Below are 56,008 nucleotides of genomic sequence, written 5' to 3'. Positions count from 1 at the left end.
GAGGGCTTGCATTTGCCCCCGCCGACAGCCCCGGCCGGCGCGCCGGCCCGTGTGGGCCGCGAGCATCGGCTGCATGACGCGATCATCAACAGCATGAACGACGGCGTGATCGCCGCTGACGCGTCCGGCCGGCTTTTGCTGTTCAACGCCGCCGCTAAAAGGATACTCTCGCACCACCAACCCGTTGAAACGCTGACTGCCCTGCGCGGTCAGCACGAACTGTTGACGCTGGACGGTAAAACGCTTTACGCGGCTGAGGAGCTCCCGCTGAGCCGCGCGCTGCGTGGCGAGAGCGTGGACCACTGGGAGGTGTTGTTGCGCACGCCCAAAGGCAGTGACCAGATCTTGCGGCTCAGCCTGCGGCCGTGGCGTGATGAGGCGAAGCAGTTGATCGGCGGGCTGGTGGTGTTTGCCGACATCACCGAGCGCAAACGTGCCCAGGACTTTTCCCATGCCCAGGAGCGGGTGCTGGAGCTGATTGCCAGCGGCCAGCCGCTGCCGCAGTTGCTCGAAGCCATCGTGACGCTGATTGAAGGTCACGCGCCGGACAGTCTGTGTTCCATTTTGTTGTGCGAGGGAGCCCACCTGCGCCATGGCGCCGCGCCAAGCCTGCCCGATGCCTACAACCGGCAGATCGACGGACTCGCCGTGGGCGACGGGGTGGGCGCGTGCGGGACCGCCGCGTTCCTGAAAAAACCGGTGGTCGTCGCGGATGTCACCTCTGACCCGCTGATGCGCAATCACCTAGACCTGCTGCGTGAGTTCAGGCTGCAGGCATGCTGGTCAACCCCGGTGCTATCGACCGGCGGTGAGGTGCTGGCCACCTTTGCGATTTACCACCGCACGCCTTACCAGCCGCAGCCGCAGGACGAGGCCCTGGTGGAAACCGCCGTGCGTCTGGCCCGCATTGCCATCGAGCGCACGCGTGCCGAGGAAGCCTTGCGCAGCAGCGAGGCGCGTTTTCGGGAGCTGGCTGAAAACGTCGAGGATGTGTTTTACAACGTGGACGTGGTCAACGGACGCATGTTGTACATCAGTCCGGCCTATCAAACCCAGTGGGACCGAAGCCTCGCGAGCCTGTACGAAGCAGCGGACTCTTACCTGGATGCCATTCATCCCGACGACCGGCCTGCTGCGGAAGCGGCCAAGCTGCAGCACCAGAACGGCAGGGCATCTGACCTGGAATACCGGATCATCCGTTCGAACGGGGAGATGCGCTGGATTCGCGACCGCGCTTACCCGGTCCGCAATGCGGTCGGCATGGTCGAACGGGTGGTTGGCGCTGCGCGCGACATCACGGCGCGCAAGCGGGCCGATCTGGAACTGGCGCGCACCAACCGCGCCCTGCAAATGCTCAGTCGGTGTAATGCGGCCCTGACCCGTATGGACGATGAGGTTGAGCTGCTTGAGCAGGTGTGCCGCCTGGCGGTCGATGTAGGCGGCTACCGCATGGCCTGGGTCGGTTATGCGCAGGACGACGAGGCGCGCAGCATCGTGCCGAGGGCCCGTGCCGGCCACGACGCGGGTTACCTGTCCAGCATTGTGCTGACCTGGGACGGCGAGCAGCCGACCGGCCGCGGGCCTGCCGGTCAAACCATACGCAGCGGCGAGGTCAGGGTCAGCGAGGACATCACCCAGGGCGACAACCAGTTCTACTGGAGCGAGGAGGCCGTGCAGCAGGGTTACCGCAGCGCCGTATTTCTGCCTCTGCGCGACGCCAGCCGTACCTTTGGCTTGCTCGGCCTTTACTCCGCATTGGTGGAAAAACTTGCGCCCGAAGAAGTCCAGCTGCTGCAGGAGCTGGCGGACAACCTGGCCTTTGGCATTGGCAACCTGCGTTCGCGCCTGGAGCGCAAGCAGGCCCAAGATGAAATCCTGCGGCTCAACGCGGAGCTGGAAGAACGCGTGCGCCAGCGCACGGCGCAGCTCGAGGCGGCCAATCAGGAGCTCGAAGCTTTCTCCTACTCGGTGTCGCACGACTTGCGCACGCCGCTGTCGGCCATCGACGGCTTCAGCGGCTTGCTGGCCAAGGACATCAGTGCCGGCGGCATGAGCCCCGCGCGCGGCCAGCACTACCTGACACGTATCCGGGCCGGCGTCGCGCAAATGGGCGAGCTGATCAACGCCCTGCTGTCGCTGGCCCAGGTGTCAAAAACCAGTTTGCGCTGGGGCAGCGTCAACCTGAGCGCCCTGGCCCACGAGGTGTTGAGCGGCTACCAGGAGCGTGAGCCTGGCCGATCTGTGCATTGGCAGGTCGCCCCTGACGTGCATGTGCAGGGCGACGGGCGCCTGCTCCGGCAGGTGCTCGACAACCTGCTGGGCAACGCCTGGAAGTTCAGCGCCCGGCAGCCGCAACCCCGAATCAGCTTCGGGCGCGAGCCGGGCAGCGAAGGCCAGGACGTGTATGTGGTGCGCGACAACGGCGCCGGTTTCGACATGGCCTATTCAGAAAAGCTGTTTGGCGCGTTCCAGCGGCTGCACACGGTGGCGGAGTTTGAAGGTACCGGCATCGGTCTGGCCACCGTGCACCGAATCGTGATGCGCCACGGGGGCAAGGTCTGGGCCGAGTCGGTTCCGGGTCAGGGCGCCACGTTCTACTTCACGCTGGGTTCACTGCGCGATTAGGCTGCGCCCCTGTGCTGCATGGGGGAATTCCCGCGGGTAAAAACCCTGCCCGCTAACATGAATCCAGCAACCCGTGTTGCACAAGCCAATTCAACTCGCCGCACACTGCATGTTGTTCTCACCCACTTGCACACACCGGACTTTCCCCATGCCCACCCTGTTTGACGCCAACCACGCCGGCGAGCTTGAGCTCGCCAATCGCATTGTCATGGCGCCGCTCACGCGTAACCGCTCACCCAACGCCATTCCACCCGACATGGCGCAGACCTACTATGCGCAGCGTGCCAGTGCCGGCCTGCTGATTACCGAGGCCACCGCCATCAGCCACCAGGGCCAGGGTTATTCTGATGTGCCCGGTCTGTACGGTACCGAACAACTCGACAGCTGGAAAAAAGTCACCAACGCCGTGCACGACAAGGGCGGCAAGATCGTGGTGCAACTCTGGCATGTGGGCCGCGTTTCACACACCGAGCTGCAGCCAGACGGCGGTAAACCGGTGGCGCCCTCGGCCATCACCGCCAAGACCAAAACCGTGCTGATCAAGGACGGTGTGCCGGCCTTCGTCGACACCTCGGAGCCGCGCGCGCTCAACGCCGAGGAGCTGCCCGGTATCGTGCACAGCTACCAGGCGGCAGCCCGCAACGCGGTCGAGACCGCTGGTTTTGACGGTGTCGAAATCCATGGCGCCAACGGGTATTTGCTGGACCAGTTCCTCAAGGACGGTAGCAACCAGCGCAGCGACGACTATGGCGGCAGCATCGAGAACCGCGCCCGTCTGCTGCTGGAAGTGACGCGCGCCGTGACCGGTGCCGTGGGCGGCGGCCGCACCGGCATTCGCCTGTCGCCGGTCACGCCGGCCAACGATGTGCATGACTCGGACCCGCAGGCGCTTTTTGACTACCTCGTCAAACAACTGGCCACTCTGAACCTGGCCTATATCCACATCATCGAAGGCGCCACCGGTGGCCCGCGAGAGATCGCCGACCGACCGTTTGACTACGCCGCACTCAAGCAGGCCTACCGTACCGCCGGCGGCAAGGGCGCATGGATGGTCAACAACAGTTATGACAAGGCACTGGCCGAGAAAGCCGTTGCAGAAGGTGACGACCTGGTCGCCTTTGGCCGGCCCTACATCGCCAACCCCGATCTGGTTGAAAGGCTCAAGTCCGGCGCGCCGCTCAACACACCGGACAAGACGACGTTTTACGGCGGCGGTACCAAGGGCTACACCGACTACCCGGCGCTGGCCTGAACCATCTTGATCGCCCGACCATTCGGGCTGAGCCTGCCTTCGCCCCTTCGCCCCTTCGACAGGCTCAGGGTGACCGATGTGGGGTGCTACACCCACTACACTACGCGGTATGTCGAGTATTTCTGCCGCACCCCAGGTCCCCCATCTGGTCCTTGCCGCCGGCCTGCTGATGTGCGGTCTGGCCAACGCAGGCCGTCCGCTGACGGTGGATGACGCCAACACCGATGACGCTGGCACCGGCCATGTCGAGGCTTGGTATGCACGCCAGCCGGGCCGCGCCAACACCTGGACGGTGGCCCCGGCTTTTTCCCCGATGGACGGCCTGGAGCTGGGCGCATCGACCACGCGCGACCGCACCGCGGCCAGTACCAGCCAGTCGCTGCAGGCCAAGTGGCGCATTACTCCCTCACAGGAAGCCGGCTGCAACAACGCCGTCGTGCTGGGCGCCAGCCAGACCCGCAGGCAAAGCGGTACCACGCCTTATATCAACGGCCTGCTCACTTGCAACAGCGCCTTGGGCGCGACACACGTCAACCTGGGTGCCCAGCGCGCGCCGGGCGGGCCGGGCGTTGGCACCTGGGGCCTGGCCCATGAGCGCGAGTGGGGCCCGATGACCTTCCACGTTGAAGCCTTTGGCCAGCGCCTGGCGAAACCTACCTTTCAGATCGGCGCCCGCAAAGAGCTGAGCCCGAATCTGCAACTGGATGCGACACTGGGCCGAAACAACCGCCAGAAGCTCTTCAGCGTCGGGCTCAAGCAGTCGTTCTGAACCCCGTGAGGGGCTGCTTGCCAGGGGCATTTGCTATAAAAGTCATAGCTACTTGCGCATGTACCACAAGGGCTGACAGTCTAAAAGGCCGCAAACCTCGGCTCAAGCGGGTCCCACGCCAATCGGTGCCGGTGCGGTTAGCACAATACGCGTGAACAAACGCTCGTAACACGGGTCGCGCAGGCCCCCGGCCAGCGGATCCCGGTCACGCGCAAAGGCCGCGTCCAGTTCGACCCAGTCGGACGGGCCCAGCGCCTTTTCCGCGGCGGGCAGGACCTGCGTTTCTTCGGTTCGCATGTGCGTCATGTAAAAGGCAACATACACCCGGGCGGTGTCGGTGAAAGAGATGCGCCGCGACTCGCCAATCAGCTCCCAGCCCAGCAGCAGATGTTGCAGCTCCCGCACCTTGCTTTCGCCGCTCATGTGGTCGGCCTCCAGTTGGCGTATCACCGGCATCAACTCGGGCGCGGCACGCACCAGCCGGGGAAACAGCAGGTCCGACTCCTTGGGGTGGTGCCGGCGCTCGGGAAACTCGTCGATGTAAAACAGCATGGCGCGCAGCACGTCAAAGAAACGTTCCGGCTCATCGCCCGGACCGCGCTCCATCATCATCAAAAGCGAGCGCAACACCGCCGCCAATGCGGCATGTTCGTCGCGGATGATTTGCAGCGTGGCGTGAGGCATGGGCCCAGCTTGGCACAGGCATGGGGCCCCTCTTTTGATCCAGGTCAATCCCGGCGCAGCTTCCAGCGCTTGAGCAGCAGCGCATTGGAGATCACACTCACGCTGGACAGCGCCATCGCCGCGCCGGCCACCACCGGGCTCAAATAGCCCAGCGCGGCCAGCGGGATGCCGGCCACGTTGTAGGCAAAGGCCCAGAACAGGTTCTGCCGGATCTTCATCACGGTGCGGTGCGAGATGTCCAGCGCACCGGCCACCAGCGAAAGATCGCCGCGCATCAAGGTGATGCCTGCTGCGTGCATGGCCACGTCGGTGCCGGTGCCCATGGCCATGCCGACGTCGGCCGCCGCCAGGGCCGGGGCGTCATTCACGCCGTCGCCCACCATAACCACGGTATGACCACCGGCCTTCAGCTCGGTCACCTTCGCCGACTTGTCACCCGGCAGCACCTCGGCCAAAACCTCATCGGCGACCAGCCCCAGCCGCGCGCCCATGGCCAGCGCCGCGCCCCGGTTGTCGCCTGAAATCATCACCACACGGATACCGCGCCCGCGTAGCGCCGCCAACGCCTCCTGCGCACCGGGCTTGGGTTCGTCGGCAAACGCCATCAGGGCACGAGCAACATACCGTTCGCCCTGAGCCCGGCCTGTGCTGAGCTGGTCGAAGGGTCGAAGGGATTGTTCGCCTGGCACAGACACGGCTTCGACAGGCTCAGCCCGAACGGACAGTCGCTCGACCAGCAGCGCCAGCGTCGCGCCTGCAGCCTGCAGACGCTGCGCCTCGGTCGCCAGCGCGCCCAGACCCACGCCGAGTTCTTCGATCCAGCGCAGGCTGCCGATCAGGTAGCTGCGCGCAGCCACTTCGCCCTCGCTGCCGCGACCCGGCACAGCGCGCAGGGCGTCGGGCTGCGCCACCGTCAGGCCGCGCGCCTGCGCTGCGGCCACCACAGCATGCGCCAAGGGATGTTCGCTACCGCTTTGCAGGCTGGCTGCCACCGCCAGTTGTTGCGCTTCATCGGCACCTGGGGCTGCCAAAAAGGCAATCAATCGTGGTCGCCCGACGGTCAGCGTGCCGGTCTTGTCAAACGCCACGGTGTCGACCTTGTGCGCCAGTTCCAGCGCCTGCGCGTCCTTGATCAGAATGCCGTTTTTCGCCGCCACCCCGGTGCCGGCCATGATGGCCGCCGGCGTGGCCAGCCCCAGCGCACAGGGGCAGGCAATCACCAGCACTGCCACCGCATGGATCAATGCGGTCTCGATGCCGGCCCCCATCCACAACCAGCCCAGCACCGTCGCCAGCGCAATCACCAGCACCACCGGCACAAACACGGCCGAGACCTGGTCCACCAGCCGCTGGATGGGCGCCTTGCCGGCTTGCGCGTCTTCCACCAGCCGGATGATCTGCGCCAGCACACTTTCGCTGCCGACCGCGCTGACCCGCAGCAACACCCGGCCGTCGCCATTGATGCTGCCACCTGTGAGTTTGTCGCCGGGCTGCTTGGCCACGGGCAGGGGCTCGCCAGTCAGCATCGATTCGTCCACCTGCGTCTGCCCCTCCAGCAAGATCCCGTCCATGGCGATGCGCTCGCCGGGGCGCACCACCAGCCGGTCGCCCAGCAGCACCTCGGCTACCGGCAGGTCGGCTTCTTCGCCACCGGGCTGTAGCACATGCGCCACCTCCGGGCGCAAGGCGTGCAGCGCCCGTATCGCCGCCGTGGTCTGGCGCTTGGCACGTGCCTCCAGCCATTTGCCCAGCAGCACCAGCGTCACCACCACGGCAGAGGCCTCGAAATAGAGGTGCGGCATCGTACCGGCCTCGGCGTTGAGCCAGAGCCACATCGACAGGCCCCAGCCGGCGCTGGTGCCAATGGCCACCAGCAAATCCATGTTGCCCGTCAAGGCCTTGAGCGCATGCCAGCCCGCCGTGTAAAAGCGCGCACCGAGGACGAACTGGACCGGCGTCGCCAGCAAAAACTGCTGCCAGGCCGGGAGCATCCAGTGTTTGCCAAACAGGTCGCCGATCATCGGAAACAGCAGCGGCGCCGACAGCAGCAGGCCGATCGCCACCGGTGCAAAGCCGGCCCAGGGCGACAGGTCTTCGGGCGGCGCTGCTTCGGCAGCACGCGGCTCATATCCGGCGTTGCGCACGGCGCGGCGCAGCTGCGCGTCCATCTGCGTCGAAGGGGCGTAAAGCACCCGCGCCGATTCGGTCGCCAGGTTCACAGTCGCGTCCTGTACGCCGGGCACTTTTTTCAGGGCTTTTTCAACGCGCGACACACACGACGCACAGGTCATGCCGCCAATGCCAAGGTCCAGGGAGGAGGGGGAGAGGGGGGTGTTCATAAGGCGGATGCTCCACCTTGCCATCATGGCAAGGTCAAGGGTTGATGCAGATCAACCCCACAGGTGTCAAGGCTTTGGCGGCACCCGCTTGACCTTACCATTGTGGCAAGGTTCAAGCTAAGGGACTTCCACTTTAAACCTCAAGGACACACCATGGACCAGACCTTCAATGTACAAGGCATGACCTGCGGCCACTGCGAACGTGCCGTGACCCAGGCGGTCAAAACCGTCGATCCGCAGGCCGAGGTGCGCATAGACCGCGCATCAGGCAGGGTCGACGTGGCATCCGACAAGCCGCGCGACGCCATCACCGCTGCGATTACGCAAGAGGGCTACAGCGTCGCACCATGAGCTCGCCCATGAACATAGGCGCGGCGGCGCGTCAGTCCGATATCTCGGCCAAGATGGTGCGGCACTACGAGTCGCTGGGACTGTTGCCGACGGTGCAGCGCACTGACAGCGGCTACCGCCAGTACAGCGATGCGGAGGTCCACACGCTGCGCTTCATCAAACGCGCGCGCGACCTCGGCTTTTCAATGCTGGAGATTGCCGAGCTGGTCGGCCTGTGGCAAAACCGCCGCCGCGCCAGCGCCAGCGTGCGGCGCATCGCGCAGAAACACGCCGACGCGCTGGCTCAGCGCATCGCGGCCATGCAGGCCATGCAACATACGCTGGCCCATCTGGTCGATGGCTGCCACGGTGACCACCGCCCGGAATGTCCGATTCTTGATGACTTGGCGGGGCTGGCGCCGACTGAATAAATCGGCGCCCTGCATCACGCGGGTATCAGGCTGCATCGCCGGTCTGCGCGCGACGCGACAGGCTACTTCTTGTCTGCCGCTTCCGGCAACTCGATCTTGACCTCCAGCACGTCCAGGTTGTCCTGGCGCTCAAGGTTGACCTTGATGTCGTTCGGGTTGATGTTGATGTATTTGGAGATCACCGCGATCAGGTCGCGTTGCAGCGCCGGCAGGTAGTCGGGCTGGTGACCCTGGCGGCCGGAGCGTTCGTGCGCCAGGATGATCTGCAGCCGCTCTTTGGCGACGCTGGCGGTTTTTTTCTTTTCGCCGAGCAGGAAGGAGAGAAAGGAGGCCATGGCGGTTTACTTTCCTCCGAACACACGTTTGAAGAAGCCGACCTTGGGTGCGTCGATGAAACGCAGCGGTTTGTCCTCGCCGAGGAAACGGGCGATCACATCCTTGTAGGCTTCGGAGACATCGCTGCCTTGCATGTGCACCGCCGGCACGCCCTGATTGGAGGCCTGCAGCACCGACTCCGACTCGGGGATCACGCCGATCAGCTTGATGCGCAGGATGTCCTTGATGTCTTCCAGCGACAACATCTGCCCCTGGTCAACGCGGCTGGGGTTGTAACGCGTGATCAGCAGATGTTCCTTGATCGGCTCGCCGCCTTCCATGCCGCGTTTGGTCTTGCTTGAGAGCATGCCGAGGATGCGGTCGGAGTCGCGCACCGACGACACCTCGGGGTTGGTCACGACCAGCGCTTCATCGGCAAAATGCATGGCCATCAGCGCGCCAGTTTCGATGCCAGCCGGCGAGTCGCAGACGATGTACTCGAAGTCCATCGCGGCCAGGTCGTTCAGCACTTTCTCGACGCCTTCCTTGCTCAGCGCTTCCTTGTCGCGCGTCTGCGAGGCAGCCAGCACAAACAGGTTGTCGCACTGCTTGTCCTTGATCAGCGCCTGGTTCAGGTTGGCCTCGCCCTGGATCACATTGATCAGGTCGTACACCACACGGCGCTCGCAGCCCATGATCAGGTCGAGGTTGCGCAGGCCCACGTCGAAGTCGATGACAGCGGTTTTGTGGCCGCGCAGGGCCAGACCGGTTGCAAAGCTGGCGCTGGTGGTGGTTTTGCCCACGCCGCCCTTGCCGGAGGTGACGACGATGATTTTTGCCATGGGTGAAGTCCTTAAAAAAATGGGGAGAGGAGGTTGTCCTGTTACCCGTTCGTCCTGAGCCTGTCGAAGGATGGCTGTGAACCCTTCGACAAGCTCAGGGCGAACGGAAAACCGGGAAAACGTGCGGATGTCATGCCTTGGTCGAAACCTTGATCGGGTCCATGACCAGCTTGTCGCCGTCGGTGCCCGCGACCAGGCGGACCTGCGTCGGTTTTCCCCACACGCCTTCGGGCAGCGGGGTGTCGCTGGTGCGGTAAATGCCGGCAATCGACAGCAACTCGGGCTCCAGGCAGAGCGAGAAGATGCGGGCATCGGCATTGCCGCGTGCACCGGCCATGGCCTTGCCGCGCAGTGGCGCGTACACATGAATGTGGCCGTCGGCAATCACTTCGGCGCCGGCGTTGACCATGGCCAGCACCACCAGATCGCGTCCGCGCGCGTAGACCTGCTGGCCCGAACGCAAGGGTTTGTCGATGACCAGGGCGCCCACGGCGGGCGAAGCCATCGGCGTTTCAACAGCAACAGGCTGCGGCCGCGCGGCTTCAGGCGCCTGCGCTCTGGCGGCTGTGAGGTGTACATCGGGTGCGAGGAGCAGGCCGGCTGCGGCGGCGGCGTTCATCTGCCCCAGGTTGCCACCGCGCACGGCGACAGGCGCCACGCGGTAACTGCGCAGCAGCGTGACCAGCGCCGCGAAGTCGATGGCACGCTCGTCCGATGTCAACGCGGATAACTCGACCACGAGCGGGTCGTTGTCGAAGAAGTCGGGAATGTCGCCGAAACGCAGCGCCAGGTCGCGCGACAGCGCATCGAGGTCGGGGGATTTGAGCAGCAGCGCAACCAGAGGCAGATTGGCGCTTTTGATTTCGAAGGTGGCGGGGGAGCTGGCCGGGAGGGCAACGGTCATGGGCAAGGGGGCGCCGCGTCGTCGCGGAAAAAGGAAAGATCGGTTGCTTGAAAGCGTAGCCCGAAAAGGCACGGATCTTAACAGCGCGATATGTCGCAGTTGTTAGGGAATGAAACGCCAGCCAGTGGGGCTGGACGCCATCGACTGTGTCATGGTGCTGAGGGTGTGACGACAGGGTAAGAGGATGTCTATACGCCAAATCGACCCTCAGCCCATATCGGACGGGCGCAGGCAGCTATAAATTCAGGAGCGAATGGTTATGCTTGGACAGGAAGCTGGACGTTGCGTGCGGTGCCCAGCAGCGTGGCGCACAGGGTTTCCTCGCCGTCGGCATTGACCGCGTAAACATCGGCGGCGCACACGGTGAGCAACTTGCCGGCGTTGAGCACCCGGCCGCGCGCACGCAGCAGGGCGCCCTGCGCCGGTGCCACCAGCTTGAGGGTGGCGTCCACCGTGGCGTTGATCCAGCCCGGCGCGAGCAGGGAGCCGGCTGCGGCGACGGCGGCAAAGTCGGCCACTGCAAACACGGCCGTGGCTTGTAGCTGACCTGGCTTGAAGCAGAAGGCGTCGAGTACCGGTATCTCGACCTCCACCTCGCCGGGCGTGATGCGAGTGAAGGTCAGGCCCAGGGTGCGGGCCATGGGCATGGACAACACCATGCGTTCGAGCTGGCGCAGGTGTGGGTCGCTGGCGTTGCCAATGTCGGTGGTCATGCGCTGTTTTTCCTTGCAGGGGTAGGCTGGTGCGCGTGTTGATGTTTGCGTGGGAGCAGCTTAGCAAGCTTCGCGCTGAATGGGGCGTGCACCTGGCGCCGGCGCTGTCACCTGGGTGCCACGCCCGACCCTCACAGACAGGTCCTACATGCAGGCGGCCTGACGACCCGCAAGACCTGAGCTGTCGGCGTCCCTATAGTGATTTCATGGGCCGGGTGTGACTGGCCCTTGCATGGCCCGCTCGCCCTTTGTGGCTGCACTGGTTTGAAAAAAGGAGATTTTCATGATGTTCAAAACCTTTTCGCTTGTTGCGCTCCTGTCGGGCGCGGCGCTGGCGGCTTTTGGGCTGGCGCAGGCGCAGCCGAGCACCATGCCGGACAATGCGACGCAAGTACCGCCCGAAATGGGCGTCAAGCCCATGCTGCCCGGAGCCAGCGCACCGCTGCCCGCCGATCTCAAGCCGCGCGTGCGGCCAGAATTGAAACCCCGCATGAAGTCCGATGAGCTCAAGCCGGAAATGCGCTCCGAGCAGCGACCGGAAATGAGCCCCGGCCTCCAGCCCAACAGCCAAAAACCGCTGCGCACGGATGCGCCTACAAAACGTGCCAACTGATCGATACCCAGCCCGGCGGCAGTGGCAGCGCGTGAGCGCCCTGCTCCTGCCTTTGCTGTGTCTTGGCAGCGGTCATGCCGCGGCCCAGAGTGGCGCGCCCGTGCCAGAGCCGCGTATCAACCGGAACCCGGCTTTTCGGGACGGGCTGCCTCCCGCGCCCCAACCGTCAGCCAGCCCGCGCGTGACCTTGCCGCCAGCAACGGGCCCGTGTGATCCGCGGAACTCCACCTCAAGGCCGGTGCAGCCGCCGGCCAGCATCGACGACCGCAGTGTGATGCCAAGCGAATCGCGCGCACCTGGAGCGCTCTCGCCGCAGGCTTCAGGCGCAGCCGCTGCGGGCTGCAACTGATCTGGGGCCTGCGTACCTTTTATTGAATAAAACCCATGCCCCGTGATTCCCGGACTTCGGGTTTGATCCGGTGCTCGGCTTCAAGCTGGCTCAGGAACTCCTCCACCGTGAACTCCGCCGCAAGAATATCGGTCTGCCGCTTGACCGCCGCAAAGTCGCCGGGGCACAGTTGCTCCAGCCGTGCCAGCCGCTCCCGAACGGCGCCAGTCAGGCTGGCGGCGTCGCCCGCCAGGGCTTCGGTGACAAACATTGTTTCGCGCTGCGCCGTCGTCAGGGGCATGAATTTGATCTTGAAGGTGAAGCGCCGCAGCGCGGCCTGGTCCAGACTTTCCAGCAGGTTGGTGGTGCAGACAAAAATGCCGTTGAACCGCTCCATGCCCTGCAGCATCTCGTTGACCTCGGTCACCTCGTAGGTTCGCTGGGCGCCGCGCCGGTCCTGCAGGAAGCTGTCGGCCTCGTCAAGCAGCAGCACCGCTTTCTCGGCTTCGGCTTCGGCAAACATGGCCGCCATGTTCTGCTCGGTCTCGCCCACATATTTGCTCATCAGGTCGCTGGCCTGTTTGATGATCAGCGGGCGTTCGAGCGCTTTGGCGATGTGTTCGGCCAGCGCGGTTTTGCCGGTGCCCGGCGCGCCATAAAAACACAGGCTGCCGTGGCCGCGGCTTTTCAGTGCCTCGACAATACGCGGCACGTCAAAACGCGACTCGATGTTGAGCATGGACAAATCGTAAGTGGTGACGCTGCGTCGCCCGGAGGCGTCGGCCTTGTTGCCGAGTGCGAGGTCGGCATTTTTAAGCTGCCGCTCGATCAGCGACTCCATCAGCGCCGTATGCCCGCCGCCGAGGATGGTCTGTATACCCGCGCCATCGGTGTCCTGGCCGGGCTCGCTGGCCAGCTTGGCAAAACGCACGGCGGTCCGGATTTGCGCCGGCGTCAGCCCCTTGCGAGCGGTGAGCCGCGCCACAAAACCGTCGCTGACCGGCACACCTTCGAGGGTCTTGCGCACCAGACCTTCGCGCGCGCCCGGCGGCGGTGACTTGAGCTCCAGGTGGTAGGCGAAACGGCGCCGGAAAGCCGGGTCGATCTGCTCGATGCGGTTGGTCACCCACAAGGTCGGCACCGTGTTTGACTCAAGGATCTGGTTGACCCAGGCCTTGCCGCTGACCGAGCCGGTGGCCGGCGCCATCAATTGGTCCGAGCGCGCCATCAGTTGAGCGGCCTCGCTGGAGATCGCCGGAAACACGTCCTCGACCTCGTCAAACAGCAGCGCTGCGTGGGCGCTGCCCTTGAGGAAGACCTGGGCAATCTGCAGCGATCGGTAGCGGTCACGCCCGCTCAGCGAGTTGCCGTCGCGGTCGGCGTACTCCACCTCGAACAGGTCCAGCCCCGCGGCCTGCGCCACCACCTTGGCCAGCTCGGTCTTGCCGGTGCCGGGCGGGCCGTACAGCAACACATTGACGCCGAGTTCCTTGCCGGCCACCGCATTCCGCAGCAGCGACACCATCACCTGTGCATCTTCCTGGGCGAACGAAAAATCGGCCAGCCCCAGGCTGCTGCGGTCCACCGGCCGGGTGAACACGGCCATCAGCTCGGTCTGGTCGCGGTATTCACGCATCAGCACTGGCGGCAGCTTCTCGCTGACCTTCATCAGATCGGCCAGGTCGGTGATGTTGTGCTCGGAGATCAGGTTCTCGACCATGCCGATGCGCTCCAGCCGCGAGCCGGCGCGCAATGCCTCTGCCACCTCGCCGGCCTTGACGCCCGCTACCTCGGCGATCGCGGCATAAGCTTCAGGCGCATTGTTGACCTTGAACTCGACCAGCAGCGAGCGCAGGTCGCGTTGGTAACGCGCCAGCGTGCCATACAGCAGCAGCGCGCGTTCGGCCCGGTTGAGCTGCAGCAGCTTGGCCAGTGCATCGATGTTTTTTTCGACCAGCGTGGACTGCTTTTTCAGCGCGTGGGTCAGCCAGTCGCCGGTGGCGCTGAGTACCGACAGCAGATCCTTGGGCTGGTCTTTGGCGTGTTCGTCGAGGTAGAAAAACAGCGTGCCCTCTTCGTAGGGGCCGCGCCAAGCGCCGTGGCGGCTCAGGAAAGCGGTGTCGCTCAGGGCTTCGTGATCGCGCCAGAACTCGTTGTCGCGGCAGCGGCGGCCCAGGAATTCGCGCAGGCGCTGCAGCGCCGGCAGGGGCCAGACCAGGTGCCGGCCCGACAACGACAGCAGGCTGTTGAGGTCACGCCGCACATTGAACTTGGCGCCCTGGCGTGCGGCCAGCGTCAGTACAAAATGCGAACACATCAAGTCCAGCACCGGCGCATCCTTCAGGCCTGGGGAAAGCAGCAGCTGACCGTGTTTGTCGGCACCCAAACGCTTGCTCATCGATGGACCTCCGGCGTTGGAAAGAAAAATTTTGCGCCTCTGGCGCGGGCGATACCTCACCATAACGCAGCTTGCCGAGTCGGGGAAGACAGCGGCGAAATTCCCCCGTGTGGATTGCGCCACAAAACCCGCCACAATCGGTGCTCCCGCAAAAATGCCGTGACAGCCCCACCCGCCAGGAGCACCATGCTTGGATTTGCCGATATTGAAGCCGCCGCCCTGCGGCTGCAGGGCCAGTTGCTCGATACGCCCTGTGTCGCGTCGAAGACCTTGTCGCAGATCACGGGTGCAGACGTCTACCTCAAGTTCGAGAACCTGCAGTACACCGCCTCTTTCAAAGAGCGCGGCGCCTGCAACAAGCTGGTGCAACTGACGGTCGACGAGCAGCGCCGCGGCGTGATTGCCATGAGTGCTGGCAACCATGCCCAGGGCGTGGCCTACCACGCGCAGCGCTTGGGTCTGCGGGCGGTGATCGTGATGCCGCGCTTCACGCCTGGCGTGAAGATTGACCGCACCCGAGGCTTTGGCGCGGAAGTGGTGCTGCACGGCGACACGCTCGAAGAATCGCGCAGCCACGCGCTGGCGCTGGCGCAGCGTGAAGGCCTGGTGTTTGTCCACCCTTATGACGATGAAGCCATCATTGCAGGTCAAGGCACGGTGGGGCTGGAAATGCTGCGCGCCGTCCCGGAGCTCGACATGCTGGTGGTGGCAGTCGGCGGCGGCGGCCTGATTGCCGGCATGGCTACGGCGGCCAGGGCGATCAAACCCGGTATCGGCATCATCGGCGTGCAGACCTCGCGTTTTCCGGCCATGGTCAACGCCATCAAGGGCACGCAACACCCGCAGGGCAGCAGCACGATTGCCGAAGGCATTGCTGTCGGTACGCCGGGCGTCCTGCCGCAGGCCATCATCGCGCGGCTGGTGGACGATCTGGTGCTGGTGGATGAAGGTGACATCGAACAGGCCATGGTGATGCTGCTGGAGATTGAAAAAACCCTGGTCGAAGGCGCGGGCGCTGCCGGCCTTGCCGCACTGCTCAAGTACCCGGACCGTTTCCGGGGTAAAAAAGTTGGCCTGGTGCTGTGCGGCGGGAACATTGATCCGCTGTTGCTGGCAGCGATCATCGAGCGCGGCATGGTGCGTGCGGGCCGGCTGGCGCGCATCCGCGTCAGCGCGCGCGACGTTCCGGGTTCATTGGCCAAAATCACTGCCACGGTGGCCGGGGCGGGGGCGAACATCGACGAGGTGCATCACCAGCGCGCGTTCACCATGCTGTCGGCGCAGAACGTCGACATCGAACTGGTGATCCAGACGCGCGGGCGAGACCACATTGCACAGGTGCTCGCCGTGTTGAAAACGGCCGGCTTTGAAGCCGAGGAGCAACTATGAATACCCAAACCTTGCAGGCCGCGCTGCCTGAGTATTTTGCGCCCTGGGTCCAGTTGCTGGGGCTGCAGGTCGAGGCTTTTGACGGGCGGGGGGTGACTTTGCGCCTGCCGCAAAACCCGGCGTTGTCGCGTGCCGGTGACATGCTCTGCGGCCAGGCCATGATGGCCGCCGCCGACACGGCGATGGTGCTGGCGCTAATCAACCATTTCGGTAAATTCAGGCCTTGCACCACGGTACAGATGAACAGCAGCTTCCTCAAGCCGCTGTCGAATCAGGATGCGCTGATCGAAGCGCGTGTGATCCGTGCCGGCAAGTCGCTGGCCTTCGGCGAGATCGATATCCGCGGGGCTGATGATGGCAAGAGCGTGAGCCGCGCGAGCACCACCTACGCGTTGCTCTAGGGCCTGTTCACACTATTTATACAAGTACGAACGGGGTAAAAACAGCGCCAATCAAGGCGCGCGACGACACCCAGACCGGGTGTCTGGGTTAGGAGTGCAACGCTGAGTGGCGTTGTTTTCACCCCGTTCCCTCCGGGTTGCGGCCAAAAAGGCCATGCGCAGCGTTGCAAAGCCTTGCCGGGCGCCAGCCCGGCTGCATTTTGCGCCTCGCGCATGACCTTTTTGACTCGCAACGCATCTTGTATAAATAGTGTGAACAGGCCCTAGGCGCTACCTGAGGTGTTTGCTCATTTTTGCGGCGAACAGCTGCGGGATGCTGACGCTGCGGCGACCCGGCAGCAGCTCAAAACCTTCGCCGGCGCTGATGCTGCCCGGCGTCAAGACCGACAGGTAAAAACCGCAGAAACCGCTCTGCGCCATCAGTCTTGAGGCCCGCGCAAAGCCCATGGCGGCATTGAATTTGTAGCAGGGCTCGCGCGGCATGCGCACCTGCAACTCGCAGTGGGGAAACCTCAGCACGTCGCCGGCCCATACATCCCTTTCCACCAGGCCTTGCAGGGTCAGGTTTTCACCGAGGCTGCCATGCGGCAGGCTGTCATCAATCAGGCCCAGGCCCTGTTCCCGCCGCGCGGCTTGCCAGAACGGATAGTGTTCCGCCGGATAGGCATACACGGCTTTTTCAAGTCCGCCATGGATGGACAGGTCGGCCTGTTCGTCACCCCGCAGGCCCAGCGGAGACACCGGCACCGCCTCATTCACGGGCCGCTTGACCATGCCCGTCAAGACACTTCGCCCGCCGATGGGGATGCGACGGGCCACACCGACCTGAGCCGACACCAGGCGGCGCGTCAGGCGCGACTGCGCTTCCAGCGAAATGCCGCCCCTTAGTTCCATCCGATCACTTCAAAACCTCTTTCCCCCAGGCAGCGTTGAACGAAATTGCGGTAGGTGCTGCTGGGCCGGTCGTTGCGAAAAGCCCCCTGTACCGCGCCGGCCGACCCGCCCACGGCGGCACCGGCTGCGCCTGCGCGCACCACACCCTCGCCGGCACGACCGGTGATCAGCGCACCGACCGCCGAGGCCACAGCGCCGGTGGCCGCACCCACACCGGCACCGCGGGCGACGGCACTGTTTTTTTCGTCGGGTGTCAGCCCGGCTGAAACCGCCCTGGCCATGCAGGCATCGGCTTCGGCGCGGCCCTGGGCATCGCCAACACGGTTCAGCGTCGCATTCGGGTAGAGAACGGGTCGGGCCGATGGGCTGTGGCTTCCGGTGCTGGCGCAGCCGGCCAAGCCGCTCAGCAGCAAGGCAGCAACGCAGGCAAAGCCTGGTTTTGCGAAGGAACGCATAGCTAACTCCCGAACCAAGGATGACTGTTGGCTGCCAGGGCAGGACAAATCAGCATGTTAGCGGGCAGCCCGGTCGAGCCCGCGTGTGAAAAGGTAAAATAGTGACGTTGTCCCGTTTTCAGGAACCCTTCACCATGTCCAGCCCAGAACAAACCACCAACGCAGCCCACAGCAGCCCGACGCCCACCCAGGAACAGGATGCCGTCGAAGCCATCGTGCCGCTGATGCCTCTGGTTTTACCGGCCGCCGGAGCTGTGTTGATGTTTCTGCTGGCTTTCATTGCCATCTACATGGCCTGATTGCCAACGCGACGCGACGGCCTTGGCCCTGCGCCCCAAACTGTACGGCATCAGGCGGCGGCGCCCTCAACTCGCACACCCGCTGATGGCTGGCCGTCCGGCACGCGGCTGACCATCCGTAGCCCCCGGTGACCCCCGGGGAAATTCTTGAAGTACCTGCTGAACAGGTTGCTGGCGCCTGCCAGCAAATAGCCGCAAGCACTGTCCAGCAAGCCGCTACCGCTTTTATCTCTAGGCGCTGCCTCGCCGCCGCTGCTGGCGTGCAGCGGCGATGGGCATCGCGAGCCCATTGCCATCGCCAGTGTCAGGGCTGCCGGAACCCGAGCGTTCGGAATGCATAACCCCATGCAGGTTTTGCATATCTTTTGGCTGTACCTTGGCGGTAACTTTCTCCGATCTTCTTAAAATGAATTTACCGTGGCACTCTGCAGGCCCTTGTAGACAAGGCATCACCGGCATTTTCGAAGCAGTCTTCAGCGCCATTCCGACAGGCGACCCGATGCAGCCGTTTACGGCTGCTCGACCATCAGGCGGTTGTCGAAATCACGCTTTTTAACTTTGGAGCTTCTGATGAACCACCCCGCGATGCAAGGGCTGAACCTGAACACGCCCAGCTACGTCAAACACGCCCGACTGATTGCCTGGGTTGCCGACATGGCGGCCCTGTGCAAACCCGACACCATCTACTGGTGTGACGGCAGCGACGCCGAATACCAGCGCCTGTGCCAGCAACTGGTGGACGCCGGCACCTTCAAAAAACTCAACGAAGCCAATCGCCCGAACAGTTTCCTGGCCAACTCTGACCCCAGCGATGTGGCCCGGGTGGAAGACCGCACATTCATTTGCTCTCAGAACAAGGAAGATGCCGGCCCCACCAACAACTGGATGGCCCCGACCGAGATGCGCGCGACCTTGCAGCCGTTGTTTGATGGCTGCATGAAGGGCAGAACCATGTATGTGGTGCCGTTTTCCATGGGGCCGCTGGGCTCACCCATCGCACACATCGGCATTGAGCTGTCCGACAGCCCTTATGTCGGCGTCAACATGAAGATCATGACGCGCATGGGCCGTGCCGTGTTTGATGTGCTCGGTGACAACGGCGAGTTTGTCCCCTGCGTGCACACCGTGGGCGCGCCGCTGGCCGAAGGCCAGAAGGACGTCACGTGGCCGTGCAACAAGACCAAATACATCGTTCACTACCCAGAAACGCGCGAAATCTGGTCTTATGGTTCCGGCTACGGCGGCAACGCGCTGCTGGGCAAGAAGTGTTTCGCGCTGCGTATTGCGTCGAACATGGGCCGGGACGAAGGCTGGCTGGCTGAACACATGTTGATCCTCGGCGTCACCTCGCCCGAGGGCAAGAAGTACCATGTGGCGGCGGCCTTCCCCTCGGCCTGTGGCAAGACCAACTTCTCGATGCTGGTGCCACCGGCCGGCTTCGAAGGCTGGAAGGTCACGACCATCGGCGACGACATCGCCTGGATCAAGCCGGGCAAGGACGGGCGGCTGTACGCCATCAATCCAGAAGCCGGCTATTTCGGCGTGGCGCCTGGCACCAACATGCTGACCAACCCCAACTGCTTGCGCAGCCTGGAGCATGACGTGATTTTCACCAACGTCGGCCTGACCGATGACGGCGACGTCTGGTGGGAAGGCATGGAGCAGGACACACCGGGCAAGGCCTTGCCCGCGCACCTGATCGACTGGCAGGGCAAGGACTGGACACCGCAGATCGCGAAGGAAACCGGCGCCAAGGCGGCACACCCGAACTCGCGTTTCACCGTCGCCGCCACCAACAACCCGGCACTCGATCCGGCATGGGACGACCCGGCCGGTGTGGCGATTGACGCCTTCATCTTTGGCGGGCGCCGTTCCAACACCGTACCGCTGGTGACCGAAGGCCGTAACTGGGTCGAAGGGGTTTACGCGGCCGCGACCATGGGTTCGGAAACCACTGCCGCCATCACCGGTCAGGTCGGTGTGGTGCGCCGTGACCCGTTTGCCATGATTGCGTTTGCCGGCTACAACATGGCGGACTACTTCCAGCACTGGCTCAATGTCGGCAAGAAGCTCGAAGCCTCTGGCGCCACACCGCCGAAAATTTTCACCGCCAACTGGTTCCGCAAGGGCGCCGACGGCAAGTTCGCCTGGCCAGGCTATGGCGAGAACATGCGCGTGCTCAAGTGGATGATCGACCGTATCGAAGGCAAGGGCCAGGGCGTGGACCACTTTACCGGCGTCAGCCCGCGTTACGAAGACATCAACTGGGCGGGTCTGGATTTCAGCGCCCAGCAGTTCGACACTGTCACCAGCATGGACAAAGGGGCCTGGCTCAAGGAACTGGAATTGCACGCCGAACTTTTCAAGCAACTCGAACATCACCTGCCGAAAGAGCTGGAGGAGACCAAAGCCGCGATTGAGCGCCGACTGGCTGCCTGACCGGTAACCAGAAAGAGTTTCGGCGGGGTGCACGATCTGCGCCCCACCAAGCACATCACCGGCAAGCCGCCGGCATGTAAAAAGCCACCTGACCAGGTGGCTTTTTTTCGCTCATCGGCTCCCGCCCTGAGCCGCCGCCGACCCGCTCACCGTCGACCTGCAGTGCCGTCACTGGCTTGAATCAACCCAGGTACTGACAACACCTCAACCCGGTATCGACTGACCCGGATGATTTCTTTCCGCTCCAGTTCGGAAAGGTGGCTGGCATCTCTGATGCCCCGGCCACGGACACCAGATGCATGACAAAAAGCCACCGAACCGGTGGCTTTTGCATGGTTTTCTCAGCGCGACCTTGGCTGGGCTTAGAGGTAATAGCGCTGAAAGGCGCGCAGTTCGTGACCGCCGAGGCGAGCGGCGCGGGGGGTCAGGCCAGCGGCTGGCACATCGGCTTCGGGTGCTTTGACGACAGCAGGCGCTTCGTCGGTCGCAACTTCCTGGCGAGCCATCGCAATACGCAGGTCGGCCATCACGCGGGGATCGGTTTTGGCGGCTTCCCACAGACGGATGTCAGCTCTGGCCTGGGCCAGGGTTTGCGACCAGGCATCCAGCGCAGCGACTGTGCGGGCTGCCAGATTGCGCGCCGTGCCAGCAAGCAGAGCGAGGCCGGAAAAGGCCACCGCCCACAGCGCCATCCAGATCACCAGCAGATGGCCTTCGGCGACGCTGTCCGTCACCTGATAGGCAACGACCATGATGGAAGCGACGATGGCTGACAGCAGCAGGGTCGCCAGGCCGCGCGTACCCGAGAAGCCTTGACGCAGCTGGCCGGCAGCGTGTATTGCCGACTCAACCCGGGCGGCGCCGGTGTGCTCAGTGGAGTACTTGGTGTTGACGAAGCTGGTCATGGTGGTTCCCCTTGATGAGTGCCCACCGGAATTGGTTGGGGCACACGCAGATATTAGGGTTATCACGGATGTTGTTCAACTTTATCTTTATGATATTCGTCATTCACAATGGTAATAATAGAATGTCCATCGAATGCCATGAACCAGCCCAATTTCCGCACCCTGGACTTGAACCTGTTGCGCGTTTTCGACGAGGTGATGGCCGAGCGCAGCCTGACGCGCGCCGCGCGCAACCTGTCGCTGACCCAGCCTGCCGTCAGCAATGCCCTGCGCCGTTTGCGAGAGACCTTGGGCGACGAGCTGGTGCAGCGCAGCGGCCACGGCATGGCGCCCACACCGCGCGCGCTGGCGATCTGGCCGGCGGTGCGTGACTCGCTGCAACAGTTGCAGGAGTCACTGGCACCCAACGAGTTCGAGCCGGCCACAGCGAACACCACCTTCGTAGTGGCCATGGCCGACGCCACCGCCGCTGAACTGATCCCGGGGCTGGTCGATACGCTTGAGCTGGAAGCGCCGGGGGTGTCGGTGCGGGTGGTGCCGCTGACAACGCGTGACCCGCGGCGCATGCTTGACGAGGAAAGCTGTGACCTGGCCGTGGGTTATTTCCCGTCGGTGCTGGCCGACCTGACGGCACGCGCGCAAAGCGGCGAACCGATACCCTTCATGCACAAGCGCCTGTACGACGGCGAATATGTGTGTGTGATGCGCAGGGAGCATCCGCTGGCCAGCGGGCCCTTGACGCTGAACCGTTTCTGCGCTGCGCGCCACATGCTCGTGAGTTTCTCCGGTCGACCCTTCGGTTTCATTGACGAATCGCTGGCCTCGCTGGGCCGCGAGCGGCAGGTAGTGCTCACTGTCAATCAGTTTTTTACGGCGGGGCGGGTGGTGGCCAACTCGAATCTGCTGACGGTGTTACCGCGCCACTTTGTCGGCGTGACAGGCATTGCCGACCAGCTGGTGCTGCGACCGTTGCCTTTTGACGTGTCACCGGTGCATGTGGACGCGGTCTGGCACCGGCGCTCGCAGCAGCGCAGCGCGCATAGCTGGCTGCGCAAGGCCCTGGAGCGGGCAGCGGATAAAGTCTTCACGTCTTGAGCCGGTGCCGCCAAAACGCTTGCGGCCACCCAACAAAGATGGACCAAGATTGGCTGCAGTCCCGCGCGGCCGTGACCAGAGCCGCAAGGCAAAAAGGCTTCAAAACCGAAGTCTTGAAGCCTTTTGAGCCAGCTTCAGCCAAAGGCTGAAGTGCCGCAGTGCAAGGGTTTAGTAGCCGCCGCGTCCACCACCACCGCCGCCGCCGGAACGGCCACCGCCGCTACCGCCGCCGCCGTAAGGACTGCGGAAACCGCCGTCGCTGCCGCCACCGCCGGAACGACCACCACCACCGCCACCGCCGTATCCACCGCCGCCGCCACCACCGTAGCCGCCACCACCGCCACCGCCGAAGCCGCCGCTGCGTGGGGGACGTGCTTCCATCGGGCGTGCCTCGTTAACGACCACGCTGCGGCCGCCCAGAGGCTGACCATTCATGCCGGCAATCGCGGCTTGCGCTTCGGCATCGCTGCCCATTTCGACAAAACCAAAGCCTTTGGAGCGACCGGTGTCGCGTTCCATCATGACTTTGGCGCTGGTGACAGCGCCAAATTGGCCAAAAGATTGTTGCAGGTCTTCGTCGCGAACCGAGTACGGCAGATTGCCGACGTAAAGTTTGTTGCCCATGAAGGGACTCCTCTAAAACACAATAACAAAAGCGATGGGGTCCCGAAAGCACAACAAATCTTGAAACATACCGCTGTAGCGCGCGAAACTGACCGATCACCCAACCTGTGTGGATGAAATCCACACGCGAATATTATGCGTCAGACACAAATAAAACAAGCCAGCATCGTTTCTGCCTGGATTCGACAAACCCGCGCCAACAGTGCCTTGGCAGCCGGTTTCGTCCTCGAAGGCTCATCTGGCGCGCTTCTATGCGCGGGGCATCTGGTTTGATCCCGCAATTTTTGGTTCAAGAAACATCGATTTTTCGCCAAATCCCAAATAAGTTTGCGCCTACTTGCAAGGAGAGGCTTGATGGGGAACCTATTTCGAGACACCCTATCACCAGGCGCGCAGACTTACCTTTGCATACAAAACTAGCCGCGGTCGCGGGCCATGCTTGACCGAGCGCTGGCGCGACGCGGGAGGCAAGCGTTTCCCTATTTTCGCCGCTGAGCAACAGTGGCCGGAGGTCGGTCGCCTTCTCCAGTGCCTTCGCGCCAATGGTGCATGGCCTGACGCATGGTCAGCATCTGGTTTTCAAACTTCGGGCATGCCTTGCAAGCCATCAGGTGCAAGCGCAGCGCGACGGTATCGGGCAGATTCAGGGCGCGGTCTTCCCGAGCGACCAGCAGGGCCGCCGCCTGCTTGCAGGTCCGCCTCAAGAGCGTGAATTTCATTGCGGGACCTCAGCTAACGTGTTTGCCAAACCAGTTGATGGTGAGGCATTCGCGCAAACGAAGGCGCGCGCGGTGAAGTTGAACATATAGATTAGTCGGCGTGAGTGCCAGTTCCTTACAGACCTCGTCGCAGGAAAGCTCCAGCCACTCGCGCATCAGGAACAAGCGGCCCAGCGCCGGGGGCAGGCGCTCCACGCAGGCGTCCAACACCTGAAAAAACTGGCGTTGCTGCAGAGTCTGGTGCGGGTCGCCCCAATCGCTTGGGGGGCTGGCAAAGTGGCCATCGGCCTTGAAGGCCAGCTTGTCGAGCTCATCGGCTTCGTCGTCGCTACCGGGGTCAGGGGCGGACACTTCTCGCGAGTTGCTACGGATCAGGTCGATGACCTTGTGTTTGAGGATGCCGACCAGCCAGGTCTTGAGCTGGGAACGGTTACCGAAGGACTGGGGTTTGGACAAGGCTGCCAGCAGGGTCTCCGAAACGGCATCTTCCGCCCAGGCGTCGTTGCGCAGTTGCAGACGCGCAAAACGCATGAGGTACACACGGTGCTCCACCAGTTGTTCTTCAAATGTTGGCATGGGGCGCAGTCTAGCCTAGCGCAGAGCGCGGCGCATCCATATACTGAATACCAGGAGCGGACGGAACTTTGATCTCCTGTTCGGACTCACTTGCGGGTAACAGCAACAGCCGTCGCTACCGGATCACTCAGGAAGACACCATGAACCCTTTGCATCGCGTTTTCAGTTTCAGAGCTGGCGGCCCGGCCACCGTGTGGTTTGTTATCGCAATGGCTGGCGCTGCCTGCCTGGGCGCGATCCCGGCTCGAGCGCAAACACCCGCTGCCGCAGCTGCTGCCGTGACCACGCCTGCCATCAGTGGCAAAACCACAGACGGCAAGCCGTTTGCGCTGTCGTCGCTCAAAGGCAAGGTGGTGCTGGTGCTGTACTGGTCCACCGGCTGCGCTGTATGCCGCGACAAAATGCCCGAGTTGCGTACCAACTACGAGGGCTGGGCCGGCAAGCCGTTCGAGCTGGTGGCGGTCGCGACCGACAAACGCGTGCAGGATGTGGTGGACTATGAACGCATTATTTCCCGCATTGTGCCGACCAAACAGCAGTTTGTGCAGCTCTGGATGGGTGACAGCAGCTACCGCGACAACCTGGGCGCCCATGCGCAGTTGCCAGCGGGCTACCTGATCGACAAGTCCGGCAAAATTGTGGAGCGTTATGTGGGCCGCATCCCGCCTGAAGCCTGGGACCGGATTGCCGACTTGCTCTGAGCTGCGGGCACGCACCGCTTGGCTGGCCGAAAATATTTTTGTAAGAAAACCGGCATGGGCCGGACTAAGCTTTAACCAGGCAGACATGTCCTCTGCTGGTTGAGTTTTCAACTTGCGTCAACCCACTGGAGATTTCAAATGAACCAACGTGCCCTGATTGCTGCAGCTGCAGCTTCCCTGCTGTCCACCCTGCTGGTTGCAACGCCCGCCCTTGCCCAGGAAAAAGAAAAATGCTACGGCATCGCCAAGGCCGGCCAGAACGATTGCGCCAACCTCGCAGGTACGCATTCCTGCGCCGGGCAGTCCAAGGTCAGCGACGATGCCGGCGAGTGGAAGTATGTTGCCAAAGGCACTTGCGCCGGCCTGAAAGGCATGACCGCCGACCAGGCCAAGATGAAGGTTAAAAAGAGCTGATGACTTCTTGTCTGAAGTGATTGCGTCAGGCGTCGGGCGTTTGAGGTGAGCCGCGTCGCCTCGCCCACAGTCCCCCGGCCGGTATCCACGGGTATCGGCTGGCGGCATCCGCACTATGCGGAGCTGCTGGCCACCCGACCGCCCCTGGACTTCCTGGAGGTCCACTCGGAAAACTTTTTTGCAGAAGGCGGCGCGGCCTTGGCCGTGTTGCAGCAGGCCCGCGCCAGCTACCCCGTCAGCTTGCATGGGGTGGGACTGGCGCTCGGATCGGCACTTGGCGTTGATCTGTGGCATCTGGACCAGTTGGCGCGCCTGGTTGACTGCATTGAACCCGTGCGTGTCAGTGATCACGCCTGTTTTGCGCGCGGGACTGTCAACGGCAAGCTGGTGCATGCAGGCGACCTACTGCCGATCCCTTTCAACGACGAGTCGCTCGATGTGCTCTGTGCCAACGTGCAGCAGGTGCAGGAGCGGCTCGAGCGGCCGTTGATGGTCGAGAACCTGTCGGCCTACCTCACGTTGGTCGGCAGTGACCGCAGTGAAACTGAATTTTTGACCGCGTTGACGCGGCGCACGGGTTGCCAGTTGCTGGTGGACGTGAACAACATCTACGTCAATGCGCTGAACGCGCGCATGCCGGGTGAGCAAGCGGGCGACCCGGTCGGCATCTGCCAGGCCTGGCTCGACCAGATTCCGCCCGACGTGGTGGGCGAGATCCACCTGGCCGGGCATTGCGTGATGGACGATATCGTGATTGATGACCACGGCAGCCGCGTGACGGCCGATGTCTGGCGGGTGTATCGGCATGCCATCAACCGCTTCGGCGCCGTGCCGTCGTTGATTGAATGGGACACCGCCGTCCCGCCCTTGTCGGTGCTGCTGGACGAGGCGCAGCAGGCCCGCGCGCTGGCGGTGCCGCATGGTGTGCAACCGGCGTTGCTCCGGTGAGCCGCTCGCCCAGCCTGGCCGCAGCGCAACAGGCTTTGCTGCAGGCCTTGTACCTGCCGCGCCAAACAGACGCTATGAAATGTATAGCTGCTCACGCACAGGGGGCAGGGGCTGGAGGCCAAAATCGTCTTGAACGCGGGCTGCAAGCCTACCGCAGCAACGGCCAGACATTGGCGCCGCGCGTGCTGGCGGCGGCGTATCCCGTGGTGGCACAGCTGATGGGGGCGGAAAACTTTGATGCCTTGTCGCGCCACTTCTGGCAAAGCCACGCGCCGGACTGTGGCGATCTGGCCCAGTGGGGTGGAGAATTCGCGGCCTTTCTCGCAGCGCTGCAAGATCTGGTCGGCGAAGAACCTTACCTGCCTGATGTGGCGCGTGTCGAATGGGCCCTGCATGCCTCGGCCACGGCGGCCGATGGCCAGGCAGACATGGCATCGTTCGCCTTGCTCGAAAGCCATGAACCCTCCACATTCACCTTGTTGCTCAGCGCGGGTGCTGCTGGTGTGGCCAGCCGCTTCCCCGTGGTCAGCATCGCCCAAGCCCACCTGACGGGTGAGCCCAGCTTGCAGCAGGCTGGCGAGCGTTTGCGAGGCCAGGTGCAGGAGGCGGCCCTGGTCTGGCGGCAGGGTTTGAAACCCTCGTTGCGCCACGCGCAGCCTGGCGAGCTTCTTTTTATCGCGGCGCTGCAAGAAAAACGCTCGCTGGCCGCTGCATTGGCAGCCGCGCCCGCGTTTGATTTCAATCCATGGCTGGTGCCGGCTGTACAAACCGGCTTGTTGCTGGGTGCACGTGCCCTGTGACTGAATTCAAAAGGACAAAAATGACCACCACCGCTACCGCCGCCCTGCAAAAAGTGCTGCGACTCTGGGCGCGCCTGAGCAGCGCGCTCGACAGCTTGCAACCCGCCGCTGCGCTGGCAGCACGTATTTATGTGGGCCAGGTGTTCTTTCTGTCCGGGCTCACCAAGCTGCGTGACTGGGACATCACCGTGGCGCTTTTCACCGACGAATACAAGGTGCCGCTGCTGCCGCCGGCGCTGGCTGCTTTTATGGGCACGGCGGGTGAGCTGGTGCTGCCGGTGTTGCTGGTGCTGGGCCTGGCCGGGCGCTTTTCCGCGCTGGGGCTGTTTGTGGTGAACGCAGTCGCCGTGATCTCGCTCAGCGAGATCGCGCCGGCGGCTTTGCAACAGCACATCTTCTGGGGCGCCCTGCTGGCCGGGTTGGCGATCTACGGTCCGGGCGCCTGGTCGATGGACCGCTGGCTGGCGCCGCGCATCATGCGCGGCTGACAAGAAAATTCAGACCAAATCGGCTTCCGGCGCACGTCCAACATGCGTGACCAGCTATTAATTCAGGAGCATGTTTCGCTTCCGAACGAGAACGATCACCAGTTGACTTCGCGGTCCGGCGTCGAACCGATGCGGTGAATCGACAGGTCGGCGCCTTCGTATTCTTCTTCCTGGCTCATGCGCAGCCCGATGGTCGCCTTGATCAGGCCATAGACCGCACAACCCGCCAGCAGTGCCCAGACGATGCCCATGGCCGTGCCGATGAGTTGCGCGCCCAGGCTGACGCCGCCCAGTCCGCCCAGCGCCTTGCTGCCGAAAATGCCGCAGGCGATGCCGCCCCAGGCACCGCACAGGCCGTGCAGCGGCCAGACACCGAGCACGTCGTCAATCTTCCAGCGGTTCTGCGTCAGGGTGAACATCAGCACAAACACTGCGCCGGCTACAGCGCCGGTGACCAGCGCGCCCAGCGGGTGCATCAGGTCCGAGCCGGCGCACACGGCGACCAGCCCGGCCAGCGGGCCGTTGTGCACAAAGCCCGGATCATTTTTACCCAGCGCAAGCGCGGCCAGCGTGCCCCCGACCATGGCCATCAGCGAGTTCACGGCGACCAGGCCGGAGATCTTGTCGATGGTCTGCGCGCTCATGACATTGAAGCCGAACCAGCCGACCGTCAAAATCCAGGCGCCCAGCGCGAGGAAGGGAATGCTCGACGGCGGGTGCGCCGAGATGCCGCCATCCTTGCGATAACGGTTGCTGCGTGCGCCCAGCAAAATCACTGCCGGCAGCGCCAGCCAGCCGCCGACCGCGTGGACCACGATGGAGCCGGCGAAGTCGTGAAATTCGGCGCCGGTGAAGTCCTTGATCCAGGCCTGCACGCCAAAACGCTGGTTCCAGACCACGCCTTCAAACAGCGGGTAAACCAGACCGACAATCACTGCAGTGGCCAGCAACTGCGGGTAAAACCGCGCGCGTTCGGCAATGCCGCCGGAGATGATGGCCGGGATCGCCGCAGCAAACGTCAGCAGAAAGAAAAACTTGACCAGCTCGTAGCCGTTTTTGGCGGCCAGTTGTTCGGCGCCGACAAAAAAACTGGTGCCGTAGGCCACGCCGTAACCGACGATGAAATACACCACGGTGGACACCGAAAAATCCACCAGGATCTTGACCAGCGCATTCACCTGGTTTTTCTTGCGGACTGTTCCCAGCTCCAGAAATGCAAAACCGGCATGCATGGCCAAAACCATGATGCCACCCAACAAAATGAACAAGGCGTCCGAGCCCTGTTTTAGTGCGTCCATAAGACCCTCGTGAATGGTTTGTACGTTTTCAGTGCGAAAAGAGGTTGTGAAAATGAAAAGCACCAAAATCAAGCAATATCTGCGCCAGATGAGTGCGCACCAATCTGGGCATAGACTGGGCGCGGGAAAAGGGGGCAGGTCTACAATCGGGCTTGTCATTGGGGAGTAGCCACCCTTTCAATTCTGAAAGGGGCTTGCGTCAACAGACTTGTCCGGTTCCGGACATGGCGCCAGCAGTCCAAGAGCTTCAACAGGCTCTCGACCCCGCGAGACCTTTGACTGCACAGCTCCTGCTCAAGGCCGGGGATGCTGTGCAGTCAAGGGTTTTCGGCCGGAGTCTCATTTCATGGAAGCTTTCCTCATCTCCACCGGCATCGTCGCCCTCGCCGAAATGGGCGACAAGACGCAATTGCTCGCCCTCGTCCTCGCTGCCCGTTTTCGCAAGCCCTGGCCCATCGTGGCCGGTATTTTTGTAGCCACGCTGGCCAACCATGCGCTGGCCGGCGCGCTGGGCGCCTGGCTCACCACCGTGGTCGGGCCGCAAATGTTGCGCTACATCCTGGGCGCGTCTTTTCTGGCCATGGCGGTGTGGATGCTGATTCCCGACAAGCTGGATAACGGCGAGGATGACACGCCACCGCGATTTGGTGTTTTCGCGACCACCGTGCTGGTGTTTTTCCTGGCCGAGATGGGCGACAAGACGCAGATCGCCACGGTGATGCTGGCGGCACGCTACGACGCCATGGTCGCCGTGGTGGCCGGCACCACGCTCGGCATGATGCTAGCCAACGCACCCGTGGTCTGGCTCGGCGAACGTGTCACGCGCCTGGTACCTCTGCGTGTGGTGCACGTCGTGTCGGCGCTGATTTTTGCGGGGCTTGGTCTGGCGGCCTTGTTGATCAGGGCCTGATCAACAAGGCCTTCTCCCCGCAGGCAGTGGCCGCAGGCGCAGTGAAAAGCCTGGGGGTATACTTGCATCAGCGCCGATTTGCCAGCTTGCGGGCGCTTAAAAAGTACAGCTAAAGACGACATCCACGACCCGGACTCGCTTTTAGCGATGCCGGGTTTTTTGTTTTGTGGGGCTTTCCTTGACGCTTGTTGCCACGCCGCAGTCCATGCATTTTGCCGACGCCTTGCCGCTGCAGAGCGGCGCGTCCATCCGTGCCTACGACCTGAGTTACGAGACCTACGGCACGCTCAACGCGGATAAATCCAATGCCGTGCTGATCTGCCACGCGCTCAATGCGTCGCACCACGTGGCCGGTGTGTATCTGGATGAGCAGGGTGTGGAAGTGCCCAAGTCCGAAGGTTGGTGGGACACCATGATCGGGCCCGGCAAGCCGGTGGACACGGAAAAGTTTTTTGTCGTTGGCGTGAACAACCTCGGCTCCTGCTTTGGCTCGACCGGCCCGATGCAGGTCCATCCCGACACCGGCGCAGTCTACGGCGCCGACTTCCCGGTCGTGACGGTGCAGGACTGGGTCGACGCGCAGGCCCGGCTGCTCGACGCACTGGGCATCCAGACACTGGCAGCGGTCATGGGCGGCAGCTTGGGCGGCATGCAGGCCCTGAGCTGGACCTTGCAGTACCCGGACCGGGTGCGCCACGCGGTGGTGGTGGCCAGCGCACCCAACCTGACGGCTGAAAACATCGCCTTCAACGAGGTGGCGCGGCGCGCCATCGTGACCGACCCGGACTTCCACGGCGGCCACTACGGCCGGCACGGCGTGTTGCCGCAGCGCGGCCTGCGCATCGCCCGCATGATCGGGCACATCACCTACCTCAGTGACGACGTGATGAACGAAAAGTTTGGACGGCAGTTGCGTGAGGCGGTCGTGGGCCATGACAGCGGCTACAGGTTTTCCACGCAGGAGGTCGAGTTCCAGATCGAAAGTTATCTGCGTTACCAGGGTGACAAGTTCAGCGAGTACTTCGACGCGAACACCTATTTGCTGATCACGCGGGCGCTGGACTACTTCGATCCTGCCGCCGCCCACGGCGGCAACCTCACGCTGGCGCTGGCGCCGGCGCGCGCCAAATTCCTGCTGGTGAGTTTCACGACCGACTGGCGCTTTTCGCCGTCACGCAGCCGCGAGATCGTCAAGGCCCTGCTCGACAACCAGCGCGACGTGAGTTACGCCGAGATAAACGCGCCGCACGGTCACGATGCCTTTTTGCTCGACGACCCGCGTTATCTGGGTGTAGTGCGCTCCTATTTTGAGAGCAAGATGGCGCCATGCTGAATACCGATGCTCGACTTTCTGCTGACCAGTTGCTGATTGCCCGTCTGGTCCCGCCGGGCTCGCGTGTGCTGGACCTCGGCTGCGGCGACGGCGCTCTCCTGGACCATCTGGTGCGCGAACGCGGCTGCACCGGTTACGGTGTGGAGATAGATGACACCAATATCCAGGCCTGCGTGGCGCGCGGCGTCAACGTGATCCAGCTCAACCTCGACGAGGGCCTGGCGATGTTTGGCGATGCGAGTTTTGACGTGGTGCTGCAGATCGATACGCTGCAGCACCTGCGCAATGCCGAGGTCATGCTGCGCGAAACCGCGCGTGTAGGCCACACCGGCATCGTCGCCTTTCCCAATTTCGGGCACTGGCCAAACCGGCTGGCGGTTCTGCGCGGCCGCATGCCAGTGACCAAGGTGCTGCCCTACCAGTGGTATGACACACCCAACATCCGCGTCGGCACGCTGCAGGACTTTGCCGCACTGGCGCAGAAGAACCGCTTGAATATCCTCGATTCATTTGGCCTGCAGGACGGCAGGGAAGTTCGCTTCTGGCCGAACGCGCGCGCCAGCCGCGCGGTGTTCAAGTTTCAACACGGCTAGGCTTCCGGGCTTGCCGCAAGCCGCGCCGAGATGTTAGGATTTGGCCATCGGGATTTCAGCCTCCCGAATCCTCACAGATAGACGGTGTCCCGTCCAAGCGCTGGTCACACTCATTGGAGTATTCCGTGGACACCTCTCTCATTTCCGTTCCCCGCATCACCCCCGAAGAACTCGCTGCCCGCATGGGCCGCGCCGATGCGCCCTTGTTGCTCGACGTCCGGCGCGAGGGCAAATTTGCAGAAAGTCCGCGCATGCTCGCTGCAGCGCGGCGCTGTGCGCCTGAAGACGTGGCTGCGCTGGCCGCCGCCGGCCCAGCCCGCGAAGTGGTCGTGTATTGCGTCTATGGCCACAACGTCAGCGCGGATGCGACAGCGCTGCTGCGCGCCGCGGGCTGGGATGCGCGCGCGCTGGCGGGCGGCATCGAGGGCGGGGAAGACGGCGTGGACAGCGCCCAGGACATTGCCCAGTGGCGTTTGACGCCGCTGCCCACCCTGCGCAAGCGCGCCGACTGGGGCGTGACCGGCGAGCAGGCGTCGCGCTGGATCACCCGAGAGCGCCCCAAAATTGACCGCATTGCCTGCCCCTGGCTGATACGCCGGTTTATCGACCCGCGTGCCGAATTTTTTTACGTCCCGACGGCGCAGGTCTTCAGTGAAGCGGCGCGGCTGAAGGCGGTGGCCTATGACCTTCCGGGCGCACCGGTGACGCATGAGGGCGAATGGTGCAGCTTTGATGGTTTGCTTCGTGCGTTTGAGATTGAAGACCCGGCGGTAGACCGCCTGGCCCGCATTGTGCGCGGGGCCGATACCGACCGGCTGGCGCTGGAGCCGCAGTGTGCCGGCTTGCTGGCCTTCTCGCTGGGTTTGTCCCGCTTGCACAAGGATGACCACGACATGCTGGAAGCCGCCATGCCGCTGTACGACGCGCTCTACGCCTGGTGCGCCAGCGAAGCACATGCCGTGTGGCAGGGCAAGGCACCCGAGCGGCATGACTGGAAGCCGGCATCCATGGCTGGCGCGGGCGCATGATGCGGGCGACCCCACGGCCGGAAGCGGTCAGTTTCGGCCAGGCCTTCCGCTTCTGGCTCAAACTCGGTTTCATCAGCTTCGGCGGGCCGGCCGGGCAGATCGCGATCATGCACCGCGAACTGGTGGAGCAAAAACGCTGGATCTCGGAGAAGCGGTTTCTGCATGCGCTCAATTACTGCATGTTGCTGCCCGGACCAGAAGCGCAGCAGCTCGCCACCTACATCGGCTGGCTGATGCACCGGACCTGGGGCGGGGTGGTGGCCGGCGTGCTGTTTGTGCTGCCTTCGCTGTTCATCCTGATCGCGCTGAGCTGGATCTATGTCGCCTTCGGCGATGTACCCCTGGTCGCCGGGATTTTTTATGGCATCAAGCCGGCGGTGGCGGCCATTGTGTTGCAGGCGGTCTACCGCATTGGCGGCAAATCATTGAAAAATCCGCGTGAAGCCCCTGTCCCGTGGATTGTTGCAGCTATCAGTTTCATAGCAATTGCGCTGCTGCATGTGCCTTTTCCGTGGGTCGTTCTGGGTGCGGCGCTGACGGGCTGGTTGTGCGCGCGTTTCGCGCCGGGACAGTTCACGAGCGGCGGACACACGTCGGCAGGCGGTACGCATGCGCCCGCTCTGATTGATGACGACACACCCACGCCGCTGCATGCGCGCTTCAAAAAATCGCGTTTGGCGGCGGTGCTGGCCACAGGCGCTGTGCTCTGGCTGCTGCCCATGGGCGCGCTGCTGGCCTGGCAGGGCTGGAACGGCGCGCTGGCCCAGATGAGCTGGTTTTTTACCAAGGCGGCGCTGCTGACTTTCGGCGGCGCTTATGCGGTGTTGCCCTATGTCTATCAGGGCGCGGTCGAACAGTTCGGCTGGCTCACCGGGCCGCAGATGATCGACGGCCTGGCGTTGGGTGAGACCACACCGGGGCCGCTGATCATGGTGGTGGCCTTCGTGGCGTTTGTCGGCGGCTGGACCAAGGAAGTGCTGGGCCCGGATGCGCTGTTCCAGGGTGCCACGCTGGCGGCGCTGCTGGTGACTTGGTTCACCTTCCTGCCCTCATTCATCTTCATCCTGGCGGGCGGGCCACTGGTGGAATCCACCCACGGCAAGATACAGTTCACCGCGCCACTGGCGGCCATTACCGCTGCCGTGGTCGGGGTGATCGCCAGTCTGGCGCTGTTTTTTATAACGCACGTCGCATTTCCGGCGGATATGACAGCCGGGTTGGCTTCGAGCGTGGAATGGCCAGCCGTGGTCATCATGCTGGCGGCCGGCGTGGCGCTGCTGCGCTACAAGGTCGGCGTGATTCCCGTCATTGCCACTTGCGCCGTGCTCGGCTTGCTGCTGCGCCTGTCTGGCCTGGCCTGACCACCCGCGACCGATGTCCCGGTGGGCACGGCGGGCCGCGTTATGCTCATGTCCATGCACGGCTCTCCGCAAAACATGGCCTCCGCGCCAACGCACACGCTGCTTGAGCGGCTGTTCGGGACTTGGGTTCATGCGGTTACTCCCGCCACGCTGCGCCACGACCTGATGGCGGCCCTGCTGGGCGCGGTGCTGGTGCTGCCGCAGGGCATTGCCTTTGCCACGCTGGCTGGCTTGCCGCCTGAATATGGCCTTTACACCGCCATCGTGCCCTGCATCATTGCTGCGTTGTTCGGCTCGAGCTGGCATGTGATGTCGGGGCCGACCAATGCCAATTCGCTGGCGCTGTTTGCGATGTTGTCGCCGCTGGCCCTGGCCTTCAGCCCGGCCTACATCCAGATGGTGCTGGCCGTCACGGTGCTGGTCGGCATCATGCAATGGGTGATAGGCGCGCTGCGTCTGGGCAGTCTGGCCAATTTCATTTCTCCGGCCGCGTTGTTCGGTTTTACGTCGGGCGCAGCGCTGCTGATCGCCGTGTACGCGCTGCCGGACCTGCTGGGCCTGGCCGCAGCCGCACATCACGGCGCAGCGGCGGTGTTGCTGCATGTCCTCACTCAACTGCGCGCCGTTCAGCCGGCGGCGCTGGCGGTGGCTGGCGTGACGCTGGCTGTTGCCTTGCTGGTGCGGCGTTGGCGTCCGAGTTGGCCGTCCATGCTCGCCGGGCTGGTGGTGGCGACGGTTCTGAGCTGGGTATGGTCGACCTGGGTCAGCGCCGCACCGCTGCCGCTGCGCACGGTCGGCCAGATTCAAACGCCGTGGCCCCAATTTGCCGTGCCCACGGTCAGCTGGTCGGCCTTGTCAGAGTTGCTGGGGCTGGCGTTTGCGTTGACCATCGTGGCGCTGGGCCAGTCCATCTCGATTGCCAAGGCGGTGGCGGCGCGCTCGGGCCAGCGCATCGACGCCAACCGCGAATTCCGCGGTCAGGGCCTGTCCAACATCGTCGGCGGTTTCTTCTCGTCCTATGTGTCCTGCGGGTCGCTGAACCGTTCCATGCCGAACCTGGAGGCCGGCGCGCGCACGCCGCTGGCAGCGGTTTTTTCTGCGGTGTTGCTGCTGGTGCTGGTGGCGCTCAGCGCGCCCCTGTTGGCGCAAATCCCGATGGCCGCACTGGCGGCACTGTTGTTGCTGGTGGCGGTGTCGCTGCTGGACCTCAAGCGCTGGAGGCAGTTGTTTGCGCTGAGCCGCACCGAGTTCGGTGTTGCCCTGGCCACGTTGGTGGCGACGGTCAGTATCCGGCTAGAGATTGCGATTTTGCTCGGCACGCTGTTGTCGCTGATGTCCTTTCTGTACCGCACTTCAAAACCGGCGATGCGCACCATGGGGTTCGACAGCCGGACACCGGACCGGCAGTTTGTGGTGCTGGCCGATGCGGAGCTCCCCCTGCCGGAATGCCCGCAGCTGAAACTCCTGCGCATGGAGGGCGAGGTCTACTTCGGTGCGACCCAGCATGTCGCCGACACCCTGCACGCCTTGCGCCACGCGCCGCAGCCGCAAAAACACCTGCTGGTGATGGGCAAAAGCATGAACTTCATCGACCTGGCCGGTGCGCAGCTCTGGGAGCAGGAGCTCAACGCGCGCCGCGCCCTGGGCGGCGATCTGTACTTTCACCGGCCGCGCCCGGAGGTGATCCAGATGTGGCAGACCACCGGCTTCACCCGCCTGCTGGGCCCCGAGCACCAGTTTCCTGACAAACGCAGTGCGATCGCGACCATTTTCACGCGGCTGGACCCGGCCATCTGCCGCCAGTGCACGGCGCGCATTTTCGAGGAATGCCGCAGTGTTCCCGCCCCGGATCCGGTGAGTCCTAGCCCGGCGGCTTGACGCCCAGCCGCTGCAGCAGGCCCATGGCGGCGTGTGGCGCCTTTTCCTTGGCGCCATTGATGAAAAACACATATACATCCCTGGCCGTTTTGGCTTTGGCCGGCTCCAGATGCGGCGGCACTGCCGGGTCGCCGCCCTGTGCCCAGGTCTGCGCTACCGCCGCCCAGGCATCCAGGACCTTGGGCGCGTACCCGCTCTTGAACTTGGCGTCACTGCACATCAGCCGGGCATAAACGAAATCCGAGCTCAGGTCGGCAAAAGACGGGAAGTCCGGCGAATCGGTGAACACGGTTGCGCAGTGATGAGTGCGCGCCAGTGCCAGGTAGTCCGGCGTCATGAAGCTGGGATGCCGCACATCGAGCACATGGCGCAGCTTGATGCCATCGACGGCCTTCGGCAGCAGCCTCAGGAAGGCGCCGAAATCGTCGGCGTCAAACACCTTGGTCGGCATGAATTGCCAGACGATGGGGCCGAGCTTGTTGCCAAGCTCGCTGATGCCGCTGTCCACAAAGCGGTCAATCGATTCACCGGCCTCGGCCAGCACGCGACGGTTGGTGCTGAAGCGGCTGGCCTTCAGCGAAAACACAAAGTCGGCGGGCGTTTCATCGCGCCATTTGGCAAAGCTAGCCGGCTTGAAGCTGCTGTAGTAGGTACCGTTGACCTCGATGGCGTTGAGATGGCGGCTGGCGTAGCCCAGTTCCTGGCTCTGCGGCAGCTTCGCAGGGTAAAAGTTGTCGCGCCAGGGCGCATAGGTCCAGCCGCCGATGCCGACGCGAATGCCGGCGCGGATACCGGGCGCGGTAGGCGGGGACTTTTTCATGGGGAGCCTTCAGCGATGAGACGACTTGCACATGGTTGCAGAAAAAGACCCGGCGCGCCACGCAGCCAGCAAAACCGGGCTGGCACGCGCGCTCGGGCGCGGGTACAGTAGGTCTTTCGCCTCACTTCCCGGAGTTGTCATGAACGCCCCCCTGCACCGCGAAATCCCAGCCGGCCTTCTCAATGACGCACAGGCCTTGTCCGATGTCAGCGCCCAATGGGACGGCGACATCGTCAAGCAGATCACTGACTACATCACCATTCCGGCCAAGTCACCGTCGTTTGATGCCGACTGGGCTGGCCATGGTCACATCGACACCGTCATGCGCAATGCGGCTGCCTGGGTCGAGGCGCAAAAAGTCGAGGGCCTGAAGCTGGAGATCGTCCGGCTGGAAGGCCGCACGCCGGTGCTGTTTTTTGAAGTGCCGGCCAGCCAAGGCGACGGCCGCCGCGCAGGGCCGCCCCAAGCAAGGCCAGCCCCTTTTCCAGATGCCAGGGGCAGCGAAACCCCGGAGGCACACGCAGTGGGAAGCGTGGGGGCCAAATCCACAGAAACGGTGTTGATGTACGGCCACCTGGACAAGCAGCCCGAGTTCACGGGCTGGCGCAACGACCTCGGCCCCTGGACACCCAAGTACGAAGACGGCAAGTTGTTCGGCCGCGGCGGCGCCGACGACGGGTATGCGGTGTACGCCAGCATCGCGGCGATCCAGGCGCTCAAAAGCCAGAAGGTGGCGCACCCGCGCATCGTCGGCCTGGTCGAAACCTGCGAGGAAAGCGGCTCCTACGACCTGCTGCCTTATGTCGATGCCTTGCGCACCCGCCTTGGCGAGGTCGGCCTGGTGATCTGCCTCGATTCGGGCGCCGGCAACTATGACCAGCTCTGGCTGACCACCTCGCTGCGCGGCATGGCCAGCGGCGTGCTGAAGGTGGAAATCCTGACAGAAGGTGTGCATTCGGGCGATGCCAGTGGCCTGGTGCCCTCGAGCTTTCGCATCATGCGCCAAGTGCTGGACCGCCTCGAGGACAGCAAGACCGGCCGCTTGCTGCCGTCCAGCTTTCACTGCGAGATTCCGGCCGAGCGGCTGCAGCAGGCCAAGGCGACCGCGCAAATTCTCGGCGACCAGATTTACAAGCGTTTCCCGTGGGCGCACTACGACTGCGGCGGCGCCACGACCTTTGCGCTACCGACCACCACCGACCCGGTGGAAGCGCTGCTCAACCGCACCTGGAAGCCGACGCTGAGCGTCACTGGCGCTGACGGCTTTCCCGAGATGGGCAATGCCGGTAATGTGCTGCGGCCGTATACCGCCTTCAAGCTGTCGCTGCGCCTGCCTCCGCTGGTTGATGCCGGCAGCGCGGTGCAGGAGCTCAAAACCCTGCTCGAAGACAACGCGCCTTACCAGGCCAAAGTCACTTTTGAAAGCGCCGGCGGCGCCACCGGCTGGAACGCACCCAGCACCTCGCCGTGGTTCCAGAAGGCGCTGGATGATGCCTCGCAGGCCCACTACGGCGCACCTTGCGGCACCATTGGCCAGGGCGGCACGATTCCGCTGATGAACATGCTGAGCCGGGGCTTTCCGAAGGCGCAGATGATGGTCTGTGGCGTGTTGGGCCCGAAAAGCAATGCACATGGTCCCAACGAGTTCCTGCATGTGCCCTATGCCAAGAAGATCACCGCCGCCGTGGCGCACGTGATCGCCAGCATGCCCTGAAGGAATCGAGCGCCTGATGGACAAACCGACGCTGGCACCCTTCACCGCGCGTGATGGCGAAAACCTGGCGCTCTACGAATGGCCGATGGCGGCCTGGCGGTCGGACGAGGCGCTGCCTCCGCGCGCCGTGGTGCTGATCGTCCACGGGCTGGGCGAACACGCCAGTCGCTACGACCATGTCGCGCAAAAACTGCTCGATTGGGGTTTTGCGGTGCGCGCCTATGACCAGCGAGGGCACGGGGAATCCGGCGGTGCGCGCGGTGGCCTGAGCAGTGAAGCCCTGCTGCTGGAGGATCTGGCTGAGGTGGTGGACGACACCCGCCATCGGGCCCTGCGCCTGCCGCGCGCAGCCGGCAAGGGCAAGGATGACAGTTTCTTGCCGCTGATTTTGTTGGGCCATAGCCTGGGCGGTCTGGTGGTGGGGCGATTTGTGTCGCTGAAAGTGCGGCCGGTCGATGGCGTGGTGTTGTCCTCGCCCGCGCTCGATCCGGGGCTCAATGCTGTTCAGAAGTTTTTACTGGCCATACTGCCGGTGATCGCGCCCAATCTGCGCATCAACAACGGCTTGAAGCCTGAATACATTTCTCACGATACGCGTGTGGTGCAGAAATACCTGGCCGATCCGCTGGTGCATGCCAAGATTTCAGCGCGACTGGCCAAATTTATTGCCACGGCCGGCCCCGCGACCGTGGCTGCGGCCAGTACCTGGTGCACGCCGACCCTGCTGATGTATGCCGGCGCGGACAAGCTCGTCAACCCGGCGGGCAGCCTCGCCTTTGCCGACGCGGCGGCCAGCAACGGTGCGGCAGGTGTTGTGACCGCCCGATGCTTTGACGATCTGTACCACGAACTTTTTAACGAGCTGGATTCGGCACCGGTGTTTGCCACCCTGAAAGCCTGGCTGGACGCGCGTTTTTAAGCCAAAAAGGCCATTGGCCCATATCAGATGGGTCTAAACAGCTATGAAATCAGGAGCAACTCAGGCGACCCGGCGACGCCGCCCCTGCAGCGCCAGCCATGCCAGCGCCACACCGGTCAGGCCCAGTGGCAGCAGCGAACCCAGGTTGAGCAGGGTCCAGCCTTGGGTCGTGACCAGCACGCCAGACGCCAGCGATGACAGCGCCAGCACCGCAAACACGCAGAAGTTGAGGGCGCCCTGGGCCTTGTCCTTTTCCTCGGGGCGGTAGGCTGTCAGGGCCAGTGTCGTAGCGCCGGTGAACAGGAAATTCCAACCGACGCCCAGCAAAAACAACGCCGCCAGAAACTGGTGCAACTCCACACCCGACAGCGCAATCAGCACGCAGGCCACGTTGAGCGCCAGCCCGATCGCCATGATCGGCAGCGTGCCGAAACGCTTGATCAGGTGACCGGTGAAAAAGCCGGGTGCAAACATGCCAATCACATGCCACTCAAGCACCAGCGCCGCATCGGAAAATGGCAGGCCGCAGACCTGCATGGCGATCGGCGTGGCCGCCATCAACAAATTCATCACACCAAAACCCAGCGCGCCGGCTGCAGCCGCAACAATGAATACCGGCTGGCGCATGATCTCGCGCAGGGGCCGGCCCCCGCTTGCGGCCTGCTGCGGCGGCGTGGGCGGGAAGTGGATAAAGGCCAGCAAGGCCATGGCCAGCAGCGCCACCACGCTGAGGGCGAGATAGGCGCCGGCAAACGGTACGGCGGTCAGGGTTCGTGTGCCCGCCGCCAGATTCGGTCCGGCGATCGCGCCTATCAGCCCGCCGGCCATCACCAGCGACACCGCCTTTTCGCGAAACGCGGGCAAGGCCAGTTCGGCAGCGGCAAAACGGTAGAGCTGGGCGTTGGCGTTGTAATAGCCGGCGACCACCGTGGCAGTGACCAGCAGCCAGAAATTGCGGCTGTAGGCGGCATAACAGCACAGCAGCGCCGACAACACCGCCACCATCAACCCGAGCTGGAAGGAAGTTTTGCGGCCAAAACGCTTTTGCGTACGTGCGACCAGGCCGGTCGACAGCGCACCGCCCACCACATACCCCATGACCGGCAGCGTCGCCATCCAGCCCAGCGGCGCCAGCGCCAGACCGACCAGGCCGTTGATGGCAATGAAGGTGACGTTGTTGGTGAGGAACAGGCCCTGGCAGATCGCCAGCAGCCAGAGGTTGCGGTTCATGGTTCAGCCTTGCAAGGTGAGCAGCGCCAAGCCGGCCAGTGGCGCAGTTTCGGCACGCAATGTGCGCGGGCCTAAAGTGACTGGCACAAAACCGGCTGCGATGGCCGCATCTTCTTCGGCCGCGCTGAGGCCACCTTCCGGGCCGCTGAGCAGCGTCACCGGCGCCACACCGTCGCTGCCAGTCAGCGCCAGCAGCAGCGGCTGTGTGCCGGCGCGCAAGGACAGCAGCAGCCGGGGCGTGGTGGGTGATGGGTGTGGCAGCGCCGCCAGCCAGTCGGTCAGGTTCTCCACCCCATGCACAGGCGGCAGGCGGTTGCGCCCACACTGTTCGCAAGCCGCAATCGCCACACCCTGCCAGTGCGCGACTTTCTTGTCCGCGCGTTCGCCCTTGAGGCGCAGCACCGAACGCTCGGCCATCAGCGGCGTGATGCTGGCGGCGCCGAGTTCGCTGGCTTTTTCAACCAGCCAGTCCATGCGTTCGTTGGCGGGCATGCCGATGGCCAGATGCACCGCGCGGCGCGCTTCGCGCTCCACCGCCTGGTGGCCGGTGATGACGACCTGCACATCGCTGCGGCCCATGCGCGTGATGCGCGCCTCGAACTCTCCACCCTGGCTGTTGAACAGCGTGATGACAGCCTCGGGCTGCAGGCGCAGGACCTGTACATGGCGCGCCGCGCGTTCGGGCAACGCCAACGCGTCGCCGACGGACAGGGCCAGGTCGGCGTAAAAGCGCGCGGTCATGCTTGCAGGCCTTGGTCGCCACGACATGTGCTATCAAATAAATAGCTGTCTATGCCCATGGGGTATGGGCTGAAGCCCGGTTTGATGCCTGAACCATGGCTCAAAACGTGTAACCTACGCGGGTTTCATTGCCCTCGATTTCGTCGAGCAACACCATCAGCGGTCCGAGTGCGCGGTAACGCGCGCAGGTCGAGCGCGCATAGGCAATAAAACGCGGTGTGTCCGCCAGGTATTTGGGCTTGCCATCGCGCAGGGTCAAGCGGGCAAAGATGCCGAGTATTTTCAGGTGGCGCTGCAGGCCCATCCATTCCACCGCGCGGTAGAACTCGCCGAAGTCGTCGCCCACCGGCAGGCCGGCCTTGCGGGCCTGTTCCCAGTAACGCACGGTAATTTCGAGCACAAAGTCTTCTGGCCAGCTGATGAAGGCATCGCGCATCAGGCTGGCGATGTCATAGGTGATGGGGCCGTAGACGGCGTCCTGGAAATCCAGTACGCCCAAGGCCCCCGCGCTTGTCACTGCGTGAGCCTTCGGCGTTGCGCTGCCCCTTTCATCACGATGGGGGGTTGATTTTCCGAGGGGCGGCCCGTCGGAAAATTGCACGCTTTCCACGTTGCTGCTGCCCATGACCATCAAATTTCTGGGCATGAAGTCGCGGTGCACATACACCCGCGCGCCGCCCAGCGCATTCAGGTTGCTGTCCTTGATCTGCGCAAACAGCGCGTCGAGTTTGCCGCGCAGTGTGCTGTCGACGGCGATACCGCGGTGCTTTTCCGCATACCAGTCGGGAAACAGCGCCAGCTCGCGCGACAGCAGGGCGTCGTCGTAGGCGGGCAGCACATCCGGCCGGGACGCCAGTTGCCAGTTCACCAGCACATCCACGGCTTCGCGGTACAGCGTGTAGGCGCGCTGCGGCCGCTCGGCTTCATTGTGCTGGTTTATCACTTCAAGCATGGTCAAAGCACCCAGGTCACTGAGCAGCATGAAACCCTGCGGCTCGTCCCAGGCCAGCACGCGCGGGGCCTGCAGCCCCGCATCCGCCATCAGTCCGGCGACCTTGACGAAGGGCCGGCAATCTTCCTGCGCGGGTGGCGCGTCCATGATGATGCAGCTTGCGCCGTGTGCCGTGTGAACCCTGAAATAGCGCCGAAAGCTGGCGTCGGCCGACGCCAGCCGCACGGTATCGGGTAACAAGTTGTGGGTGGGTGTCGCGGCAAGCAGCCACGCGTTGAAAGCGCGGGCGCGGTCGGGGTCTGTCCAGGCAATGGGAGCGTCGGTCATGTATTGTTTTGGCCTGCCTGGGATGTAACCATCAAAAGATGGGAAAAGGGGCGGGTGGGCATAGGATAATCGGGCCTGTTTTTATAAACGGGTTTATCTCATACTTCCGATGCATCGCGCATCCCGCTCGCGTTTTATTCTTTCCCCGGTGGCCCGCGCCACCCTCGGCCTCGTGTCCTGCACTGTGCTGGGCCTGGGGCATGGGGGCATCGCGTATGCGCAGGCGCCGGCGCCAGCGGCGTCTCAGGATGCCGCGAAGGCTCCCGTGACCTCGGTGCCCGGCAGCATTCCCCGGCGTGACGCCGTACCCGGCCAGCTCAAAAGCACCCCCATGCTGGCCGAGCAGCCGCCTGACGGCCCCGGCATCGAGCTGCCGACCTTTATCTTCGGGGACACCCTGTCGGGCCGCCCGGAGCTGGAAACCGTCATTGACGGCAATGCCGAATTGCGCCGGGGCGGCTCGTCAATACGCGCCGATTGGCTGCAGTACGACCAGCCCAGTGATGTGGTCAAGGCGCGTGGCAATGTGCGCGTCAACAATGCTGGCAATCTGTACAACGGGCCAGAACTGGAGATCAAGCTCGATACGTTCGAGGGCTTTTTCACGCGGCCCGACTACCGCTTTCTGCAGAACAACGGCTATGGCGTGGCCTCCCGCGTGGACTTCCTTGATGACAAGCGCCTGGTCGCCTACGACGCGAACTTCACCACCTGCCAACGCGGTGAAGGCCCGAGCTGGATGCCGGCCTGGATCTTCAATGCCAGCCGCATCAGTTTCGACAAGGAGGCTGACGTCGGCGAGGCCTCGGGTGGCGTGATGCGATTCATGAATGTCCCCATTCTGGCCGCGCCCACCTTCAGCTTTCCGCTCAGCGACAAGCGCAAGTCTGGCCTGCTGCCGCCGACCCTCGGGATCGACAGCGTCAACGGGACTTCAGTCAACATTCCCTACTATTTTGACATCGCGCCGCAGCGCGACGCCACCTTCTCGCCGACGTTCTTGAGCAAACGCGGCGTAGACCTGGCCGGCGAGTTCCGCTACCTGGAGCGTGAGTATCAAGGCGAATTGCGCGCCAGCCTCCTGCCCAACGACAGTTTGCGCGACAAGACCCGGTGGTCTTACAACTTGGTTTCCAGCGGTATCTTCTCTACGGGGTTGCGATCGTTAGGGGCCCTTCGCCTCAACCTGAACCTGAATCGAGTCAGTGACAACAACTACTGGCGCGATTTTCCATCCACTGGCTTGGGTGGGGGCACCAATGTGCTGACACAGCGACTGTTGCCCAGTGATGCCAGCGTATTATGGATAGGCGAATATTCTTCTGTATCGCTGCGTACGCTTAAATACCAGACTCAGCAGGATGTCAATTCGCCCATCGTTCCGCCTTATGACCGTCTGCCGCAACTCACGACCGCCTACAACCGCTTTAATGTGCCGCTGGGCGGAGTGAGCGGATTCGACTACTCAGTCGCGACCGAGTTCGTCCGATTGGAATCGGATCGCTCGCTGACCCTGCAACCCAATGCCAAGCGCGCGCATGCGCTGACTCAGATCAGCCGGCCCTCGATCCGGCCAGCTGGCTACATCACGCCCAAGTTGATACTCAATTCGACAAGTTATCAATTTGATGACCCGCTGATCAATGGTGCCCGCTCGGCGTCACGGACGGTACCCACCTTCAGCCTGGACAGTGGGCTGGTATTCGAGCGCAACGCCAGTTTCTTTGGCCAGGCGTTCACGCAAACGCTGGAGCCGCGGGCTTTTTATGTGAATACGCCCTTTCGTAATCAGGCCGCGTTGCCCAACTATGACTCAGGTCTGAATGCGTTTAACTTCGCCACCCTGTTCACGGAGAACGAATTTGTCGGCAATGACCGGATTTCGGACTCCAATATGTTGACCACCGGGGTGACGTCCCGGCTGTTGAATCCCGACACCGGCGCGGAGGCGTTGCGTGTGGGAATCGCGCAGCGGGTGCGGTTCAAGGACCGGCAGGTCCGGCTGCCTGGTGAGGTACCCGTATCCGAGCGCCTGAGCGACCTGTTGTTTGGCTCCACGGTCAATTTGACGCCGGCCTGGTCGCTGGAAACGACGGTGCAATACAACCCGAAAACCAATATTTCAGAGCGCTCGACAGTTGGCGGACGTTACAGCCCGAGCAATTACCGCGTGGTCAGTGCCGCCTACCGCCGCCAGCGAAATGTCAGTGAGCAGTATGAAGTGGGCTGGCAATGGCCGATCAACGACTTGTGGGGCGACAAGGGCCAGGACCTCGGCGCTGGGCGTGGGCAGGGCCCAGGACGCTTGTACAGCGTGGGGCGCCTCAATTACAGTGTGCCCGACAAGAAACTGGTCGACATGGTGCTTGGCGTGGAATACGACGGTTGCTGCTGGATAGGCCGGGTGGTGCTGGAGCGCACCCAGCTAGGCACTATCGCGCGGGTCGGTTCCGGCTCGTCGAGCAGCACCCGTATCTTGTTCCAGCTTGAATTTGTTGGTTTTTCTCGCATTGGCAACAATCCCCTGAAAACATTGAAAGCCAACATTCCGCGTTACCAGTACCTGCGCGAGCAAAGTACGACGCCAAGCCGCTTTACCAACTATGACTAAATTCAGCCCTATTCAACACCCTTGCCTACGCCCATCAGTTTTTGTCGCGCTGGCGCTGGTACTGGCACTGCCGGTAGCGCAGGCTCAGACGCTCAGGTTGCCGGGTCAACAACGCCTGCCTGCCTTGGGCGCCCAGAGTCTCGGCTCGGGTGCCGTTGCCAACGCCCCGCAGCGGCAGGCGGACTACATCGTCGCCGTGGTCAACTCCGAGCCGGTGACCAACAACGAAGTGCGCGCGCGCATGTTGCGTATCGAGCAACAGATGCGTCAACAGGGCGCGCAGGTGCCACCCAGAAACGAATTCGCACGGCAGTTGCTCGAACGCATCATCAGCGAGCGAACCCAGCTACAGCTGGCCAGGGAAACCGGCGTGCAAGTCAATGACGCGATGCTGGACGAGGCCGTTGCCAACGTGGCCAGGCAAAACCAGATGTCTGCCGAAGAATTGCGCCGGCGCCTGGAGGCCGAAGGCCTGCCGTTTTCCCAGTTTCGGGCTGATCTTCGCAATGAGTTATTGCTCAATCGGGTGCGCGATCGTGAGCTGGAGTCGCGTGCGAAAGTCAGCGATCAGGACGTTGAGCAATATCTGCGCGAGCAGGCCGATGGCGGCAACCCGCAGGCTGTCATGGAGGTCAACCTCGCGCAGGTTCTGGTTGCCGTTCCAGAAAATGCCAGCACGGAGCAACTTGCCGGTCTCCAGGCCCGTGCGCAGCTGGTGGCGGAACGGGCGCGCAGTGGCACCGACTTTACGGTCCTGGTCAAGGAGTTCTCCAATTCACCTGGCGGCAGCACTGACGGGCAGATGGGTTTGCGCGCGCCGGATCGTTACCCGGAACTCTTCATCAACGCCACACAAAACCTGCCGGTCGGCGGCGTAGCCGGCCCGCTGCGCAGCGGTGCGGGCTTTCACGTGCTCAAGGTGATTGAGAAAAAACGCGGCGGTACGCCTGCTGCCAGCGTGCCCGAAACTCGGGCCCGGCATATTCTTTTACGCACCACTCCGCAGCTCAGCGAGGCGGCAGCCGTCGCGCGTTTGCAGGAATTCAAAAGGCGCATAGCCGCCGGGCAGGCCGATTTTGCGGCGCTGGCCCGCGAGTTCAGCCAGGACGCATCGGCCAAGGACGGCGGCGATCTGGGTTGGGCTGCCGCCGGCATGTTTGTGCCGGAATTTGAAGAGCGCATGAACAGCCTGGCGCCCGGACAGCTGGGCGATCCCCTGGTGTCGAGATTCGGCGTCCATTTGATCCAGGTGCAGGAGCGGCGCAACACCGCACTGTCTCCGCGCGAGCAGCGTGAAGTCGTGCGTGGCATGTTGCGAGAGAAAAAGCTTGAGGAGGCTTACACCGCCTGGGCGCAGGAGGTGCGCGGCCGCGCCTATGTGGAATACCGGGATCCGCCGCAATGATATTCGCCCCTGCGGTCGCGCACTGCGTGTCGCTCCCTGCCCCCCGTGGGGGCCGCCGCGCCTGCGGTCCGGCAAAGCCGGACCCGCGGCCCCTGCCTGAAAGAGAAAGCCCAACTTTCGCCGCTAGGCTAGCGTGAAACACATTCCGCGCAAGCGCTTCGGGCAGCACTTTCTGACCGACCGCGCCATCATTGACGCCATCGTGGAGGCAATTGCGCCCAAGGCCGGGCAGGCTGTTGTGGAAATTGGCCCTGGCTTGGCGGCGCTGACCCAGCCACTGGCCGAACGCCTGGGCAAGCTGACGGTGATTGAGCTGGACCGGGATCTGGCGCAGCAATTGCGCTTGCATCCGCAGCTTCAGGTGATCCAGTCCGATGTGCTGAAGGTCGACTTTGTCCAGCTCGCCGCCGACAAGGCGGGTGCCTCCGGCAAAATCCGCGTTGTTGGCAACCTGCCTTACAACATTTCCACGCCCATCCTGTTTCATCTGCTCGAGGCGGTCGATGTCATCGAAGACCAGCACTTCATGCTCCAAAAGGAAGTGATTGACCGTATGGTGGCCCAGCCCGCCACCAGCGACTATGGTCGGCTCAGTGTGATGTTGCAATGGCGTTATGCCATGGAGAATGTGCTGTTTGTTCCACCGCAGAGTTTTGATCCGCCGCCGCGGGTGGACAGCGCCATTGTGCGCATGGTGCCGCACGCCGCGCCCGCTGTGCTGGATCCAGCACTGTTGAGCGAGGTGGTGCGTGTGGCTTTCAGTCAGCGCCGCAAGCTGCTGCGGCATTCACTGGGAAAATGGCTGGAGCAAAAGCAATCTGCCCCATCGTTTGACCTGCAGCGCCGGGCCGAGGAAGTGCCAGTGGCCGAGTACGTGGCCCTGACCCAAACGCTGGAGGCGGGGAAGCACCTCTGACGCGCTCCCGAAAAGCAAAAAGCCCGTCAGTGACGGGCTTTTCCAATGCAGCAGCGCCTTAGGCTGCTGCCAGCCAGTATCCGGCATTGAACGGACTGCTCATGCGCAGCGCCAGTGGCGACACGTCGAGTAGTTTGTCTGTCGGCATCGGCTCTTCACCATCTGCGACACTTGCTTGCTGGGCCTCATTCGCCCGATCCCCTTGGCCAATGTCTGGGGAGCGGGCTACAGAAAAGAATAGAAACATCTGAACGGTATCTTTCGATCCGCCCAGTAGTCTGCTGCATCCCGGAAGATATCCAGCAGTTGCTCGCGTGCTTCCTTGTCGAACTTGGCGTGGGCAGGTATCTGCTCAAGAACGACGATAAAACCAGGCTGCGGGCCGGACTTGTGAACAAGGTCCGTCATGCAGTCGTAGAGCGCATCGAAATTTTTCCCAAAATGCGCCGGGAATGTGTACTGTGCCGCGATCATGTCCAGTACATCTTGTTTGCTCTGGGCGTTGCCCAGGTTGGCATACAGAAAGTGCTGGTTCAATTGCGTGGCGGCGTCCTGCAAGTCCTGCACGCGGAAGGCGCGTATGGATTGCACGATGTTGGGTCTAACAGTACGAAGTGGCATGTCCATCTCCGCTTCTCTTTCTTAAGTCAAAAACTCAAAGTTGACGATCACTGCAGAAGTTACTGAACAATTCTGCGAAAACTCGCGTAGTGATCATCGGTGTAATAACAAGCGTCGGGCACCGTCGGCACCCAGCCGCCACAAACAATACGCCGGGCACCCCGGCTGCGCTCACCGGGTGTTTGAACGGTGTACTCGCGGTAATAACTGCGTTGGTTGGCGGGAAGAATTCTTTCCCGGTTGCCAAACACCGAGCCGTCCTTGTCATACTTGAAGGGCCCGCCTTGGTAAATCAGTTTCACCATGTTGCGCCCCTGCACCGGCAGTTCCGCGATCATGACCGTGCTGATCCCGATATCGGCGTTGGCCTTTCTGGCCTGCACCATATCGGGGCTGAACCCTGTGCCCACAGCCGCCAATGTGACCGCTGCGACCAGTGACCAACCCGCCCAACCTTTTCGCAACATGAAAAAAAATGTCTTTCTCGAACCGGGCAGAGTACCCGAGCTTTTCAGGACAGCGGGTTAACCCCTAAATTTCAAGAGACAGAGTTTGACGTATCCGGGCAGAAAATGCAAGTCCTTGCCCAAAAATTGGGCAGCCTGACACGAGGTTTTGAGAAGAATAAGTTAGTACTAGCTGTCTAAGGCGAGCTTATCGGGAAGCGTTGGCATCGGCCACCGTCAATGCTGTCATATTGACAATCCGGCGTACCGTGGTGCTGGCCGTCAGGATATGCATGGGTTTGCTCGCGCCCAGCAACACGGGGCCAATGGCGATGTTGCCGCCCGCTGCGGTTTTGAGCAGGTTGTAGGCGATATTGGCTGCATCAATATTGGGCAGCACCAAAAGATTGGCCTCTCCGGCCAAGGTGCTGTTGGGCATCACCGCTGCTCGGGCTGCCGCATCAAGCGCCACGTCCCCATGCATCTCCCCATCAACTTCCAGCCAGGGCGCCTGCTCACGCAGCAGTTCCAGGGTGTGACGCATTTTCAAGGCGCTGGGCATCTTGGAGGTGCCGAAATTGGAGTGCGACAGCAGTGCCGCCTTGGGTTTGATGCCGAAACGCATCATCTCTTCTGCGGCCATGGTGGTGATCTCTGCCAGTTGTTCGGCCGTCGGGTCGTAGTTGACATGGGTATCCACCAGGAAAACCTGCCGGTCCGGCAGCAGCAGGCCGTTCATGCACGCATAGGTGCAGACGCCCGGACGTTTGCCGATGACTTGGTCCAGATAGTCCAGGTGATGAGCGGTGGTGCCCCAGGTGCCACAGATCAGGCCGTCGACATCTCCCTTGTGCAGCAACATGCCGGCGATTAGCGTCAAGCGGCGGCGCATTTCGATTTTGGCAATCTGCGCGGTGACGCCGCGGCGCTCCATCAGCCGGTGGTAGGTCTGCCAGAAGTCACGGTAACGGTGGTCTTGCTCGACGTTGACGACGTCGTAGTCAAGCTCCTCCTTCAGGCGCAAGCCGAACTTCTCAATGCGCTGGGCAATGATGGCCGGCCGACCGATCAAGGTGGGGCGAGCCAGGCCTTCATCGACGACGATCTGACACGCCCGAAGCACGCGCTCTTCCTCGCCCTCGGCATAAGCCACGCGTTTTTTACCGGCTTTTTTGGCCGCCGCAAAAATCGGTTTCATCGTGGTGCCCGAGGCATAAACGAAACTTTGGAGCTTTTCGCGGTAGGCGTCCATGTCGGTGATTGGGCGCAGCGCCACACCGCTGTCGGCCGCAGCCTGCGCCACGGCCGGCGCGATCTTCATCATCAGGCGGGGGTCAAAAGGCTTGGGGATCAGGTAATCGGGACCAAATGCGAGTTGTGCCCCTGCGTAGGCAGCCGCGACCACTTCGCTCTGCTCAGCCTGGGCCAGTTCGGCAATTGCATGCACGGCCGCAATTTCCATCTCGATGGTGATGGTGGAGGCGCCGGCGTCGAGTGCGCCCCTGAAGATGTAGGGGAAACACAGGACGTTGTTGACCTGGTTGGGGTAGTCGGTACGGCCTGTGGCCATGATGGCATCGTCGCGAACGGTTTTCACATCTTCCGGCGTGATCTCCGGGTTCGGATTGGCCAGCGCCAGGATGATGGGCTTGGCCGCCATGCGCTTGACCATGTCCTTCTTCAGCACACCACCAGCGGACAGGCCCAGAAAGATGTCTGCGCCGTCAATAATGTCGCCCAGGGTGCGCGCCTGCGTTTTTTGCGCGAACTGGATCTTGTCTTCATCCATCAACTCGGTGCGACCTTCATAAACCACGCCGGCCAGGTCGGTGACATAGATGTTCTCCCGGGGCATCCCGAGTTTGAGCAGCAGGTTCAGGCAGGCAAGCGCGGCAGCGCCCGCGCCGGAAGTGACGAGTTTGACCTTTTTCGGGTCCTTGCCGACGACCTTCAGCGCGTTCAGGACGGCTGCACCGACAGTGATGGCGGTGCCGTGTTGGTCATCATGAAACACCGGGATTTTCATCCGCTTGCGCAGCTCCCGCTCGATGTAAAAGCAGTCGGGCGCCTTGATGTCTTCGAGGTTAACGGCGCCAAAAGTCGGCTCCAGCGCGGCAATGATGTCTACCAGTTTGGCGGGGTCGCTTTCGTCGATCTCAATGTCGAAAACGTCAATGCCGGCGAACTTCTTGAACAGCACCCCCTTGCCTTCCATGACGGGTTTCGCCGCCAACGGGCCAATGTTGCCCAATCCGAGCACCGCCGTGCCGTTGGTGATCACGGCAACCAGGTTGCCGCGGCTGGTGTACTTGAAGGCGGCGTTGGGGTCCTTGACGATTTCTTCACACGGGGCGGCAACCCCCGGCGAATAGGCCAACGCCAGATCGCGCTGGTTGGTCAACTGCTTGGTGGCCGCAATCGCAATTTTCCCGGGGGTCGGAAATTCGTGGTATTCCAGCGCTGCACGGCGCAATTCGTCACGTTTTTCCTGGTTGTTATCGGGGGCGGTGGGCACGGCTGCGGGCATCAAGTTGTCTCCTGAGCGGCGGCCAGGCAGGCCGTCATTTTTGTAAGGGTCTGCGATTGTAGGCCGTCGCATGGGAAAACCCTAGTACGTGAATTTACGCAAACAGGTGCAGCGCTTTTGACTTTTTCACAAAACCTTAGCCCTGGATGGGGCCGCTCATTGTTCGGTCGCAACCTGCCTGATCACGGATAAAAAGTGGCCAAAGCCCATATACAGTATCAATAAATAGCTATAAAAATAATAGCAACATAGCGGTTTTTTCAGAACCCATCCGGGAACTGGCGCCATGGCTATGAGAGTCGCGTAGCGGCGGAGCCTAGCCGGGCATTTGGGGTGGGTCCTGAAGCGCAGTACCGAATGCGCGGTTTGCAGTGCGCAGGCGCGAAATTTGTTGCAAATAAGTGCCTTTGTTCTGAATTGTGGCCGTCTTTATGGTTCTGAACGCGGCATTGTCGGATACTGCCGAAAGTGATTAAAAACAATATGTTGCAAAAGGAACATGCGCCGTTAGAGAGGCTTGTTTGGACCGTTCTGGCATTTCTTTTTTTCTGCTGACCTGGCTTTCGGGTTTGGGGTTGGTGGCATGCTCATCTGTTTCTGCGCAGCAGATCCAGCGGCCCGACGCCGGCACCTTGCAGGAGCCGCAACGGCAGATTCCCCTGTTGCCGCAGCCGGGCGCGCCCCAGATCGGTTTGCCGCAGCCGAGATTGGCTTTGCCCTCGCAGGGGGCAGTACGCGTCACACCTGCGGCTTTCCGCTTTGAAGGCAACACGGTGTTCGACGGCGCAACGCTGGCCGCTGTGCTGGCTGGGCGCATCAACCAGCGCACCGATCTGGCCGGACTGACAGAGGCGGCGGGCTTGGTCAGCCAGTATTACCGGGCGCGCGGGTATCTTCTGACCGAAGCCTATTTGCCAGAGCAGGCCTTCCAGGCCGAGGGCGGCACGGTGACCATCGCTGTGATTGAGGCACGGATAGGCAAGGTCCGTGTGCAAGTCGACGGGCAGCACGGCTCATCGTCGTTTGCCAGGCGCGTGGCAACGGCCAACCTGGTGCCAGGTGCGCTGATCACGGAATACCTGCTCGACAAACCGGTTTTGCTCTTGCGCGACCTCGCCGGGATGGATGCCAGCGCTACGGTGGAGCCCGGCGAGTTGTTGGGGCAGGCCGATGTTGTCGTGACCATTCGATCCCAGGGCCCGCAGCTTGACGGCTCCGTCGGTGTAGATAACTTTGGTGCACGCGCGGTGGGAGTCCAGCAAGCCTACGGAAATCTACGTGCCAGCAACCTGCTCGGACGTGGTGATACTTTGAGCGCCCGCGCCCAAATCGGCGAGGCCTCCAGAAGCAGCCTCTACCGGCTCGCTTACGCTGTGCCCGTGAGCACCGCCGGGGCGCAACTGGCCTTCAGCGCGGCTCGCAACAACTACGCCTTGGGCAGGCAGTTTGCGGCCTTGGGCGCCACTGGCAAGGCCGATGTTCTGGGCGTTTCACTGACGCGACCGCTGATTCGCTCACGCGAAAACAACCTGTATGGCCTGCTCGGTCTGGAGCATAAAAAATTCGCAGACCTGATTGCCACGCCGGCCAACGAAAGCGAACGCCGCATTGCCGCCGCCCGGCTTGGACTGCTGGGCAATTTTGTTGATGCCGCAGCCGGCGCCGGTGGCTCCAGCAGTTATGCGCTGACAGTGACCCGTGGTCGTGCAAAGCTGGACGCAGCCAGTCTTGGGTTTGATCAGGGTTTTGGCGGACTGCAAACCGCGGGTTCGTTCAGCAAGCTCAACCTTGAATTCCAGCGCGCACAGTTTTTTGAGAACCCATCCAGCATTCACATCAACGTGCAGGCGCAATGGGCCTCAAAAAACATGGTCTCTTCCGAAAAAATGGCCTTGGGGGGACCCGCCGGTGTGCGCGCCTACCCGGTTGGCGAGGGTGTCGGGGACGCTGGCCTGCTTATCAATCTGGAATACCGCTACCAGTTGCCCGCACCGGTGGCTTGGGGTGGTGAACCCGTCAGCCTGGCGGCCTTCTACGACTACGGCACGATCCGGTTCAACCAGGACCCCCTGTCGCTTGCCGGTCCGAACCGCCTGGCATTGGGCGCGGTCGGTATTGGCGCATTGGCGGGGCGCGTCAACAATTTTCTGATCACCACTTACCTGGCCTGGCGTACCACCAATATCGGCCCTTCCACTGGCGATCCTGATCGCTCTCCGCGGGCGTGGGTGTCTGCCCAAAAATGGTTTTAACGCCGTAGCGCCATGAACCCCATAACGCTAACTCCAAAATCCCGGACGGCGCGCCAGCCTTGGGCGGTTCGTACCGTGGTGGTGCGCCTGTCGCGAAAGCTTACCGCGACTTACCGCATCCGCAGTGGGCACCTGTTGTCTCGCCTGTTGGTGGCGGTGCTGGCGGGGTTTACCAACCTTGCCGTGGCCCTGCCCACGGGCGGCGATGTGGTGGCAGGCCAGGCCAGTGTCAGTACACCGACCCCCCACCAGATGCGGGTCCAGCAGGGCAGCGACAAAGCCATCATCAACTGGCAAAGCTTCAGCATTGGCGCGGGGCAGTCGGTGCAGTTTGTGCAACCTGGCGCGGCTTCTGTGGCGCTGAACCGTGTTACTGGCGCCAATCCATCGGCCATTTACGGCTCGCTGAGCGCCAACGGCCAGGTTTTTCTGGTCAATCCGGCGGGCGTGATGTTTGCGCCGGGCGCGCAGGTCAATGTGGGCGGCCTGGTGGCTTCCAGCCTGGCCATCGGAAATGACGATTTTCTGGCTGGCCGCTATACCTTCAGCGGGACGGGTGGTGGCGGTGTGGTCAACCACGGCAGCATCAATGTTGCGCGCGCGGGCTACGTATTGCTGGCCGGTGCCAGCGTCAGCAACACCGGAACGATTGTGACGGAAGCGGGCGCCACCGGACTGCTGGCGGGGTCGCGCGTGACACTGGACACCTCGGGCGCGGGGCTGGTGCGGTTCTCGGTTGATGCGGCGGCTGTCAACGCGGCAGCGTCCAACAGTGGCACGATCACCGCCGCCGGCGGGCAGGTTGCCATGCTCGCCAGCGCGCTGGGCGACGCGATGGCCACGGTGGTCAACCAGTCTGGTGTGATCCGCGCCACCTCCGCGACCGAGCGCAACGGCCTGATTGTGCTCAGCGGCGGCCGCAGCGGTGTGGTGCATGTTGCAGGTACGCTCGATGCCAGCGGCGCAGTGGCCGGTCAGAGGGGAGGAACGGTACAGGTCCTTGGAGACAAGGTGCTGCTTGCGACTGGGGCCCGCATCGACGTCTCAGGCCAGGCGGGCGGTGGGACCGTGCTGGTCGGCGGTGACGACCAGGGCAGCAACAGTGCGGTGCCAAACGCGACACGCACCCATGTTGCTGCGGGCTCCACAATCCGGGCCGACGCGCTGGAACAGGGCCACGGCGGCAAGGTCGTGATCTGGGCGGACGGCGACACACGCAGTGCGGGCAGCATCAGCGCGCGCGGCGGCACCCAGGGCGGTGATGGCGGCTTTGTCGAAGTCTCCGGCAAGCAGTACCTGGATACACGCGGCACGATTGACGTCACAGCGCCGCAAGGTGTCGGCGGCAAGGTGCTCTTTGACCCGCAAGACATCATTCTCAGTACTGCTGCGTCCAACCCGTCAGTGGTGAGCAATCAGCCGGTGAACACACCCGACCTGGCCTTTGCAGCCGCGCCAGATCCCGGCACCTACACCGTTCAGATATCTACGGTCACGGGATTCAACGAGCTGTTTCTCCAGGCAACGCGGGACATTTCGGTCAACAACCCGTTGAGCATGGCGGCCAACGGCAGTGTTCGTCTGGAGGCCAATAACAACATTGCCGTGGCGACAGGGGCCACGATTGCGGTCACTGGAACGGGATCCATCCATCTGAAATCAGATGCCGACAGCAGCGGCGCGGGTACGCTCTCCTTGGCCGCAGGCCTGAGCTCGCAGGCCGGTGGCATCACCTTGTCCGGGGCCAATGTGACCAGCACCGCGGCGGGCACTGTCACCACCACAGGCGCGGCCAATGGTGATGGCGGCGCGGTGAGCATCACGGGCACGGGCGTGGTGAATCTGGGAGGCGCGATCACGGCGACAGGCGGCACGGCGGGCGCTGGCACGGCAGGGCGAGCGGGAGGAGCGGTGAGCATCACCGGGGTGGGTGGTGTGACGACGGCAGCGATCACAGCCAACGGCAGCGCCGGCAATGGCGCGGGCCAGGCCGGCGGCAACGCCGGCAGTATCAGCGTGAGCAACAGCGGGACGGGCAACATACAGACCGGCGCGCTGACGGCCAGCACGGGCAACGCGGCAGCGGGCGGAGCGGCAGGCACGGCCGGCTCGATCAGCGTGAGCAACACGGCTACGGCAGGCAACGTCACCACGGGCGCACTGACCACCACAGGAGGCACCTTCGGGCACGGTGGGTCGGTCACACTGAGCGCGCTGGGCACGGCAGCCAGCGGCAACATCAACACCACAGGCGGCACCACCCTCACAGGCAACGCCGGACGCAACGCAGGCGCGGTCAGCATCACGGGAGCGGGTGTGACGGCAGCGGCCATCACCGCCAATGGTTCAGCCGGCGTGGGCGCCGGCACCAGCCAGACGGGAGGCAATGGCGCGTCTGTGAGCATCACCTCCACCAACGGCGTGAGCCAGACCGGC

Annotated in this window: 50 protein-coding genes and 1 riboswitch; of the genes, 29 read left to right on the top strand and 21 right to left on the bottom strand. The window is 63.1% G+C overall.

The window, feature by feature from the left end:
* Positions 1-12 precede the first annotated feature (12 nt).
* From ACH2CW_RS06420 to ACH2CW_RS06410, 3 genes are all read left to right on the top strand, one after another.
* Positions 13-2,625 (top strand): GAF domain-containing protein, encoded by a 2,613-nt coding sequence (locus ACH2CW_RS06420; protein ID WP_395056261.1) that lies wholly within the window; start codon positions 13-15, stop codon positions 2,623-2,625.
* Between the two features lie 148 nt (positions 2,626-2,773).
* Complete coding sequence (locus ACH2CW_RS06415; protein WP_395056259.1) at positions 2,774-3,877, top strand: alkene reductase; 1,104 nt, start codon at positions 2,774-2,776, stop codon at positions 3,875-3,877.
* 109 nt (positions 3,878-3,986) lie between these two features.
* Positions 3,987-4,646 carry a hypothetical protein gene (locus tag ACH2CW_RS06410; RefSeq protein ID WP_395056257.1) on the top strand — a complete coding sequence of 220 codons (660 nt, stop codon included), beginning with the start codon at positions 3,987-3,989 and terminating at the stop codon, positions 4,644-4,646.
* A gap of 102 nt (positions 4,647-4,748) precedes the next feature.
* On the opposite strand, the gene ACH2CW_RS06405 is transcribed toward ACH2CW_RS06410, so the two are convergent.
* Together ACH2CW_RS06405 and ACH2CW_RS06400 are read right to left on the bottom strand one after the other, a co-directional pair.
* The gene (locus ACH2CW_RS06405; protein WP_395056255.1) at positions 4,749-5,330 is read right to left on the bottom strand and encodes a hemerythrin domain-containing protein; all 582 of its coding nucleotides are present in this window, start codon (positions 5,328-5,330) and stop codon (positions 4,749-4,751) included.
* Positions 5,331-5,374: 44 nt separating this feature from the next.
* The gene (locus ACH2CW_RS06400) at positions 5,375-7,669 is read right to left on the bottom strand and encodes a heavy metal translocating P-type ATPase (protein WP_395056253.1); all 2,295 of its coding nucleotides are present in this window, start codon (positions 7,667-7,669) and stop codon (positions 5,375-5,377) included.
* Between the two features lie 153 nt (positions 7,670-7,822).
* Between ACH2CW_RS06400 and ACH2CW_RS06395 the strand changes: the two genes are divergently transcribed.
* Together ACH2CW_RS06395 and cueR are read left to right on the top strand one after the other, a co-directional pair.
* Positions 7,823-8,020, top strand: coding sequence for a heavy-metal-associated domain-containing protein (locus ACH2CW_RS06395; protein WP_395056251.1), 198 nt, complete (start codon positions 7,823-7,825; stop codon positions 8,018-8,020).
* Entirely contained in the window at positions 8,017-8,430 is a 414-nt protein-coding gene (cueR, locus tag ACH2CW_RS06390) for a Cu(I)-responsive transcriptional regulator (RefSeq protein ID WP_395056249.1), read from the top strand. Before ACH2CW_RS06395 ends, cueR begins: the two co-directional genes overlap by 4 nt.
* Positions 8,431-8,492: 62 nt before the next feature.
* On the opposite strand, the gene minE is transcribed toward cueR, so the two are convergent.
* The 4 genes from minE to ACH2CW_RS06370 all read right to left on the bottom strand — a co-directional run bounded on the left by minE (position 8,493) and on the right by ACH2CW_RS06370 (position 11,204).
* On the bottom strand, positions 8,493-8,765 hold the full coding sequence (gene minE, locus ACH2CW_RS06385; RefSeq protein WP_395056247.1) for a cell division topological specificity factor MinE: 273 nt from the start codon (positions 8,763-8,765) through the stop codon (positions 8,493-8,495).
* Positions 8,766-8,771: 6 nt separating this feature from the next.
* Complete coding sequence (gene minD, locus ACH2CW_RS06380) at positions 8,772-9,587, bottom strand: septum site-determining protein MinD (protein ID WP_395056245.1); 816 nt, start codon at positions 9,585-9,587, stop codon at positions 8,772-8,774.
* A 130-nt stretch (positions 9,588-9,717) separates the two neighbouring features.
* Entirely contained in the window at positions 9,718-10,491 is a 774-nt protein-coding gene (minC, locus tag ACH2CW_RS06375; protein ID WP_395056243.1) for a septum site-determining protein MinC, read from the bottom strand.
* Between the two features lie 257 nt (positions 10,492-10,748).
* Positions 10,749-11,204 carry a PaaI family thioesterase gene (locus tag ACH2CW_RS06370; RefSeq protein ID WP_395056241.1) on the bottom strand — a complete coding sequence of 152 codons (456 nt, stop codon included), beginning with the start codon at positions 11,202-11,204 and terminating at the stop codon, positions 10,749-10,751.
* Positions 11,205-11,487: 283 nt separating this feature from the next.
* Between ACH2CW_RS06370 and ACH2CW_RS06365 the strand changes: the two genes are divergently transcribed.
* Complete coding sequence (locus tag ACH2CW_RS06365) at positions 11,488-11,817, top strand: hypothetical protein (protein ID WP_395056239.1); 330 nt, start codon at positions 11,488-11,490, stop codon at positions 11,815-11,817.
* 368 nt (positions 11,818-12,185) lie between these two features.
* On the opposite strand, the gene ACH2CW_RS06360 is transcribed toward ACH2CW_RS06365, so the two are convergent.
* Positions 12,186-14,543 carry an ATP-binding protein gene (locus ACH2CW_RS06360; RefSeq protein WP_395056237.1) on the bottom strand — a complete coding sequence of 786 codons (2,358 nt, stop codon included), beginning with the start codon at positions 14,541-14,543 and terminating at the stop codon, positions 12,186-12,188.
* A gap of 186 nt (positions 14,544-14,729) precedes the next feature.
* Between ACH2CW_RS06360 and ACH2CW_RS06355 the strand changes: the two genes are divergently transcribed.
* Positions 14,730-15,932 carry a threonine ammonia-lyase gene (locus ACH2CW_RS06355; protein ID WP_395056235.1) on the top strand — a complete coding sequence of 401 codons (1,203 nt, stop codon included), beginning with the start codon at positions 14,730-14,732 and terminating at the stop codon, positions 15,930-15,932.
* Positions 15,929-16,333, top strand: a complete 405-nt coding sequence (locus ACH2CW_RS06350; RefSeq protein ID WP_395056233.1) for a PaaI family thioesterase — start codon at positions 15,929-15,931, stop codon at positions 16,331-16,333. The genes ACH2CW_RS06355 and ACH2CW_RS06350 overlap by 4 nt, the downstream gene beginning before the upstream one ends.
* A 270-nt stretch (positions 16,334-16,603) precedes the next feature.
* Here the strand turns inward: ACH2CW_RS06350 and ACH2CW_RS06345 are convergent, their stop codons facing one another.
* Both ACH2CW_RS06345 and ACH2CW_RS06340 read right to left on the bottom strand, forming a co-directional pair.
* Positions 16,604-17,227 carry an MOSC domain-containing protein gene (locus tag ACH2CW_RS06345; RefSeq protein WP_395056231.1) on the bottom strand — a complete coding sequence of 208 codons (624 nt, stop codon included), beginning with the start codon at positions 17,225-17,227 and terminating at the stop codon, positions 16,604-16,606.
* The gene (locus ACH2CW_RS06340; RefSeq protein WP_395056229.1) at positions 17,218-17,682 is read right to left on the bottom strand and encodes a glycine zipper family protein; all 465 of its coding nucleotides are present in this window, start codon (positions 17,680-17,682) and stop codon (positions 17,218-17,220) included. Before ACH2CW_RS06340 ends, ACH2CW_RS06345 begins: the two co-directional genes overlap by 10 nt.
* A gap of 134 nt (positions 17,683-17,816) precedes the next feature.
* Between ACH2CW_RS06340 and ACH2CW_RS06335 the strand changes: the two genes are divergently transcribed.
* On the top strand, positions 17,817-17,981 hold the full coding sequence (locus ACH2CW_RS06335; protein WP_395056227.1) for a hypothetical protein: 165 nt from the start codon (positions 17,817-17,819) through the stop codon (positions 17,979-17,981).
* Positions 17,982-18,551: 570 nt separating this feature from the next.
* Positions 18,552-20,420, top strand: coding sequence for a phosphoenolpyruvate carboxykinase (GTP) (locus ACH2CW_RS06330; protein ID WP_395056225.1), 1,869 nt, complete (start codon positions 18,552-18,554; stop codon positions 20,418-20,420).
* A gap of 362 nt (positions 20,421-20,782) precedes the next feature.
* Here the strand turns inward: ACH2CW_RS06330 and ACH2CW_RS06325 are convergent, their stop codons facing one another.
* Positions 20,783-21,325, bottom strand: a complete 543-nt coding sequence (locus ACH2CW_RS06325; protein WP_395056223.1) for a hypothetical protein — start codon at positions 21,323-21,325, stop codon at positions 20,783-20,785.
* A 138-nt stretch (positions 21,326-21,463) separates the two neighbouring features.
* Between ACH2CW_RS06325 and ACH2CW_RS06320 the strand changes: the two genes are divergently transcribed.
* Positions 21,464-22,420 carry a LysR family transcriptional regulator gene (locus ACH2CW_RS06320; RefSeq protein WP_395056221.1) on the top strand — a complete coding sequence of 319 codons (957 nt, stop codon included), beginning with the start codon at positions 21,464-21,466 and terminating at the stop codon, positions 22,418-22,420.
* Between the two features lie 168 nt (positions 22,421-22,588).
* Here ACH2CW_RS06320 and ACH2CW_RS06315 read toward each other — a convergent pair whose 3' ends face one another.
* The 3 genes from ACH2CW_RS06315 to ACH2CW_RS06305 all read right to left on the bottom strand — a co-directional run bounded on the left by ACH2CW_RS06315 (position 22,589) and on the right by ACH2CW_RS06305 (position 24,339).
* Positions 22,589-23,044, bottom strand: coding sequence for an RNA recognition motif domain-containing protein (locus ACH2CW_RS06315; protein ID WP_395056219.1), 456 nt, complete (start codon positions 23,042-23,044; stop codon positions 22,589-22,591).
* A 479-nt stretch (positions 23,045-23,523) separates the two neighbouring features.
* The gene (locus tag ACH2CW_RS06310) at positions 23,524-23,763 is read right to left on the bottom strand and encodes a zf-HC2 domain-containing protein (RefSeq protein ID WP_395056217.1); all 240 of its coding nucleotides are present in this window, start codon (positions 23,761-23,763) and stop codon (positions 23,524-23,526) included.
* 9 nt (positions 23,764-23,772) lie between these two features.
* Complete coding sequence (locus ACH2CW_RS06305; RefSeq protein ID WP_395056215.1) at positions 23,773-24,339, bottom strand: sigma-70 family RNA polymerase sigma factor; 567 nt, start codon at positions 24,337-24,339, stop codon at positions 23,773-23,775.
* A gap of 140 nt (positions 24,340-24,479) precedes the next feature.
* Here ACH2CW_RS06305 and ACH2CW_RS06300 point away from each other — a divergent pair, with 140 nt between their 5' ends.
* The 5 genes from ACH2CW_RS06300 (at position 24,480) to ACH2CW_RS06280 (ending at position 27,690) form a co-directional block, all read left to right on the top strand.
* Entirely contained in the window at positions 24,480-25,040 is a 561-nt protein-coding gene (locus ACH2CW_RS06300; protein ID WP_395056213.1) for a peroxiredoxin family protein, read from the top strand.
* Positions 25,041-25,178: 138 nt separating this feature from the next.
* Positions 25,179-25,454: a DUF2282 domain-containing protein gene (locus tag ACH2CW_RS06295; protein ID WP_395056211.1), complete on the top strand. Its 276-nt coding sequence runs from the start codon at positions 25,179-25,181 to the stop codon at positions 25,452-25,454.
* 45 nt (positions 25,455-25,499) lie between these two features.
* Positions 25,500-26,402: a DUF692 domain-containing protein gene (locus ACH2CW_RS06290; RefSeq protein WP_395056209.1), complete on the top strand. Its 903-nt coding sequence runs from the start codon at positions 25,500-25,502 to the stop codon at positions 26,400-26,402.
* Positions 26,399-27,202 (top strand): putative DNA-binding domain-containing protein, encoded by an 804-nt coding sequence (locus tag ACH2CW_RS06285; RefSeq protein ID WP_395056207.1) that lies wholly within the window; start codon positions 26,399-26,401, stop codon positions 27,200-27,202. Before ACH2CW_RS06290 ends, ACH2CW_RS06285 begins: the two co-directional genes overlap by 4 nt.
* A gap of 20 nt (positions 27,203-27,222) precedes the next feature.
* Complete coding sequence (locus tag ACH2CW_RS06280; protein WP_395056205.1) at positions 27,223-27,690, top strand: DoxX family protein; 468 nt, start codon at positions 27,223-27,225, stop codon at positions 27,688-27,690.
* Between the two features lie 95 nt (positions 27,691-27,785).
* Here the strand turns inward: ACH2CW_RS06280 and ACH2CW_RS06275 are convergent, their stop codons facing one another.
* The gene (locus tag ACH2CW_RS06275) at positions 27,786-28,988 is read right to left on the bottom strand and encodes an ammonium transporter (protein WP_395056203.1); all 1,203 of its coding nucleotides are present in this window, start codon (positions 28,986-28,988) and stop codon (positions 27,786-27,788) included.
* A gap of 143 nt (positions 28,989-29,131) precedes the next feature.
* Positions 29,132-29,269, top strand: a riboswitch (yybP-ykoY riboswitch).
* A 65-nt stretch (positions 29,270-29,334) separates the two neighbouring features.
* Between ACH2CW_RS06275 and ACH2CW_RS06270 the strand changes: the two genes are divergently transcribed.
* From ACH2CW_RS06270 to ACH2CW_RS06245, 6 genes are all read left to right on the top strand, one after another.
* The gene (locus ACH2CW_RS06270; protein WP_395056201.1) at positions 29,335-29,898 is read left to right on the top strand and encodes a TMEM165/GDT1 family protein; all 564 of its coding nucleotides are present in this window, start codon (positions 29,335-29,337) and stop codon (positions 29,896-29,898) included.
* 178 nt (positions 29,899-30,076) lie between these two features.
* Entirely contained in the window at positions 30,077-31,231 is a 1,155-nt protein-coding gene (locus ACH2CW_RS06265) for a homoserine O-acetyltransferase (RefSeq protein WP_395056199.1), read from the top strand.
* On the top strand, positions 31,225-31,824 hold the full coding sequence (gene metW, locus ACH2CW_RS06260; protein ID WP_395056197.1) for a methionine biosynthesis protein MetW: 600 nt from the start codon (positions 31,225-31,227) through the stop codon (positions 31,822-31,824). Before ACH2CW_RS06265 ends, metW begins: the two co-directional genes overlap by 7 nt.
* 125 nt (positions 31,825-31,949) lie before the next feature.
* A complete protein-coding gene (locus ACH2CW_RS06255) occupies positions 31,950-32,852 on the top strand; it encodes a chromate resistance protein ChrB domain-containing protein (RefSeq protein WP_395056195.1) in 903 nt (300 codons plus the stop codon).
* Positions 32,849-34,213, top strand: coding sequence for a chromate efflux transporter (gene chrA / locus ACH2CW_RS06250; protein ID WP_395056193.1), 1,365 nt, complete (start codon positions 32,849-32,851; stop codon positions 34,211-34,213). Before ACH2CW_RS06255 ends, chrA begins: the two co-directional genes overlap by 4 nt.
* Before the next feature lie 75 nt (positions 34,214-34,288).
* Positions 34,289-36,091 (top strand): SulP family inorganic anion transporter, encoded by a 1,803-nt coding sequence (locus ACH2CW_RS06245; RefSeq protein ID WP_395056191.1) that lies wholly within the window; start codon positions 34,289-34,291, stop codon positions 36,089-36,091.
* Here ACH2CW_RS06245 and ACH2CW_RS06240 read toward each other — a convergent pair.
* Positions 36,075-36,911 carry a DUF72 domain-containing protein gene (locus ACH2CW_RS06240; protein ID WP_395056189.1) on the bottom strand — a complete coding sequence of 279 codons (837 nt, stop codon included), beginning with the start codon at positions 36,909-36,911 and terminating at the stop codon, positions 36,075-36,077. The two genes, ACH2CW_RS06245 and ACH2CW_RS06240, sit on opposite strands and share 17 nt — an antisense overlap.
* A 139-nt stretch (positions 36,912-37,050) precedes the next feature.
* Between ACH2CW_RS06240 and ACH2CW_RS06235 the strand changes: the two genes are divergently transcribed.
* A complete protein-coding gene (locus ACH2CW_RS06235) occupies positions 37,051-38,625 on the top strand; it encodes a M20 family metallopeptidase (protein WP_395056187.1) in 1,575 nt (524 codons plus the stop codon).
* A gap of 16 nt (positions 38,626-38,641) precedes the next feature.
* A complete protein-coding gene (locus ACH2CW_RS06230; protein ID WP_395056185.1) occupies positions 38,642-39,544 on the top strand; it encodes an alpha/beta hydrolase in 903 nt (300 codons plus the stop codon).
* Positions 39,545-39,604: 60 nt separating this feature from the next.
* Here ACH2CW_RS06230 and ACH2CW_RS06225 read toward each other — a convergent pair whose 3' ends face one another.
* The 3 genes from ACH2CW_RS06225 to ACH2CW_RS06215 form a co-directional block, all read right to left on the bottom strand.
* Positions 39,605-40,774, bottom strand: a complete 1,170-nt coding sequence (locus tag ACH2CW_RS06225) for an MFS transporter (protein WP_395056183.1) — start codon at positions 40,772-40,774, stop codon at positions 39,605-39,607.
* 3 nt (positions 40,775-40,777) lie between these two features.
* On the bottom strand, positions 40,778-41,515 hold the full coding sequence (locus ACH2CW_RS06220) for a 16S rRNA (uracil(1498)-N(3))-methyltransferase (RefSeq protein ID WP_395056181.1): 738 nt from the start codon (positions 41,513-41,515) through the stop codon (positions 40,778-40,780).
* Positions 41,516-41,615: 100 nt separating this feature from the next.
* Positions 41,616-42,794: an aminoglycoside phosphotransferase family protein gene (locus ACH2CW_RS06215; RefSeq protein ID WP_395056179.1), complete on the bottom strand. Its 1,179-nt coding sequence runs from the start codon at positions 42,792-42,794 to the stop codon at positions 41,616-41,618.
* 109 nt (positions 42,795-42,903) lie between these two features.
* On the opposite strand from ACH2CW_RS06215, the gene ACH2CW_RS06210 reads away from it, so the two are divergent.
* From ACH2CW_RS06210 to rsmA, 3 genes are all read left to right on the top strand, one after another.
* Positions 42,904-45,405, top strand: a complete 2,502-nt coding sequence (locus tag ACH2CW_RS06210; protein ID WP_395056177.1) for an LPS-assembly protein LptD — start codon at positions 42,904-42,906, stop codon at positions 45,403-45,405.
* The gene (locus tag ACH2CW_RS06205) at positions 45,398-46,810 is read left to right on the top strand and encodes a peptidylprolyl isomerase (RefSeq protein ID WP_395056175.1); all 1,413 of its coding nucleotides are present in this window, start codon (positions 45,398-45,400) and stop codon (positions 46,808-46,810) included. The genes ACH2CW_RS06210 and ACH2CW_RS06205 overlap by 8 nt, the downstream gene beginning before the upstream one ends.
* Before the next feature lie 133 nt (positions 46,811-46,943).
* Positions 46,944-47,726 (top strand): 16S rRNA (adenine(1518)-N(6)/adenine(1519)-N(6))-dimethyltransferase RsmA, encoded by a 783-nt coding sequence (rsmA, locus tag ACH2CW_RS06200; protein WP_395056173.1) that lies wholly within the window; start codon positions 46,944-46,946, stop codon positions 47,724-47,726.
* A gap of 225 nt (positions 47,727-47,951) precedes the next feature.
* Here the strand turns inward: rsmA and ACH2CW_RS06195 are convergent, their stop codons facing one another.
* The 3 genes from ACH2CW_RS06195 to ACH2CW_RS06185 form a co-directional block, all read right to left on the bottom strand.
* Entirely contained in the window at positions 47,952-48,353 is a 402-nt protein-coding gene (locus tag ACH2CW_RS06195) for a barstar family protein (RefSeq protein WP_296924378.1), read from the bottom strand.
* A 53-nt stretch (positions 48,354-48,406) separates the two neighbouring features.
* Positions 48,407-48,814, bottom strand: a complete 408-nt coding sequence (locus ACH2CW_RS06190; protein WP_395056171.1) for a ribonuclease domain-containing protein — start codon at positions 48,812-48,814, stop codon at positions 48,407-48,409.
* A 187-nt stretch (positions 48,815-49,001) separates the two neighbouring features.
* Positions 49,002-51,320 carry an NADP-dependent malic enzyme gene (locus ACH2CW_RS06185; protein ID WP_395056169.1) on the bottom strand — a complete coding sequence of 773 codons (2,319 nt, stop codon included), beginning with the start codon at positions 51,318-51,320 and terminating at the stop codon, positions 49,002-49,004.
* Between the two features lie 578 nt (positions 51,321-51,898).
* Here ACH2CW_RS06185 and ACH2CW_RS06180 point away from each other — a divergent pair.
* Both ACH2CW_RS06180 and ACH2CW_RS06175 read left to right on the top strand, forming a co-directional pair.
* A complete protein-coding gene (locus ACH2CW_RS06180; protein ID WP_395056167.1) occupies positions 51,899-53,572 on the top strand; it encodes a ShlB/FhaC/HecB family hemolysin secretion/activation protein in 1,674 nt (557 codons plus the stop codon).
* A gap of 12 nt (positions 53,573-53,584) precedes the next feature.
* Positions 53,585-56,008: filamentous hemagglutinin N-terminal domain-containing protein (locus ACH2CW_RS06175; protein WP_395056165.1), on the top strand; the 2,424-nt coding region annotated here is incomplete at its 3' end.

The sequence above is a fragment of the Polaromonas sp. genome, assembly GCF_043778355.1.
Classification (GTDB): domain Bacteria; phylum Pseudomonadota; class Gammaproteobacteria; order Burkholderiales; family Burkholderiaceae_C; genus Polaromonas.
Note: the sequence above shows the minus strand (reverse complement) of the source record. Positions and strands in the feature narration are given on the sequence as shown.

What these genes read in the sequence shown, in the direction of transcription:
- ACH2CW_RS06415 (WP_395056259.1), top strand. Translation starts at nt 2,774, where the DNA reads ATGCCCACCCTGTTTGACGCCAACCACGCCGGCGAGCTTGAGCTCGCC.
- ACH2CW_RS06410 (WP_395056257.1), top strand. Translation starts at nt 3,987, where the DNA reads ATGTCGAGTATTTCTGCCGCACCCCAGGTCCCCCATCTGGTCCTTGCC.
- ACH2CW_RS06405 (WP_395056255.1), bottom strand. Translation starts at nt 5,330, where the DNA reads ATGCCTCACGCCACGCTGCAAATCATCCGCGACGAACATGCCGCATTG.
- ACH2CW_RS06400 (WP_395056253.1), bottom strand. Translation starts at nt 7,669, where the DNA reads ATGAACACCCCCCTCTCCCCCTCCTCCCTGGACCTTGGCATTGGCGGC.
- ACH2CW_RS06395 (WP_395056251.1), top strand. Translation starts at nt 7,823, where the DNA reads ATGGACCAGACCTTCAATGTACAAGGCATGACCTGCGGCCACTGCGAA.
- cueR (WP_395056249.1), top strand. Translation starts at nt 8,017, where the DNA reads ATGAGCTCGCCCATGAACATAGGCGCGGCGGCGCGTCAGTCCGATATC.
- minE (WP_395056247.1), bottom strand. Translation starts at nt 8,765, where the DNA reads ATGGCCTCCTTTCTCTCCTTCCTGCTCGGCGAAAAGAAAAAAACCGCC.
- minD (WP_395056245.1), bottom strand. Translation starts at nt 9,587, where the DNA reads ATGGCAAAAATCATCGTCGTCACCTCCGGCAAGGGCGGCGTGGGCAAA.
- minC (WP_395056243.1), bottom strand. Translation starts at nt 10,491, where the DNA reads ATGACCGTTGCCCTCCCGGCCAGCTCCCCCGCCACCTTCGAAATCAAA.
- ACH2CW_RS06370 (WP_395056241.1), bottom strand. Translation starts at nt 11,204, where the DNA reads ATGACCACCGACATTGGCAACGCCAGCGACCCACACCTGCGCCAGCTC.
- ACH2CW_RS06365 (WP_395056239.1), top strand. Translation starts at nt 11,488, where the DNA reads ATGATGTTCAAAACCTTTTCGCTTGTTGCGCTCCTGTCGGGCGCGGCG.
- ACH2CW_RS06360 (WP_395056237.1), bottom strand. Translation starts at nt 14,543, where the DNA reads ATGAGCAAGCGTTTGGGTGCCGACAAACACGGTCAGCTGCTGCTTTCC.
- ACH2CW_RS06355 (WP_395056235.1), top strand. Translation starts at nt 14,730, where the DNA reads ATGCTTGGATTTGCCGATATTGAAGCCGCCGCCCTGCGGCTGCAGGGC.
- ACH2CW_RS06350 (WP_395056233.1), top strand. Translation starts at nt 15,929, where the DNA reads ATGAATACCCAAACCTTGCAGGCCGCGCTGCCTGAGTATTTTGCGCCC.
- ACH2CW_RS06345 (WP_395056231.1), bottom strand. Translation starts at nt 17,227, where the DNA reads ATGGAACTAAGGGGCGGCATTTCGCTGGAAGCGCAGTCGCGCCTGACG.
- ACH2CW_RS06340 (WP_395056229.1), bottom strand. Translation starts at nt 17,682, where the DNA reads ATGCGTTCCTTCGCAAAACCAGGCTTTGCCTGCGTTGCTGCCTTGCTG.
- ACH2CW_RS06335 (WP_395056227.1), top strand. Translation starts at nt 17,817, where the DNA reads ATGTCCAGCCCAGAACAAACCACCAACGCAGCCCACAGCAGCCCGACG.
- ACH2CW_RS06330 (WP_395056225.1), top strand. Translation starts at nt 18,552, where the DNA reads ATGAACCACCCCGCGATGCAAGGGCTGAACCTGAACACGCCCAGCTAC.
- ACH2CW_RS06325 (WP_395056223.1), bottom strand. Translation starts at nt 21,325, where the DNA reads ATGACCAGCTTCGTCAACACCAAGTACTCCACTGAGCACACCGGCGCC.
- ACH2CW_RS06320 (WP_395056221.1), top strand. Translation starts at nt 21,464, where the DNA reads ATGAACCAGCCCAATTTCCGCACCCTGGACTTGAACCTGTTGCGCGTT.
- ACH2CW_RS06315 (WP_395056219.1), bottom strand. Translation starts at nt 23,044, where the DNA reads ATGGGCAACAAACTTTACGTCGGCAATCTGCCGTACTCGGTTCGCGAC.
- ACH2CW_RS06310 (WP_395056217.1), bottom strand. Translation starts at nt 23,763, where the DNA reads ATGAAATTCACGCTCTTGAGGCGGACCTGCAAGCAGGCGGCGGCCCTG.
- ACH2CW_RS06305 (WP_395056215.1), bottom strand. Translation starts at nt 24,339, where the DNA reads ATGCCAACATTTGAAGAACAACTGGTGGAGCACCGTGTGTACCTCATG.
- ACH2CW_RS06300 (WP_395056213.1), top strand. Translation starts at nt 24,480, where the DNA reads ATGAACCCTTTGCATCGCGTTTTCAGTTTCAGAGCTGGCGGCCCGGCC.
- ACH2CW_RS06295 (WP_395056211.1), top strand. Translation starts at nt 25,179, where the DNA reads ATGAACCAACGTGCCCTGATTGCTGCAGCTGCAGCTTCCCTGCTGTCC.
- ACH2CW_RS06280 (WP_395056205.1), top strand. Translation starts at nt 27,223, where the DNA reads ATGACCACCACCGCTACCGCCGCCCTGCAAAAAGTGCTGCGACTCTGG.
- ACH2CW_RS06275 (WP_395056203.1), bottom strand. Translation starts at nt 28,988, where the DNA reads ATGGACGCACTAAAACAGGGCTCGGACGCCTTGTTCATTTTGTTGGGT.
- ACH2CW_RS06270 (WP_395056201.1), top strand. Translation starts at nt 29,335, where the DNA reads ATGGAAGCTTTCCTCATCTCCACCGGCATCGTCGCCCTCGCCGAAATG.
- metW (WP_395056197.1), top strand. Translation starts at nt 31,225, where the DNA reads ATGCTGAATACCGATGCTCGACTTTCTGCTGACCAGTTGCTGATTGCC.
- chrA (WP_395056193.1), top strand. Translation starts at nt 32,849, where the DNA reads ATGATGCGGGCGACCCCACGGCCGGAAGCGGTCAGTTTCGGCCAGGCC.
- ACH2CW_RS06245 (WP_395056191.1), top strand. Translation starts at nt 34,289, where the DNA reads ATGGCCTCCGCGCCAACGCACACGCTGCTTGAGCGGCTGTTCGGGACT.
- ACH2CW_RS06240 (WP_395056189.1), bottom strand. Translation starts at nt 36,911, where the DNA reads ATGAAAAAGTCCCCGCCTACCGCGCCCGGTATCCGCGCCGGCATTCGC.
- ACH2CW_RS06235 (WP_395056187.1), top strand. Translation starts at nt 37,051, where the DNA reads ATGAACGCCCCCCTGCACCGCGAAATCCCAGCCGGCCTTCTCAATGAC.
- ACH2CW_RS06230 (WP_395056185.1), top strand. Translation starts at nt 38,642, where the DNA reads ATGGACAAACCGACGCTGGCACCCTTCACCGCGCGTGATGGCGAAAAC.
- ACH2CW_RS06225 (WP_395056183.1), bottom strand. Translation starts at nt 40,774, where the DNA reads ATGAACCGCAACCTCTGGCTGCTGGCGATCTGCCAGGGCCTGTTCCTC.
- ACH2CW_RS06220 (WP_395056181.1), bottom strand. Translation starts at nt 41,515, where the DNA reads ATGACCGCGCGCTTTTACGCCGACCTGGCCCTGTCCGTCGGCGACGCG.
- ACH2CW_RS06215 (WP_395056179.1), bottom strand. Translation starts at nt 42,794, where the DNA reads ATGACCGACGCTCCCATTGCCTGGACAGACCCCGACCGCGCCCGCGCT.
- ACH2CW_RS06210 (WP_395056177.1), top strand. Translation starts at nt 42,904, where the DNA reads ATGCATCGCGCATCCCGCTCGCGTTTTATTCTTTCCCCGGTGGCCCGC.
- ACH2CW_RS06205 (WP_395056175.1), top strand. Translation starts at nt 45,398, where the DNA reads ATGACTAAATTCAGCCCTATTCAACACCCTTGCCTACGCCCATCAGTT.
- ACH2CW_RS06195 (WP_296924378.1), bottom strand. Translation starts at nt 48,353, where the DNA reads ATGGACATGCCACTTCGTACTGTTAGACCCAACATCGTGCAATCCATA.
- ACH2CW_RS06190 (WP_395056171.1), bottom strand. Translation starts at nt 48,814, where the DNA reads ATGTTGCGAAAAGGTTGGGCGGGTTGGTCACTGGTCGCAGCGGTCACA.
- ACH2CW_RS06185 (WP_395056169.1), bottom strand. Translation starts at nt 51,320, where the DNA reads ATGCCCGCAGCCGTGCCCACCGCCCCCGATAACAACCAGGAAAAACGT.